The organism is Saccharothrix sp. NRRL B-16348 (assembly GCF_001280085.1).
Classification (GTDB): Bacteria; Actinomycetota; Actinomycetes; order Mycobacteriales; family Pseudonocardiaceae; genus Actinosynnema.
Genome location: NZ_LGED01000192.1, coordinates 1 through 57,671 on the forward strand (window position 1 = coordinate 1; position 57,671 = coordinate 57,671).

The window sequence follows — 57,671 nt, forward strand, 5'->3', positions numbered from 1 at the left end:
AACAACTTCCTCCGCCCCTGAGGCGACCGGTCCCCACGGATCTCGAACACAACAACCCCTGAACAAGTCAGGTGTTGCAACCACCACTAGAACCCAAGCCTGCCTGGAGTGCCCGTAAGGGCCCCATGTCAAATCGAGCCGGACCGGACCACCGAGAGGTCTAGAAGTCCAAAGCCCTAGTACTCCACGCCTTCCTCACCACCACCCGCCCTGTCGCGTTCCGCAACGCCCAGAGGCGGCGGGTGCTCGGGCGCTCGGCGCGGATGTTCCGTCCGAACATCCAGTCCGTGAAGGCGACCGTCGACGGCCGGCCGGTCAAGCTCAAGGTCTGCACGGCGTGTCTGAAGGCTGGGAAGGTCCGGCGCCGCGCGTCGTAGAAGATCCAGAACCTCGAAGATCAAGAACCCAAAGATCAAAAGAGTCCTCGCCGGACGGGCAGATCAACAGGATGACCCCAACTACGCGGTCAAGAGCCGGGTCCGTTGTTGGTCCGGGTTTCGTGTCATCCCACCGACCTCCCTACGGGCTACCACACGTGTCAAGGGGGCGCGCGACATCAGTGAAGCCCCGGGCAAAGGTGAACACGCGCCCCCTTGACACGCGCGGTAGGGCGGAGCCAGGTCGGCGGGATGACACGAAGCCCTCCTTTAGGGAGAAGGGCGTGCCAGTGGACGTGGTCGGGGCGAGGGTGTGGGGTTAGAGGAGGGTGATGTGGCCGTGTGAGACGGAACGGCCGTGGGTCAGGTCGCCCGGGTGGCTGGCGGTGTAGCCCTGGAGGAGGGTGGCCAGGCCCACGAGGAGGGGGATGTTGGCGTCGCACTGGGCTTTGCCGTAGGCGTTGGTGGTGGCGGTGCAGAGGGGGTGGCCTTTGGTGGTGCGGAAGGTGATTTGTTTGCCCGGGACCGGTTTGCCCGTGTGGGACTCGGTGAGGGTGGCGTCCAGGCTGCGGGCGGTGAAGCTGAGGAGGCGCAGTTGGAGTTGGGCGTGGCCGGCGGTGAGTTTGGTGGGGGCTGGGGGGACGGCGTGGATGGCGATGCCCACCGGGTTCACGCCTACGGGGACCGAGGTGACGACGGACAGGGTGGTGGTGTCGACGATGGACACCGTTCCGCTGTTGAAGTTGGTCACGTAGGCCTTGGTGCCGTCCGGGGTCAGGGAGACGCTGATCGGTCGGCTGCCCACCGGGATCTGGGCCACTGGGGTGAGGGTGTTGATGTCCACGACGGACAGGCTGTGGCCCTCGCTGTTGGTGACGTAGGCGCGTGAGCCGTCCGGGGAGATGGCGACGCCGTGCGGGATGAAGCTGACCGGGACGGTGCCGACGACGGCGTTGGTGGTGGTGTCGACGACGGCCAGGTTGTTGGACAGCTTGTTGACCACGACGAGCTTGGTGCCGTCGGGGGTCACGGCGACGGCGGTCGGGGTGTTGCCGGTCGGGATGTCGGCGATCTCGGTGTTCGTGGTGGTGTCGACGACGGAGACGGTGCCCGGGCCGGCGACGTCGTGGGCGACGTAGAGGCGCTTGCCGTTCGGGGTGATCGCGATGCCGTCGGCGTTGGCGCCCACCGGGATGGTCTCGGTGGTGGCCAACGTGGCCGCGTCGACCACGGACACCGTGCCGGCCAGGTAGTTCGACACGTAGACGTGCCCACCTGACGGCGATACGACGACGCCGGCGGGGCCGTCGCCGACCGGCACGGAGGCGTCCACGGTGTTGGTCGGTGTGTCGATGACGGTGAGGGTGTCATCGCGAACGTTCGTCACGTAGGCGCGTGTGCCGTCGAACGCGACGCCGACGCCGTAGGGCGAGTCGCCCGTGGAGTCGATGAGCGTGGTGGTGACGGCGTTGGTGGCGGTGTCCAGGACGGACACACCGCCGCCGTTGTTGGCGACGTAGCCGAGCACGCGCACGGGTTCCGCGACGGCGGTCCCGGACGGTGCGAGCAGCAGCGCCGCTCCCACCACGACCGCGCCGCACACCGCCGGCGTCTTGCGGATCTGTCTGAGCACGATCGGCCTCCGTGGGTTCGGGTCCCGCACTGCCCCCATCGCCGGCCGGGACCGTGCCGTTAGCCCGTCAGAACCGGTAGACGTGGACCTGGTACGGGGCGAAGTCGTCGACGATCTTGCCGTCGACGATCGGCACGGTCCGGTTCTCGTCCACCACGGTGGCCGTGCCCGACGACACCGGCACGGTGAGCGTGACGCGAGCGGCGAGGCTGCGGGGGTGGTCCTTGGTGCCGTCGGTCTGAGCGAGCACCCAACGCTCCGCGTGCGAGCCCGGATTCTTGTGGAGCACCGCGACGGGGATGCCGTTGTCGCTCGTCGCGGTCACGCCGGGGAGGTTCGGTGAGTTGAGGACCGGGGCGAGGGACCTGAGCCTTGCGTTGACGGCGGTGACGCGGGAGGTGATCTCGGGGCGGGTCAGCACGCTGGAGTACTCGCCGGTGCCGTCGGTGTAGAAGCTGTGCGCGAAGTAGTCGATGCCGGTGGCGCCGTGCAGGATCGTGTTCCAGACCGCCGATTCGAGCTGGTTGGGGTCGATGATCTCACCGCGGTCGTGGGGGTGGCCGGTCTCCACGAACCCGTACAGCGGCTTGTCCGGGCCGCACCACTTGCGCATGGTGTCGATGACCTGCCCGTAGCTGTACGCGCCGACGGTGTGGTTGCGGTCCGGGTGCGTCCAGCCGTAGTAGTCGGCGGACGCGATGTCGGCGGCCGAGCAGTAGGTGCGCATGTCCTCTTCGTACGACTTCTCGATGTGGCCGTAGCCGATCTCGCCGGTCGGCGTGCCCATCCACGGGCTGAAGTTGAGGTACGTGGGCCGGGACGGGTCCTTCGCGCGCACGGCGTCGGCGGCCTTCAGGATCGCCGACGGCTGCATGTCGGGGTTGAACACGTCGCCGTAGACCTTGTTCATGTCCGGCTCGTCGGCGATCAGGTAGCCAACGTAGTTGCGGGCGTGCGCGGTGTCCGCCAAGACCGTGTCGACGCGCGTGCCGTCCACGTACACGCGCCAGTCGGTCTCGTAGAGCCCCTCCTGGCGCAGGTACCACCACTCGTCCTCCCAGAGCCCGATGCCGAAGTCGACGCCGATCTTCGGGAACGCCCGGCCGAGCTTCTCGCCGTTCTCCACGCCGGACGGGTCCTGCATCCAGACGTTGATCGGGAACACGGTCGGGTCGCCGGTCGGGTTGGGTCCGTTGGCCCACTGCTTGTAGTAGTCGACGGAAGGGCTTGCGGGGACGACGGGGGTCGGGTCGGTCTGCCGCGCCTCCGCGGTGCAGGCGGTCAAGGCGAGGACGAGCACGGCCGGCAAGGCGCGCGACAGGCTCATCTCGGCGTGCGCCCGCGGGCGGCCAGCAGCTGCTTGGCCTTCTCGAAGCCGCCCGGGCCGAGCAGGCGCAGGGCGGCGGTCTTGGCGACGTGCCTGCCGCCGTCACGAGCCACCCGGAGGGGGTGTCCGACGAACCGGTCGCGGGCCAGCACGCCGCCGGCGGGACTCGGCACGTCGTCCAGCGCCGCCCCGAACAGCGGCCGGTACGGCGCGGGCGCGACGAGCCTGCCGCGGGTGCGGTTGCTCACGTTCCCGCCGTGCACGACCTGGAGCCAGCCGGGCGGCCCGCCCAGCGACACCACCTCGGCGTGCCGGTGCAGCCGGTTGTGCCAGTCGGCCCAGCACGTCACCGGGGCGTCCCAGCTCTCCCGCATGGACGCGAACGCGTTGTCGCGGTCGTGGTGCGCGAACAACCCGCTCGGGCTCTTGACCAACCCGTTCGCCAGGTAGAGCGCGGTGCGGCGGCCGGTGGACCGCTCGGCCTGGAGCCGCGCCACGAAGTCCGCCGCGAGGCCGTCGTCGTTGTCAAGGTTGGTGGTGATCAGCTCGTCGCCCTTGGACGGGAAGAGCTTGGAGACGTCCTCGACCAGCTCGTCCCGGCTGACTTGGGTGCGGAACACCGGCGTGTACGCGTCGCCGTGCGCCTCGATGCGGTCCTTGAGCCACTGAGGGCTCTCCGGGTCGAAGTAGATGAGCCACCGGAAGTTCGAGGACGTCTGCGCCGCCACCGACGGCAGGCAGTACCGCTCGAACAGCCCGACGCGTTCGGTCAACCACCCCTCCCGCGCCCGCACGACGCTCTCGGCGCCCACGGACGGCAGGTTGAAACGCGTCAGCACGACGTGGTCCATGGAACCCCTTCCCTCTACCCGTACATCGGGATCGGGGCCGAGCCGTTAACGATCCGCGTTCGAACACGATGAGTAGAGCGTGACTGAGCCACCGGCACGACCGACGGTCGACGTCGTCATCCCCTGTTACAACTACGCGCGGTTCCTGCGCGCGTGCGTCCGGAGCGTGCTCGACCAGCCCGGCGTCGACGTGCGGGTGCTGATCATCGACGACACGTCGAGCGACGAGACGCCCGAGGTCGTGGCCGAGCTGACGCGGGACCCGCGGGTCGAGGGCCGCAGGCACGAGGTCAACCAGGGCCACATCGCGACCTACAACGAGGGCCTGCTGGAGTGGGCGAAGGCCGACTACACCGTGCTGCTGTCCGCCGACGACCTGCTGGCGCCGGGTGCTCTCGCCCGTGCGGCCGAGGTCTTCGAGGCTCACCCGAACGTCGGCATGGTGTACGGACGTGTCGTTTATTACACCGACCACGCCGACCTGCCGTCCGTGGTGACGCCCCCGGCGGGTCGCACGGTCTGGTCCGGTGTGGACTGGGTCGAGGCGCGCTGCCGCACCGGGCAGAACGTGATCTCCTCGCCGGAGGCCGTGGTGCGCACGTCGGTGCAGCAGGAGGTCGGCGGCTACCGGCCGGACCTGCCGCACGCGGGCGACCTGGAGATGTGGCTGCGCATCGCCGCGGTGTCCGACATCGGCTACGTGCGCGGCAAGCCCGCCGCGTACTACCGGGTGCACGGGCAGAGCATGATGCGCACGCGGTTCTCGTCGCTGTCCGCCGACCTGGAGCAGCGGCAGGCGGTGTTCGAGCGGTTCTTCGCCGAGCACCCCGACCTGCCGCCGCGGCTGCGGTCGCTGGCCGGCCGGTCGATCGCCAAGGACGCGTTGTGGCGTGCGGTGCGCGCCTACGACCGCGACCAGCTGGCCGAGATCCCGGTGGACGAGCTGGTGGCGTTCGCGCGGCGGGTGTTCCCGGACGCGGAGCGGCTGCCCGAGCACCGGGCGTTGCGGCGACGGCGGGCGTTGGGGCCGAAGGTGTGCCGCCGCACGCAGCTGTTCGTCGGCAGCCACCTGGTCAAGCGCGGCGCGGGCGTCGTGGGCAAGCAGGTCTGGAAGTGGCGCGGCCAGTGACCGCCGAGGTGGAGCCGACGGGGACCGAACGGCCGGAGCTGCGCCGCAAGGTCGGCTCGGCGATCCGGTGGAGCGCGATCAACAGCCTGGTGCAGCGGTTCAGCCAGGTCGGTGTCGGCGTCCTGCTGGCCAGGCTCATCGCGCCCGAGCAGTTCGGCGTGTTCGCGGTCGCGCTGGTGGTGCTCAACATCGTGATGAGCATCAGCGAGATGGGCGTGAGCGTCGCCCTGGTGCGCACCGAACGGCCGGTCGAGGAGCTCGCGCCGACGGTGACGACGCTGTCGATCGCGTCCGGCGCGCTGTTGGCGCTGCTGTGCGTGCTCGGCGCGCCCTGGTTCGCCGGGGCGATGGACACGCCGCAGGCGACCGGTGTGATCCAGCTGATGTCGCTGTCGCTGGTGATCGCGGGCGCGTCGGCGGTGCCGGGCGCGTTGCTGCAACGCGAGTTCCGGCAGGACCACAAGTTCGTCGCGGACACGTCGGCGTTCGTGGTCGGCACGGCGGTGGTGGTCGTGCTGGCGCTGCTCGGCTTCGGCGCGTGGAGCCTGGCGTGGTCGCGGATCGCCACGAACCTGGTCGCCGCCGTGGTGATGTTCGCCTACACGCCGAAGCGCTACCGACCGGGGTTCGACGCGGTCCAGGCACGGGGGCTGCTGGCGTTCGGGCTGCCGCTGGCGGGCGCGAGCCTGCTGGTGTTCGGCGTGCTCAACGTCGACTACATCATCGTCGGCAGCGTGCTGGGCACGGTGCCGCTGGGGTTCTACCTGCTCGCGTTCAACCTGGCGAACTGGCCGGTCGGCGCGTTCTCACAGCCGGTGCGCAGCGTGTCGCTCGCGGCGTTCTCGCAGGTCAGGGATGATCCGGAGCTGTTCGCGCGCACGTTCGCGCGCGCGTTGCGGCTGCTCGCGCTGGTGACGGTGCCCGCGTGCGTGCTGCTGGCGGCGTTGGCCGACCCGCTCGTGCGCACGGTGTACGGCGAGCGGTGGGCGCCGGCCGCGCAGGCGTTGGCGCTGCTGGTGCTGCTGGGCGCGCTGCGGGTGGCGTTGGAGCTGGGGTACGACTACCTGGCCAGCGCCGGGCGGTCGCGCGCGATCCTGGTGATCCACCTGGTGTGGCTGGTGGCGCTCGTGCCGCTCTTGGCGTTGGGCGCGCACCTGGACGGCATCCGGGGCGTGGCGCTGGCGCAGAGCGTGGTGGTGCTCGTGGTGATCGTGCCCGCGTACCTCATCGCGTTCCGGCCTTACGGGCTGCGGGCACGGGCGTTGGGCGCGGCGGTCGCACGGCCGGTGGTCGTGCCGCCCGTCCCGGCGGACGGGCGGCTGACCGTGAACTGGGTCAGCACGCCGCCGTCGCCCGGCTCCGGCGGGCACACCACGATGTTCCGGCTGATCGAGCACCTGGAGTCGGCGGGGCACACGTGCCGGCTGTACCTGTACGACGTGTACGGCAGCCGTGCGGCGGACCACGAGCCGGTGATCAGGTCGGCGTTCCCGGGTTTCCGGGGCTCGGTGCACGACGTGGCGGACGGGATGGCCGACGCGCACGCCGTGTTCGCCACCGCGTGGATGACGGCCTACCCGGCGTTCAACGACCCGTGCGCGGGCAAGAGGTTCTACCTGGTGCAGGACTACGAGCCGTGGTTCTTCCCGGTGGGCGGGCTGTCGGCGTTGGCGGAGAACACCTACCGGATGGGGTTCCACGGCTTCACCGCCGGCCGGTTCCTGGCCGAGAAGGTGCGGGCCGAGATGGGGATGGCGGCCGACTTCTTCGACTTCGGCTGCGACGCGGACCGCTACCACCTGGACGAGGGCGCGCGGCGGGACGGCGTGGTGTTCTACGCGCGTCGGCTGGCGCCCCGGCGGGCGATCGAGATCGGGTTGCTGGCGTTGGAGATCTTCGCCGAGGAGCACCCGGACATCACGATCCACACGTACGGGGAGAAGATCGGGTCGCTGGGGCCGCGGCACGTCGACCACGGCCTGGTCACGCCCGATCGGCTCAACGAGATCTACAACCGGTGCTACGCGGGCCTTACGCTGTCGATGACGAACGTCTCCCTGGTGCCGCACGAGATGCTGGCCGCCGGGTGCCTGCCGGTCGTCAACGACGCCGTGCACAACCGGGTCGTGCTGGACAACGACCACGTCCGGTACGCGCCCGCGACGCCGCACGACCTGGCCCGCGCGTTGTCCGACGTGGTCGCCACGCCGGATTTCGCCGCGGTGGCGAGGGCCGCGTCCGCCGGCGTGTCCGGCCGGTCGTGGGACGCGGCCGGGCACGAGCTGGAGAAGGTGCTCAGGCGGGAGTTGTCGGTCTGAAACACGATTCTCCTTTGACCACAAGGGATCGCGGGGTTCGGAAGGTGTCAGCCGACCGGGGACGGCGAGGTGGCTTCGTGGATCATGAGCACGGCGGCGGCCGAGCCGTCGGCGGGCACGACGTGGATCGACGCGAGCTTGGCGTCCTTCGGCACCGCGGCGAACGCGATCCGCTCGTCGTCCAGCCAGGTGGCCTGGTCGTCCACCCCCGCAGTGCCCGGCAGCCTGCGCTCCTCGCCGGTCTTGAGGTCGAGCACGGCCAGCTCCCACGGCCCCAGCCGGCCGATGCGCTTCTTGTAGGCGACCTTCGTGCCGTCCGGCGACAGGGACGGGCACTCGGCGTCACGCCGCAGCGACTCCAGGCGACGCTCCACCAGGTCGCCCTTCACCAACCACGTGTACCCGCCCGAGGCCAGCGTCGCGTAGAACGTCCGGTCGTCGGCGGCCACCGTCAGACCCCAGTAGTTCACGTCCTGCGCGGTGTGCGGCCGGCCCTCGACCACGGCCGCGAAACCCTCCAGCGACTCCACCGCCTCGCCGGCGCGCAGGTCCAGGTAGCCGGTCCGGGTGGAGAACCCACCGGGCACCGCGTACGAGTCGCCGGTCACGAACGACGTCCACGTGACCACCTGCCCCGACGCCGACACCTTCGCCCGGCTCGGCACCCCGGGCAGCGGCACGGTCCGCGCCACGACGCCGTCACGCGACACCTCGGCCGCGTACGTCGGGCCAGGCCCGGCCAGCTTCAGGCACACCGTCGTGCCCGCGGCCCGGTACACGCGTTGGCACGTCATCGGAGTCGCGCTGCGGGCCGCGGGATCGGCCAGGCGCACCTGCTCGACCCGGCCGCGACCGTCGGCCAGGGCCACGAACATCAGGTCGCCGTCGACCGCGGCCACCGGCACGGGCGAGGTCTCGCGCACGACCGATGTCACGTACGCCACCGAGGCCCCGACGACCAGTACGATGGCCGCGACGGCGAACACCACGCGCCGGTGGGTCATGTCCATCACCACCTGTAACGACTGGGCGCGAGTCGGCCGATTTCAGAGTAACAACACGCCGCGCGCACTCACGCGGGGTAGACGTGGATCGGGGAGCGGATGGACTTCTGGGGCGCGGTGCGAACGCTGCGCAGGCGGTGGTACATCGCCCTGCCGGCGGCGGTCACAGCGGTCGCCGTGGCCGCCGGCGTGTTCCTGTCCATCCCGACGCGCTACCAGTCCTCCGGGGTCATGGTGTTCACGTCGCCGTCGGCCGGTGGCTCGTTCTCGGAGAACATCTCGCCCGAGGACGCGGTGCGGGTCAACCCGCTGCTGTCGTTCGACGGCAGCCTGACGACCACCGCGCAGATCATCTCGCAGATCCTGGCCGACCCGAAGACCCGCAAGGAGTCGCTCGGCCTCGACAAGGAGTCGACGGAGAACTTCACCGCGGCCGGTGGCGGCATGGGTGGCCCGTTCCTGTTCGTGACCGCGGACGGCAGCACCCCGGAGGCGGCCGAGCGGCTGGTCACCACGGTGATGGAGTTCGCGACCAAGGAGCTGGACGAGCAGCAGACCGCGCTGAAGGCGCCGGCGTCGACGTTCATCACCTCGCAGGTGATCGTGAACCCGACCGAGGCGGAGGCGCAGATCGGCGGCAAGGTCCGGTACGCGGGCGCGGCGTTCGTGCTGCTGATGCTGTTGACGACGGCCGCCACGTTCGGCGGCGACAGCGTGCTGAACCACCTGCGGCGCCGCCGTGAGGCGCGTGAGGGTGCCTCCGAGGACGCCGCCCCTCCCGCCGACGCTCCCCCGGCCACGCCGTCGTCCCCCAATGGCGCGCCGCGCCGTCCGCCCGGCCCACCGGTCCGCCGACCGCAGCCGACGGCCAGCGAGCAGACGGTGAAGATCGCCGCGCCGGGACCGCGCACCACCGGCACACCGGGCGCCCCCGCGTGGCCGACCAGCGAAGACAAACCCTGACCGTGGCCGAGCGGTTCCTCGCGGACCAGCCCGTGCGGCGGCGGGCGGACGGTGCCACGCTGGTGAGCCTGTTCCTGCTGGCGCTGCTGATCATCCCGGCCCGGCTGGTGCTGTCGTTCGTGCCGATGACCCTGCCGCCCGCGCTGGTGGTGGCGTTGCTGCTGGGCGTGCTGTGGGTGTCCGGGCAGATGGTGGACACCGTCGGCATGGGCAAGGGGCGCAACGTCGTGCGCACGGCCGTGGCGCTGTACCTGGCGTCGCAGCTGGCGACGTACGGCGTGGCGACGCGGCGTTGGCTGCCGACCGACGAGCTGACCGTGGCCGACAGCAGCATCATCCGGATCACGTCGATGATCGCGGTCGCCGTGTTCGTGTGCGACGCCGTGCGCACCAAGGAGCGGCTCGACAAGGTGCTGAAGCTGCTGCTCGGCAGCGCGGCGGTGATCGCGTTCGTCGGGCTGGTGCAGTTCGGGCTCGGGGTCGACCTGGCGTCGTACGTGTCGCTGCCGGGGCTGCGCGTGCAGGACAACGGGTACTCGGCGATGGAGTCCCGGTCGATCTTCCGGCGGCCGACCGGCACCACGAACCACCCGATCGAGTTCGGCCTGGTGTGCGCGATGGCCGTGCCGCTGGGCGTGCACTACGTGTTCAAGGCCCGGGACGACGGCACGCCGCACCTGCGCTGGTTCGCGTGCCTGGCGCTGGTGGGGCTGGGCGCGCTGATGTCGTTGTCGCGGACGGCGCTGCTGTGCATGGCGATCGGCGCGGTGATCATGATCATCACGTTGCCGCGGCGGCGCAAGGTCGCCACGGCGGTGGTGGGCGGTGGGTCGTTCCTCGGCGCGACCCTGGTGGTGCCGGGGCTGTTCGGGACGTTGCGCGGGATGTTCTCCAACATCGAGGACGACCCGAGCGTGAAGGCGCGCACGGCGGACTACGAGGCGGCGTGGGAGCAGGTCGACCTGAACCCGTTGCTGGGGCGCGGGTTCGGCACGTACCTGCCGACGAAGTACACGATCCTGGACAACCAGTTCCTGCTGACGTTGATCGAGAACGGCTACCTGGGGCTGTTCGCGTTGGTCGGGATGTTCCTGGCGGCGGCGTTCGCGGCGATCCGGGTGCGGGTGATCAGCGAGGACGAGCAGTTGCGGAGCCTGGCGAGCGCGCTGCTGGCGGCCGTGGTGGCGGGCGGGATCGCGTCGGTGACGTTCGACCTGCTGGGCTTCGGCGTGGCGACCGGCCTGGTGTTCACCATGATCGGCGCGTCGGGGGCGTTGCTGCGGGTGGCGAAGGACGAGCGGCGGCGTGCGGCGGCGCTCCCGGTCCGTGAGGCGTAGGACCGCGGGTCAGCAGTCGATCGGGTCGAGTTCGAACGGCGTCTTGGCCGCGGTGATCCCCGGTCCGGCGACCCGGGAGGCGTGAACGCGCAGGTCGCGTGTTCTGAGCGTTGAACTCACGCGTTCTGAACGTAGGACACGCGCGACGCGAACGTAGGACACGCGCGGTCTGAAGGTACGACACGCGTGGGGTGAGGGGGCCGCCGCCACCCCGACGGCGGTGGGGTGGCGGCGGCGGGTGGGGTCAGCTGGTGGTGAAGGTGACGTCGACCCAATAGTTGCTGCCCGCGTAGGACGACTCCGGGAAGCCGGGACCCGACCGGTAGACGCCGTTGCGGGCGCCCTCGGCGGTGGCGGGCGCGCTCAGCGGTGGGCTGGTCACGGCGTTGCCCATGAAGTACCCGGAGTCCACCGAGTACCGGCCGTTCGGCGCGGTGTAGGACGCGACGTAGCTCGTGCCGGCGATGACGGTCACCGGCGAGGCGAACGTGAGGGTCTGCCAGCCGGTGGCCGTCTCGTTCGTGAACGTGCCGGTGGCCAGCGGGTTGCCCGCCGCGTCCCACACGGTGCCGGTGTGCGTGCCCGTGTTCCCCGCGCCCTTGTAGAACCTGACCCCGGTGACGGAGCCGGTCACCGAAGGCACGAACCGGACGCCGAGCTCGTACGAGCCGGTGTCGTCGGCCGACGCCACGGTGGGCACGGTCGCCGCGCTGAACAGCGAGCACGGGCAGTTCCCGGCGGTGGTCGTGGTGAACGACCAGGTCGTCGGCGCGGTCATCACGTTGCCGTAGACGTCGGCGATCCGCAGGCTCGCGGTGTACGTCATGCCTCCGCCCAACGCCGCCGCGGGCGTCCACGTCACCTGCTGCTGGTTGGCCGACAGCGACACCGTGCCCGCGATCTTCGCGCCGCCGGAGTCGGCGAGCGTGAACTGGGCCGTGGTGAGGTCGACCGGCTCGTCGAACGTCGCCGTCAGCAGCGAGGTGCGGGACACCTCACCGGCGCCGTCGAGCGGCGTGCGCCCGTTGACGACCGGCGGCGTGTTGTCGTCGTTGGGCAGGAAGACGACGTCGACCCAGTAGTTGCCGCCCGCGTAGGAGTTCGTCGGGTGGCCCGCGCCGGCGCGGTAGACGCCGTTGCCGCCGTCCACGCCCGACGGCGCGCTCAGCGGACCGCTGGCCACCGAGTAGCCGCTGAAGTAGCCGGCGTCGACGGAGTAGTGGCCGGTGGTCGTGGTGTACGACGCGGTGTAGGTCTGGCCCGCCGACACGAACACCGGCGCGGCGAACGTCAACGTCTGCCAGCCGCCCGCGGTCTCCCCCGTGAACGTGCCCGTGGCCAGCTGCTGGCCGCTCGGCGACCACAGCGTGCCGGTGTGCGTGCCGGTGTTGCCCACGCCCTTGTAGAACTTCACGGCGGTGATCCGGCCGCCCGCGGTCGGGGTGAACCGGACGCCCAGCTCGTAGGCGCCGCCGTCGTCGCTGGAGGTGATCGTGGGCACGGTCGCCGCGCTGAACAGCGTGCACGGGCAGATGACGGCCGGGTCGGTGGTGAACGACCACGTCACCGGGTCCGGCATCGGGTTGCCGTTGGCGTCGGCGATCAGCACGCTGGCCGTGTACCGGGTGCCGGGCATGAGCTTGCCGGTCGGCGTCCAGGTGGCCGTCCGCTGGTCGCCGGACAGCGACACCGAGCCGGTGAGCTGCGTGCCGCGCGGGTCGGTCAGCCACAGCTGCGCGCTGGCCGGGTCGACGGGCTCGCTGAACGTCGCGGTGAGCGGGGTGGTGGCGACGACGTTCGTCGCGTCGACCGCCGGGGCGCGGTTGGTCATCGTCGGCGGCGTGGTGTCACCGTTGAGGCCGTTGCGGTAGACGACGTCGACCCAGTAGTTCGTCGCGTTGTACGACGAGGTGGGCGCGAAGCCGCCGGTGCCGTAGCGGTAGACGCCGTTGTACCCGTCGACGCCGTCGGCGAGCGCCCGCAGGCCCGCGTAGCTCGCGCCCTGGCCCGCGAAGTAGCCGCCGGTGACCGCGTAACGGCCGTTCGGCGCGTGGTAGGACACGATGTAGGTCGTGTTCGCCTGCACGACCACCGGTGACGCGAACGTCAGCTTCTGCCAGCCGCTCGCGCTCTCGTTGGTGAACGTCCCCGTGGCCAGCAGCAGGCCGGTGGACGACCACAGCGAGCCGGTGTGCGTGCCGGTGTTGCCGGTGCCCTTGAAGAACCGGACGCCGAGCACCTCGCCCTTGCCGTTGAAGCGGACCTTGGTGCCGACCTCGATCGGCGTGGTGTCGGTCGACGCGTAGACGGCGGGCCGGGCGAAGTCGTCCCAGACCGTGCACGGGCACGTCGCGGGCCGGGTCGCGCCGGTGGTGAACGACCACGTCGACTGCGGCGTCTGGTTACCCGCCGCGTCGGACACGCGCAGCGCCGCCGTGTAGCCGGTGTTCGGGGTGAGCGCCTGGCCGGGCGTGAACGTCACGGTCTTGTTCTCGTTGGACAGGGCCAGCGAGCCGGACACCGAGCCGCTCGGTCCGGTCAGGGTGAACTGGGCGGAGCCGGGCGTGACGGCCTCGTCGTAGGTGGCGGAGACGACGGGGGTGAGCGCGACGGTGCCCTCGCCGCCGACCGGCGAGGTCGACACGAGCAGCGGCGCGCGCTGGTCGGGGCCGGGGTCCGGCGCCCACACCACGTCCACCCAGTAGTTGCTGCCCCAGTGGGACTGGGTCGGGAAGCCGGCGCCGCCGAACCGGAACAGGCCGTTCGGGCCGTCCTCGCCGTTCTTCAGGCCGGTGACCGGTTCGAGGTAGCGCTGCTGCTGGAAGAAGTACTCCAGGTCGTACGAGTAGTGCCCGTTGGGCGCGAAGTACGACACGACGTACGTCGTGCCCGCGGCCACCTGCACGGGCATCGCGAAGGTCAGCGTCTGCCAGCCGCTCGCGGTCTCGTTGGTGAACGTGCCGGTGGCCAGCGGGTTGCCCGCCTTGTCCCACAACGTGCCGGTGTGCGTGCCGTTGTTGCCGGGGCCCTTGTAGAACCGCACGCCGCGCACGTAGCCGTCGCTGTTCGCACGCCACTTCACGCCCAGCTCCAGCGGCGACGCGTCACCGCTGTCGGGCACGTCGGGCGTGTCGGTGCTGGTCCACAGGCCGCACGGGCAGGTGCGCGGGTTCACGCCGGGCGTCGCCACCACGGGGGTGGACAGGTTCGCCGAGTCGTCCACGGCCCGCACGCGCAGGCTCGCCGGGCCGGACTTGGCCGGGGTGTAGGTGTAGCTCCACGCCGTCTGACCGGCCTGCCACACCGCCGGGTGCCAGCGGGTGCCGCCGTCGGTGGACACCTCGACGCCACCGACCTGGCCGCCCACGTCGGCCACCGTGCCGGCGAACGTGTACGCCGCGCCCACGTTCGAGATCGCGGGCACGCTGGTGAACGCGACCGTCGGCGCCTGGGTGTCCGTGCTCTTGGCCGCCTGCACCAGACCGGCCTGCAACGTGGTCGCCGGCACGCCCATGTCTGCCAGGAAGTTGACCGTGGCCTGCTTCAGCCGCACGTCGGAGGTCGGCGTGTTGGTGAGGAACGCGTGCTCGTCGTCCACGCCCCACGCCCACTGGACCGTGCCCGCGCCGAACACCAGCGACCCGCTCGGGTGCTTGTAGTAGGTGATGGCGTGGGTCTTGGTGTCCGGCGTGTAGAGGTCGCCGTGGTTCTGCAGCACGTACGGGCCCTCGGGCATGTTCACGGTGGTGCGGGACAGCTGCGCCACGCCCGGCGGCTGGAAGCCGTTGTCCTCCACCGAGTTCCACTCGTAGCCGAGCGTGCCGGGCTGGAACGTGTACGTGCTGCCGGCGGCCATGCTCTGCAACGACGTGTGCCGCCACAGCCGCATCTTCCCGTACGCGGCGGGTACTTGGAGCGAGTCCTCGCGGCGGCCGTTGACCGTGAAGATGTTGCCGAGCAGCGCGTTCTCCGGGCGACCGCCGTCCTGGTCGGGGTAGCGCGGGTCGCGCCACGTGCCGGTCCAGTCGCTCAGGTGGTCGTTCTGGGTGCCCTTGGTCTCCTTGTAGCAGGCGATGGTGCGCCAGTCGGTCCGGGAGGAGTCGATGCTCTTCTCCCACCGGTGCTTCCAGAAGATCTCGTTGCCGGTCAGGAACGCCATGTGCACGCCCGCGTCCCGGGCCGCCTCCACGTTGGCGCGCTGCTCGTTGGACCAGTACTCGTCGTGGCCGACGGCCATGAACACCTGGTGGTTCTTGATCAGGTGGCCGCGCCGGGCCGAGTCGGCGTCCGTGGTGTAGCTGACGTCGTACCCGTTGGCTTCGAGGAAGCGCAGCATCGGGTACTCGGCGTTGAAGATGAAGTTGTCGTCGCCGTCGCCGCCGGTGTACGGGCGGTTGTAGCTGACCTTGAACGCCTGCCCGCCCTGGCCGGGGCCGTCGCCGAAGTACAGGCTGTTGCCGCCGTAGCGGTTGTAGGCGACCCAGGTCGAGTCGGAGGTCTGGAACAGGATCTTCGAGGTGCTGGTGTCGTCGCGGACGACGAACACGATCTCGTTCTCCGCGCCGTTGTCGTTGCGGTGCGTGCGCGCGTAGTAGAGGCCGGAGACCGCGGTGGGCGGCACGTTCCAGCTCAGCGACACGGCCCAGTTGCCGCAGTCGATCAACGCGCTGCCGTCGTCGCCGCGCAGGCACGGGTCCTGGTTCTGCGGGCTGTTGCGGCTGATCCGCTCCTGGAAGCGGGCGCCGACGCCGCCGTAGTAGCCGAGCCGGTAGATGTCGATGTAGTAGGACGACGCGCTGGTCAGCATCTTGAAGTCGACCCGGCCGCCGGGGGTGGCGCTGATGTCGGTGGTGTAGCCGAGGATGCCGTCGTCGCGGTAGGAGACCTGCCAGTCGGGCGTGCCCGGCTTGGTGTTCTCGCAGGCGACCTTGTTGACCACCGGCACGTCGCACGGCGCGGCGGCGGCCTCGGGGGCGCGCAGCAGACCGACGACCGCGATCGTGGACGCCACCAGGGCGACCACCACCGCCAGGCGCAGCAGCAGTACCGATAGCGCGGAGCTCGCCCGCGTCTGGTCGGCGGTCATGGATTTGTCACCTCTCGGGCAAAGCGGCCGTGACTGCGAGTGATCCGATGCGCACTACGTCGATCAGCGGAGTCCTGTTGCTCCGATGGTCGTGAAGACCGCACTTCGCGTTACAGCACAACGTGATCGGCGCTCGGTTGAGCACGATGGGTGACGCCCGGCTCGATCACGTCGTGCGGTGGAGCGGTCCTGCCGAGGTGTCATCGCGTGTTGAGCGGCAGGTGGAGCGCCGCCGTCAACTCGTCGACCACGGTGTGCTGCTCCGCGTCCGTCATGTCGTGGTAGAGCGGGAGGATCAGCGACCTCCTGGTGAACGCCTCCGTCACCGGCAGGTCGACGTGCGGGTGGCCGGCGTAGGCCGGCTCCAGGTGGGCGGCCATGATCCCCCGGCGTGCCGACACACCCCGTGCGGCGAGCCGGGCCAGGACGTCGTCGCGCTCCACCGCGACGTCGTCGGACAGCATGACCCAGAACGACTGGTAGTTCGTCGTGCCGTGCTCGGGGTCGCGCACCGCGCGCAACGCGGGCACGGCGGCCAGCAACTCGTGGTAGCGGGCCGCCAGCTCGCGCCGACGGCGGACGATCGCGTCCAGTTTGGACAGTTGCACCAGCCCGACGGCGGCCTGGATGTCGGTCATCCGGTAGTTGAACGCGGTCTCCAGGTAGCTCTCCACGACCGCGCCGCCACCGCGGTGCCGCTCGGCCGCGCTCACGCTCATGCCGTGCTCGCGCAACCGCTTGGCCCGGCCCGCCCACTCGACGTGGTTCGTGGTGAGCATCCCGCCCTCGCCGGTGGTGATCAGCTTGCGCGGGTGGAACGACCACGCCGCCATCTCGGCGTCCGCGCCGACCGGCACGCCCCGGTAGATCGACCCGGCGGCGCAGGCGGCGTCCTCCACCACCGTGACGCCACGCGGGCCGCACAGGGCGCGGACCGGGTCGACGTCGGCGGGCACGCCGGCCTGGTGCACCAGGATCACCGCGCGGGTGCGGTCGGTGAGCACCGCTGCCACCCCCGCCTCGGCCAGGTTGCCGGTCTCCGGCTCCACGTCGGCGAACACGGGCGTGGCGCCGCAGTGCCGGACCGCGTTGGCGGTGGCGATGAACGACAGCGACGGCACCACGACCTCGTCACCCGGTCGCACGTCGAGCAGGTGCAGCGCGACGTGCAACGCGCTCGTGCACGACGACATGGCGACGGCGTGCACGGCGGCGACGCGGCGGGCGAAGGCGTCCTCGAACGCGGCGACCTTCGGCCCCTGCGCGACCCAGCCGGACAGCACGGCGGCGGACGCGGCCTCGGCCTCCTCCGCGCCGAGCCACGGCTTCATCACCGGGATCACGGCGACACCGCGTGCGACATGGCGCTCGTTCCTTCTCTCTGCCGGCTCACGGGGTGGCGATGCCGGTCTGCTGGTCCGTCCCGGTACCCACCTCAGTACGCGCCCTGGCCGCCGAACACGGCCCGGAACGTCTTCCACAAGATCAACGCGTCGAGGGCGAGCGACCACTCCTCCACGTACCGGAGGTCGAGCCGCACGGACTCCTCCCACGACAGGTCGCTGCGCCCGGACACCTGCCACAACCCGGTCAGGCCCGGCTTCACCAGCAGCCGGCGGCGCATGTCGGGGCCGTACTTCGCGCTCTCCTCCGGCAGCGGCGGCCGTGGGCCGACCAGCGACATGGGGCCGGTGACGACGTTGAACAGCTGCGGCAGTTCGTCGAGCGAGTAGCGCCGCAGGAACCGGCCGACGGCGGTGACGCGGGGATCGCGGCGCATCTTGAACAGCACGCCCGCGCCCTCGTTGACCGCTTGGAGCTTGGCGCGCAGCGCGTCGGCGTTGGTGACCATGGTGCGGAACTTCAGGATGGTGAAGTGCGCGCCGTCCTTGCCGACGCGGCGCTGCCGGTAGAGCACCGGTCCCCTGGTGTCGACCATGATCGCCACCGCGACGGCCAGCAGCACCGGGCTCAGCAGCGCGATCAGCAGCAACGCGCCGACCTTGTCCACGGCCGTCTTGACCAGGCGGCGGAAGCCGGTGAACGACGGCTCGCTCACCCGCAGCAGCGGCATCCCGAGCACGCCGGTGACGTGCAGCCGCGGTCCGGCGAAGTCCATCAGGGCGGGCGCGACGACCATCTCGGTGCCGGTGCCCTCCAGGTCCCAGGCGAGTCGCTGCAGGCGGCGCGGCGTCCAGTAGGCGTCGGCGGTGACCGCGACGATCCGGTAGCCGCCGCGGCGGACCTGCTCGCCGAGGTCGCCGAACTGGCCGACGACCGGCACGCCCTCCAGCTCGACGCCGATCTCGGCGCGGCCGTCGACGGTGCACACGGCGTCCACGCGCCAGCCGAGGTGGGGCGCGCGGCGGGTGCGGCCGATCAGGTCGGTGACGGTGTCGATGTTGCCCGCGGCCAGTACCGGCAGCAGGCAGCGGCCCTCGCCGCGGGCGCGGTGCAGCGGGCGGCGCAGCAGGTAGCGGACCGGGAAGGCGACCAGCGCGATGGCCGGTCCGACCACGAACACCCACAGGCGGGCGCCGGGCAGCCCGGCCGCGAGCGCGCCCAGCCCGAGCGCGACCACGGAGCCGACCAGGCCGCGACCGAGGCGGCGGAACTCCTCCGCGCCCTGGCCGAGCACCATGGGGTTCCAGACCCGGCTGAGGAACAGCGATCCGACGACCACCGCGATGGTGACCGCTTCGAGCCCTAACAGGGACAACGGGCCGAACGAGGCGTGGCGGGACGACAGGACGAAGCCCGCGACCACGACGACCAGGACGGTGCAGAGGATGTCCGCGGCGATGACGCCGTAGCGGTAGGCGGGCTCCCAACTGCCGACGGTGGGGCTGGTGGTGCGCTGGGTCGTCGGCGGGGCTGTGGGCCGGGCTGTGCTCGGAGTGGTGCGCTGGTTGGTGCGCTGGGTGGTGCCGAGCCCCGCGACCGGTCTGTGTCGCGTCGGCTGGACCTGCTCGCTCATCGTGGTTCTCCCCGGGTTGGGCCGGTTCGGACGTGCACGTTCGCAGGGCATCCCCGACGGACCCGCGTGGTGTACGGCAAATGTGCGGCCGGCGATTTATCGCCTCGCCAATCGGTCATTCGTCGCGCCGACGGCGCGCGTTACACACACAGTGAACCTTCACCGGACCGCCATTCCTCGGTGTGACAGCCGGCGCACACCCAGATGGGTCACGAGGTGACCTCGGGTCACTACACCGTGAGATGGAAAAGGCTTGCCCGACCACCGCGATGCCGGGGTCCACAGTGGCCGGTGCCCCCTCGCGCAGGCACGGGGACACGTCCATCGAATCTGGGACGGCTTCCGTTACACAGGGTTTTCGACGCCGGTCGAACCTCGGCCTGAATACGTCCGAATAAGGACTTAAGACCCTGCCGCGCGACCGCACCGTGGCGGGCTGCGATCACCCATTCACAGTGTGGCAGCAGCTATTCGGCGCAACGGGACGGGCACTTCGGGTGAGGAGCTGTTCGACATTTCCCCGGCTCGGCCGATCAAGAGTGATCACGACCACTTTTCCGGCCGCAATGGCCCGCCATCGGTCTCGCTGTGGTGCACACCACGTGGAGCTTGCCGGACACGGCGGACGGCGGGACCCCCGCGGGCGCTGGTGGACCGCGCGATCAGAACCAGTGCAGGCAGTGCGGCGGGCGCTCGGTGCGGAAGAGGGTGTCGGCGAGGGTCGCCGCACCGGGGTGGTGTGCCTGGACGTGCCCGGCGCGCACGAGCTTGCTCGGGGCGGTGCCGCCGAGGTAGACCGAGCCGAGGTCGCTCACGTCCAGGGACAGGTCCGGCGCCCGGTCCGTGGGGACGCACTCGGCCCTGCCGTCCCGGACCGTCAGCAGGTAGCGGCCCTGCTCGCCGAGGAACGGGTCGTCGACGTCCAGGACCAGCTCGCCGTCCGCGGACCAACCGCGCGCGGTCAACGCGCGGGGGACGTCCAGCAGCCGCACCCAGAGCCAGTCGGTGTCGCCGCCCACCTCGCCGGCGCGGAAGTCCGCCAGCTGCCAGCGCAGCGGGTGCTCGGGCGGGCAGTGCTTGAACACGACCCGGCCGACCAGGTCGTGCCCGAGCACGAACCGGGCCAGGGCCGTGGCGACGGCGTCGTCGGTGGCGATGGTCTCGTCGACCGTCAAGGTGTCGGACTCGGCGAACGAGTAGGAGGCGTACCCGTCCGGGACACCGTCGGCGTCACGGTGCACGGCGACGTAGCGCGGCGCGGGCGAGACCGGTGGCTGCCCCGCCCGCAGCGCCCACCAGCGGTGCGGCCGGGACAGCGCGCCCGGCCGCGCGCGGCGGTACCGGTCGTAGACCTCGGCCAGGACCTCGCCGCACTCGGCGCGGCGCAGCACCTCGACCGAGCCGGTCGCCGGCGCGTCGGCCGTTCCCCGTGCCCTGGGCGGCGCGAAAGCGGCCTGGTGGCGCTGGACCGTCAGCCGCTGCGTGTAGGTCGCCGGGCCGTAGCCGAACCTGCGGTAGATCCGGGCTTCGCTCGCCAGCAGCACGGAGAGGAACTCGCCCCGCGCCCGCAGCTCGGCGAGCTGGTGCCGCATCATCGCGGTGAGCACGCCCTGGCGCCGGTGCGAGGGCAGCACGCCGACCGCGGACACCCCGGCGGCCGGGACGACGACCTCGCCGGGCAGGGTCAGCTCGAAGGAGTACGCGGCGGCGGTGCCCACCGGCCGCCCGTCCGCCGTCACGGCGAGCAGGCCGCGGTCCAGTTCGAGCGCCGACCACCAGAGCCCGCCGCCGTCGACCGGTGTCTCCGGGAAGCGCCCGAACGCGGCGTGGACCGTGTCGACGAAGACGTCGAGATCCTCTGCTGTCGTGGCACGGATCTCCATCGGCACCGCTACCTCCTGGGCTGCCCGCACCGCGGTCCGCGGTGCGCCGCCACAGTCCAGCGTCGAGCCGCGACCGGATCAACCGAATTCGGCGTTCGGCGGCCGGATCAACCGATGTCGGCAGTCGGCGGCAGGCTCAACCGATTTCGGCGGTCGGCGGCCGGTCCGGGGTGCCGGCGCCCGTGCGGGTCCCCGCAAGGCCCGGTGGCTAGCGACCGGTAACCAAGCGCGCCTTCTCGTCGCCCACGGCGATCACGTCGCCGTGGTGCAGCTGGGCGCCGCGGCGGGTCTCCAGGCGGCCGTTCACCGTGACCTCCTCGGCTTCGACCAGGTCACGGGCGTGCGCGCCGTTGTCCGCCAAGCCGGCCAGCTTCAGGAACTGACCCAACCTGATCATGTCGTCGGAGATCTCGACCTCGCGGATGCGCATCGTCCCATCATCCTCCAGCGTGCACGTGCGGCCGCACGTGCGGTGGTTAACGAGGATTGCACGGACTCGAAACACGCCCGACATCATCCGGACGAGGTTCGGTCTACGGTTCCCGGAATGTGAGCACAGGCAGCTCTGACCCGGAGCCGACCGGCGGCGAGCGCAGACGCCGCCGGTCCCTGCGCGGGAACGTCGGCACGACCGGCGCCCGGTTCGGTTCCCCCTCGCTGCGGCGCAGTCTCGAGGAGGAGCCTACGGAACAGCCCAAGCCGCCCCGACGGCGGAGGTCGCTTCGGGGCGAGGTCGGCGCCACGGGTGCCCGGTTCGGCTCGGCCGCGCTCCGGCGCAGCCTGGACGAGGAGGCGGACGACCCGCTCGAGGTGACCGCGCCGTTCGACGGCCCGGTCGACCACGAGTACGACCCCTACGACTACGTCGAGCCCTCGTCCGTGCCGGTCAGCCGGGCGCCGGAGCCCTGGCCCGACCACGAGCCGGAGCCCGCCGTCGAGGAGTTCTCCGGTCCCCTGGTCCGCCCCTACGCGTGGACGGGTGGCCGCACGGCGTCCCACTACGACCTGAGGCTGGAAACGCTGGTCTCGCTGGAGGAGCACGGCATCGGGATCGCCATGCGCGACACCTCCGCCGAGCAGCGCTCGATCGTGGAGCTGTGCGCCAACCCCCGGTCGGTCGCCGAGGTCTCCGCGCTGCTGGCCGTGCCGCTCGGCGTGGTGCGCGTCCTGCTCAGCGACCTCATCTCGATGGGCGTGGTGGCCGTGCACGACAACGCGGTCGCGGCCACCGGCGCGGACTTCACGCTGCTGGAACGGGTGCTAGTCGGCCTGCGCAACCTCTGACCGCAACCGGCCGAAGACCTCGGCCAGGGCGGGCAGCTGGTAGTGCGCGTTGAGCCCGCTGGGGTTCGGCAGCACCCACAGCCGCGACGACGCGATCGACTCGTCCTGCGGGCCGATCGCCGCCGCCTTGCGCCCGAACGCCGCCCGGTACGCGGTCACGCCGACGACCGCCACCACCTTCGGCCGGTGACGCCGGGCCAGCGAGGTCAGCCGCGCCCCGCCGGCCAGCAGCTCCTCGGCCGCCAGCTCGTCGGCCCGCGCCGTCGGACGCGCGACCAGGTTCGTGAGGCCCAGCCCGTACCGGAGCAGCTCGTGCTGCTCGGCGGGCGTCAGCAGCCGCGGCGTGAACCCGGACAGGTGCAGCGCGGGCCAGAACCGGTTGCCCGGCCGGGCGAAGTGCTGCCCCTTGGCCGCCGACAGCAGGCCGGGGTTGATGCCGCAGAACAGCACGTCCAACCCCGGCCCGACGATGTCCGGCAACGTCACCCGACCACCACCGGCGTGCCGTCGACGACCAGCCGCCAGTCGGCCCGGTGGAACGCGGCCGGGTCGATCTCGCCGCGCTCGCGCACCCAGTCGATGATCAGCTGCCGGATCTCCAGCTGCTGGTTGTGCAGCACCGGCGCGGTCGCGATGTGCGGGAAGTTGCCGCCGCCGGACTGCCGGTAGTTGTTCACCGCCACCGCGAACGCCTGCTCCGCCGTCACCGGCACGCCGGCGTAGGCGAGCCCGGTGATCCGCTGCCCGACCGGCCGCGCCAGGTCGATGTCGTAGGTCAGCGGCGCGTCCAGCCCGGCGGCCACGTCGTACAGGTAGTCCGGGGTGCCGCCCGCGTTGGTCAGCGCGTCCGGCTGGTGCGGCCCCGGCGTGCTCACCGCCTTGAAGTAGCCCGCCGACCGCTCCAGGTAGTCCTTGAGCTGCGCGCCGGTGAGCCGCACGCCGAACAGCGTGTTGTCGAAGACGTAGAGCCCGGCCACGTCGCGCACCGACACGTCGCCCGCCGGGATCGCCGCCGCCTTGTTGAACGGGGAGGCCAGCGACAGCACCGGCAACGCCTCGGTCAGCGACGCCTTCAGCGCGGCGCCCTGCACGAGGTTGACGAAGTCGAGCGCGGCGGTGTCCTCGTACCGCGCGGTCGCGGCGGACATCGCGGACTTGGACGTGCCGATCTTGGAGTTGACGTAGGCGACCACCTTGTCGTGGTCGTCGCGCAGCCGCCGCACGATCGCCGGGTCCTCGGGCACGGTGTTGGTGTTGAGCACCTGCGAGCGGGACGCCTCGGCCCGCCAGCCCCGCCCCGGCGTCCACGCCAGGTCGAACTCCATCAGGCTCAGCCGCTTGCCCCAGAACAGCGGCTCGGTCAGCAGCACCTGCTTCCCGGTCGCCTTGTTGGTGACGAACCGCTGCGCGATCTCGGTGTGCGCGTGGCCGACCAGGATCGCGTCGATGCCCGGCACCTCCTCGGCGACGAGCGCGGAGCAGTTCTCCGGGAACGGCAGCAGGTCGCCCAGCGACGACGACAGGTCCGCGCCGGAGTGGGCGGCGACCACCACGAGGTCCGCGCCCGCCGCGCGCACCTTCGGCACCCACTCGCGGGCCTGCTCCAGCACGCCGGGGAACGTCATCTTCCCGTCCACGTGCGCCTTGTCCCAGATCGCGATGCCCGGGTTGGTCAGGCCGAGGATGCCGACCCGCAGCGGCGCCGCGCCCGTCCGCCACACGGTCTTGACCACGTACGGGCGGAACGCGGGCTCGCCGGTGGCCGAGTCGATCGCGTTCGCGGCCAGCAGCGGGAAGTCGAGCTGCTTCTCGAACGCGCGCAGCAGGGGGATGCCGTAGTTGAACTCGTGGTTGCCGAGCGCGGCGGCGTCGTAGCCGAGCTCGTTCATCGCGGCGGCCATCGGGTGCACGCGGCGGCGGCCGATGGGCTCGACCTTGGCGTAGTAGTAGGCCAGCGGGGTGCCCTGGATGGTGTCGCCCGCGTCGATGAGCAGGGTGCGGTGCGCTCCGCGTTCGGCCCGGACCGCCTTCACCAGCGTGGAGAGCTTCGCCAGGCCCACGTCGTTGTGGCCGGAGTCGTCGAACTCGCGGTCGGCGAAGTAGTCCCAGTTGAAGACGTTGCCGTGCAGGTCCGTGGTGCCCAGGACGGTGAGGGTGAACCGCCGCCCGCCGGGCCGGTCGTCCGGTGCGGCGTGTGCCGCCGTGCGGAACCCGGCCGCGGCGAGCACGGCCGCGGCGCCGCCCGTGAGCAGGGCGCGGCGGTGCAGAGGAGATCCGGTCATGCGGCGACCGTAGCCATTGACCGTTGACTACTCGGCCGGCTTTTCGGCGTCCTCGCCGCCTCGGCCGCGCCTGCTCAGGCCGACGATGACCACGATGGCGATCACGGACACCGCCGCGACGATCAGGATCCACACCCACAGCGGCGGGCCGCCGTCGCCCTCGCCGCGGGGCTCGGAGGCGGCCGTGCCCGTGGACGCGGTGGTGATCGTGGCCACCGACCCGGTGGTGGTGGCGGGCGAGGAGGCGGTGGTGGGCGCCGCGTCCGTCGACGTCACGGCGGGCGGTGCGGCGGGGGTCGTGGCCGCCGGCGGCTGCTGCGCCGGCGGCGCGGTCACCGTGAAGGCGAACGTGCCGTCGACGAAGTCGCCGTCCAGCGACTCGACCGACCACGTCACCGTGTACTGCCCGGCCGGCGACCCGGACTCCAGCATGGGCACGGTCAGCGACGCGCCGTTGGCGGACGTCTCGCCCAACGGCCAGGCGCTGCCGTCGACGGCCATGACGGTGACCGTGGCGCTCTCGGCGGGCACCGGCTCGGTGAACGTCAGCGTGAGCAGCGTGGGCCGCTGCGGCAACGACGCGCCGCTCGCCGGGTCGCTCGACACCAGCTCGGTGTGCGCGGACGCCTGGGGCGACGCCCCGAGCAGGACCAGGGTTGTCAGCAGTGCCGAGAGCGCCAGTCGGGTCATACCGGATAGTTCTACCGGGTCGGCGGGGTGCCCTGCTGGTCGGTCGGACCGCCCTGCTGGTCCTGCTTGGCGGGCGGCTGGCCGTTGCCCTGCTTCTGCGGCGGCCCGCCGCGCATCATGTTGCCCTTCATGATGCTGTCCGCGGTGGCCTGGCCGTCGGCGGTCCTGTCGGCGATGACGGTCACGACGTCGCCCTTGACGATGTCGTCCAGGTCGCCCTGACCGCCGTTGACCTGCGTGTCGCCGTCGAGCTGGTAGGTCTCGCTGAACCCGTCGGTGCTCTTCACCGTGATGGACGAGTCGCTGACCTCGGTGACCTCGCCGTTCTGGAACTCGCCGTGCTGGGTGCCGCCGAACGGCCCGCCCATCATCACCAGGCCGCCGTTGCCCCGGCCGTAGCCGCCGGGCCCGCCCATGCCCTGGGCCGCGTCGGAGTTGCTCGCAGCGTAGATGACACCACCGCCGACGGCGGCGATGCCGAGGGCGATCGCGACGGCGGCGAGGCTCTTGCGGCCGTTCCAGCCGGTTCCCGCAGCGGCGGCCTGCGGCGGCGGCTCTTCACCCCAGGTCGGGTGCTGCTCGGTTTCGGTAGTCATGGCGACCACGGTCGCGGGCGAGCCTGTGAGCCGGCTGTGCGGTCCTTGGGCGACGCCTGTGCGTGCCCGCCGCGCCTCCGGTCGTGCCGCTTCAGCCGGGCGGCGGGCGCACCCGGTCATGCGGCTTCACTCTGGCGGCACCGACGCGTCCGGTCGTTCCGCTCCACCCCGGCGGCGCGGGCGGGTCCGGTCGTTCCGGTTCACAGGTGGTACACAGGGTCGGCACAGGTTCGGCTCAAGAGCCGGGTTCAGGATCGGAGCATGCGCCCAGTGTCCGCTTCGGGGTCGTCCCCTGAACTCCGCCGCCCGGACGGCAGTCCGGTGCGGGTCCTCGTGGTGGACGACGAGTCCACGTTGGCCGAGCTGATGTCCATGGCGTTGCGGATGGAGCGCTGGGAGGTCCGCACCGCGCTGGACGGCACGTCCGCCGTGCGGACCGCGCGCGAGTTCCGGCCCGACGTGGTGGTGCTGGACGTGATGCTGCCCGACTTCGACGGGCTGGAGGTGCTGCGCCGGCTGCGCGCGGACCTGCCCGGCCTGCCCGTGCTGTTCCTCACCGCCAAGGACGCGGTGGAGGACCGGATCGCCGGGCTCACCGCGGGCGGCGACGACTACGTGACCAAGCCGTTCAGCCTGGAGGAGGTCGTGCTCCGGTTGCGCGGCCTGCTGCGCCGCACCGGCGTCACCGAGGCGGGCGCGGGCACCGAGCTGGTGGTCGGCGACCTGGTGCTGGACGAGGAGACGCGCGAAGTGCGCCGCGGCGGCACCGCGATCGACCTCACCGCGACCGAGTTCGAGCTGCTGCGGTTCCTGATGCGCAACCCCAAGCGGGTGCTGTCGAAGGCGCAGATCCTGGACCGGGTGTGGAGCTACGACTTCGGCGGGCAGGCCAACATCGTCGAGCTGTACATCTCCTACCTGCGCAAGAAGATCGACGCGGGCAGAACGCCCATGATCCACACGATGCGGGGCGCGGGCTATGTCCTCAAGCCCTCTGCCTGAACACGGGTCGCGGACCTGGAGTTGGCCGCTGCGGACCAAGCTGGTGGCCGCCCAGGTGGTCCTGCTGGCGGTCGTGTGCGCGATCATCGGCGTGGCGACCGGGCTCGCGCTGCGGGACACCATGGTCGCCCGGTTGGACGACCAGCTGGTCGACGCCTCGATCAAGGTGCGGCGGGACGTCCCGCCGCCGCCGATGCCGGGCCGGTTCGCCAACCCGCTGGACGGCCCCGGGTTCGGGCCGGGCACGCTGGTGCTGATCAAGCAGCCCGACGGCGGCACCAACGCCGAGCGGATCGCCCGGGACAGCGGTGACCGGACCAGGCTGTCGACCGACGTGGCGGCGCGGGCCGAGGCCGTGCCCGCGGACGGCAAGCCGCGCACCGTGTGGCTGGGCGAGGAGCTGGGCGACCACCGGATGATCGCGACGACCACGCCGCTCGGCGCGGTGGTGATCACCGGGCTGCCGATGGCCGACGTCGACAGCACGGTGTCGCGGATGGGCTGGACCGTCGGCGGCGTGGCGCTGGCCGGGTTGATCGCGGTGAGCCTGGCGGGCGCGCTGATCGTGCGCCGCACGCTGCGCCCGCTGGAACGGGTGGCCGCGACCGCGAGCCGGGTCGCCGAGCTGCCGCTGCACGAGGGCGAGGTCGCGCTGGCCGAACGGGTGCCCGACGAGTACGCCGACCCCGACACCGAGGTCGGCCAGGTCGGTCTCGCGCTGAACCGGATGATCGGCCACGTCGGCAGCGCGTTGGAGGCACGGCACGCCAGCGAGACCAGGGTGCGGCAGTTCGTCGCCGACGCGAGCCACGAGCTGCGCACACCACTCACCGCGATCCGCGGCTACGCCGAGCTGACCCGCCGCTCGTCCGAGGAGGTGCCGCCCCAGATCGCGCACGCGATGCGGCGGGTGGAGTCCGAGGCGGTGCGGATGACGTCGCTGGTCGAGGACCTGCTGTTGCTGGCGCGGCTCGACGCGGGGCGTCCGCTGGCCCGTGAGCCGGTCGAGCTGTCGCGGCTGGTGGTCGACACGGTCAGCGACGCCCGGATCGCCGGGCCCGACCACGAGTGGCGGCTGGAGCTGCCGCCCGACGCCGTCCAGGTGGCCGGTGACGCGCACAAGCTCCACCAGGTGCTGGCGAACCTGCTGTCCAACGCGCGCACGCACACGCCGCCCGGCACGACGGTCACCACGTCGCTGTCCACTGTGGAGGGCGGGGTGCGGTTGGCGGTGAGCGACGACGGTCCCGGCATCCCCGCCGGGTTGCAGGGCGAGGTGTTCGAGCGGTTCAGCCGGGGCGACACGTCGCGGTCGCGCGCCGCGGGCAGCACCGGGCTGGGCCTGTCGATCGTGGCCGCCGTCGTGGCCTCGCACCACGGGTCCGTGCGGCTGGCCAGCAGGCCGGGCCGGACCACGTTCACCGTGCACCTGCCGCGCTGATCTCCCACAGCCGGCTCACAGGCCGCGCACAAGGACCGCCCAGGGTCCGCCGACAGGCTCGACCCCATGCGAGCGAGACTCCCCCTGTTGCTGCTGTTGACCGGAACGGCGGTGCTGTACCTGTGGCGGTTGGGCGACTCCGGTTGGGCCAACGCCTACTACTCCGCCGCCGCCCAGGCAGGCGCCGAGAGCTGGCACGCGTGGTTCTTCGGCGCGACCGACCCGGCCGGCGCGATCACCGTCGACAAGACACCCGCGGCGACCTGGGTGATGGGGTTGTCGGCCCGGCTGTTCGGCGTCAACGCCTGGAGCATCCTGGTGCCGCAGGCGTTGATGGGCGTGGCGAGCGTGTGGCTGCTGCACGCGGCGGTGCGCCGCGCGGCCGGTGAGGCCGCCGGGCTGATCGCGGGCGCGGTGCTGGCGTTGACGCCGGTGGCGGTGCTGATGTTCCGGTTCAACAACCCGGACGCGCTGATGGTGCTGCTGCTCGTCGCGGGCGCGTACGGCACGGTCCGGGCGACGGAGAAGGCGTCCGTGCGGTGGCTCGTGTTGGCCGGTGCCGCGGTGGGCTTCGCGTTCCTGGCCAAGATGCTCCAGGCGTTCCTGGTGCTGCCCGCGTTCGGGTTGGTGTACCTGGCGTTCGCTCCGGCCGCGCTGTCGCGCAAGGCGTGGCACCTGGCGGCGGCGCTGGGCGCGGTGGTCGTCGCCGGCGGCTGGTGGGTGCTGGCGGTCGAGCTGGTGCCCGCCGGGTCGCGGCCCTACATCGGCGGGTCGCAGGGGAACAGCGTGCTGGAGCTGGCGCTGGGCTACAACGGTCTCGGCCGGTTGACCGGTGAGGAGATCGGCAGCGTCGGCGGCGGCGGGTGGGGTTCGAGCGGGTGGGCCAGGCTGCTCGGCGACGAGATGGGTGGTCAGATCGCCTGGCTGCTGCCGACCGCGCTCGTGCTGCTCGCCGCCGGGTGGTGGGCCGGGCGCGAGAGCGAGCGGATCGGGCTCGCGCTATGGGGCGGTTGGCTGCTGGTCACCGCCGTGGTGTTCAGCTTCATGAACGGCATCATCCACGCCTACTACACGGTGGCGCTGGCGCCCGCGATCGGCGCGTTGACCGGGATCGGCGCGGTCGCGTTGTGGCGCAGGCGGCAGGAACCCGCCGCGGCTGCGGCGCTGTCCGGCGCGCTGGCCGTGACCGCGTTGCAGTGCTACCTGCTGCTGCTGGACTGGTCCACGCCGCTGGCCGCGGTCGTGCTGGTCGTCGGCCTGATCGGCGCGGTGGGGCTGTTCCTCGCCGCGTCCGCGCCCGCCGCCGTGGTCGTGCCGGTCGCCGTCGTCGCCACGCTGCTCGGTCCGGGCGCCTACTCCGTGGCCACCGCCGCGACACCGCACTCCGGCGCGATCCCGAGCGCCGGTCCCGCGTTGACGAACCGGCCCGGCGGGCTGGTGCTCCTCGGGCCGGGCGGCGCCACGAACACCGTGCGCGGCGGTGGCGGGATGGGCGGGCTGCTCCACGCGCCGACGCCCGGTGACGCGCTGGTGGCGTTGTTGCGGGACAACGAGGGCTTCACCTGGGCGGCGGCGGCCGCGGGCTCCAACAACGCGGCGGGCTACCAGCTCGGCAGCGGTGAGCCGGTGATGGCCGTCGGCGGGTTCAACGGCACCGATCCCGCGCCCACGCTGGAGCAGTTCCAGGAGCTGGTCCGAAGTGGACGGATCCACTACTTCCTCGGCGGCGCCATGATGCCCGCGGAGACGGGCAGCGACGCGTCGCAACGGATCGCCGAGTGGGTGGCGGACACGTTCACCGCGACGACCGTCGACGACGTCGACGTCTACGACCTCACAGCCGGCGCACAGCGATGACACACGAGCCGCCCAGCCAAGCGCCCGAGGGTGATCTCATGACCACGCTCACGACGACCACCGTGCTCGACGTGGTGGTGCCCGTGCACAACGAAGAACGCGACCTCGCGCCCTGCGTGCGCAAGCTGCACGCCGACCTCAAGCAGACGTTCCCCTACACGTTCCGGATCACCATCGCGAACAACGCGAGCACGGACGGCACGCGTGCCGTCGCCGACGAGCTGGCCCGCGAGCTGCCCGACGTGACCGCGGTGCACTTGGCGGAGAAGGGACGCGGCCGGGCGCTGAAGGCGGTGTGGACCGCGTCGGACGCCGCCGTGCTGGCGTACATGGACGTGGACCTGTCCACCGACCTGGCCGCCCTCGCGCCGCTGGTGGCGTCGTTGATCTCGGGGCACTCGGACCTGGCGATCGGCAGCAGGCTGGCGCGCGGGGCGCGGGTGGTGCGCGGGCCGAAGCGCGAGTTCATCTCCCGCTGCTACAACCTGATCCTGCGCGGCGCACTCGCGACCCGGTTCACCGACGCGCAGTGCGGGTTCAAGGCGATCCGGGCCGACGTCGCCCGGCGGCTGCTGCCGCACGTCGAGGACACCGGGTGGTTCTTCGACACCGAGCTGCTGGTGCTCGCCGAACGGGCCGGCGCGCGGATCCACGAGGTGCCGGTGGACTGGGTGGACGACCCGGACAGCCGGGTGGACATCGTGTCGACCGCCGTGGCCGACCTGAAGGGCGTCGCCCGGGTGGCCCGCGGACTGGTGAGCGGGCGCATCCCGATCGGCGAACTCCGCGCGCAGCTGGGGAGGGAGCCGTTGGAACCGCAGACGCCGGGCGTGCCCGCCGGGTTGTTCAGGCAGCTGGTCCGGTTCGCCGCGGTCGGCGTGGTCAGCACGCTGGCCTACCTGCTGCTGTTCGTGTCGCTGCGCGGCGGGCTCGGCGCGCAGGGCGCGAACCTGGTGGCGCTGCTGGTCACCGCCATCGCCAACACCGCGGCCAACCGCCGGTTCACGTTCGGCGTGCGCGGTCGGCGCGGCGCGGGCCGCCACCAGTTCGAGGGCCTGCTCGTGTTCGGCCTCGGCCTCGCGCTGACCAGCGGGTCGCTGGCCCTGCTGCACCTGTTCGCCGCACCCGGCGGCCCGGCCGAGCTGGTCGCGGTCGTCGGGGCCAACCTCCTCGCCACCGTGCTGCGCTTCCTGTTGCTGCGCAACTGGGTCTTCCGACCGCGCCGCGCCGCGGAGACCGCTTCATGACCACACCGTCGACCCTAGGGAACCCTTCCATGACCACCGCAACCCTGACGGCGCCGGCACCCACCGCGGAGGCGCCGCCGCCGGGCCGGAACTGGACCACGCCCGCGCTGGTCGTGCTGCTGGCCGGCACGGCGGTGCTGTACCTGTGGAACATCACCGCGTCCGGTTGGGGCAACGGCTACTACGCCGCCGCCACCCAGGCCGGCGCCCAGAGCTGGACGGCGTGGCTGTTCGGCGGTCTGGACGCCGGCGGCGTGATCACGGTCGACAAACCGCCCGCGGCGCTGTGGGTGAGCGGGTTGTTCGCCCGCGTCTTCGGGTTCTCCAGCTGGACCGTGCTGGCGCCGCAGGCCATCGAGGGCGTGCTGGCCGTGTGGTTGTTGTACGCCACGGTGAAGCGCACGTCCGGCGCGGTGGCCGGGCTGGTCGCGGGCGCAGCGCTCGCGGTGACGCCGGTGGCCGTGCTGATGTTCCGGTTCAACCTGCCGGACGCGTTGCTGGTGCTGCTGATGGTCGCCGGCGCCTACTGCACGGTGCGCGCGGTGGAGAAGGGGTCCGGCTGGTGGCTCGCGCTGGCGGGCGTCGCGATCGGGTTCGCGTTCCTGGCCAAGATGGGGCAGGCGTTGCTGGTGCTGCCCGCGTTCACCGCCGCCTACCTGCTCGCCGCGCCGACCACGCTGCTCAAGCGGTTCCTGCACCTGCTCGGCGCGGGTCTCGCCGTGGTCGTGTCCGCCGGGTGGTTCATCGCGCTGGTCGAGCTGTGGCCGAGCGCGTCGCGCCCGTACATCGGCGGGTCGGACAACGACTCGCTGTGGGAGTTGGCCATGGGCTACAACGGCCTCGGCCGGATCTTCGGTGGCCGCGGCGGCGGTGGCGGCGGTGTCATCGCGGGCGGCGGCAACGCCAACCTCGGCTTCGGCGGCGAGACCGGCATCGGCCGGTTGTTCGGCGCGAGCATGGGCGCCGAGATCTCCTGGCTGCTCCCGGCCGCCCTCATCGGGATGGTGGCGGGACTGTGGTTCACGCGCCGGCTGCGGCGCACCGACCGGACGCGCGCGGCCCTGGTCATGTGGGGCCTGTGGGTGCTGGGCAACGGGATCGTGTTCAGCTTCATGAGCGGCATCACGCACCCCTACTACACCGTCGCCGTCGCGCCGGGCGTCGCCGCGCTCGTCGCCATCGCCGGCCGGGAGCTGTGGCGTGGCCGCAAGCACCTGCCGGTGCGCGTCGCGCTGGCGACGATGGTCGCCGCCGCCGGGTTCTGGGGCTTCGCGCTGCTCCAGCGGTTCGGCGAGTGGCTGCCCGCGCTGCGCTGGGTCGTGGCGGTGCTGACCGTGCTGGTGGCGACGGCGGTCGTGATGGGCGTGCGCCGGATGGCCGCGCTCGCGCTGACCACTTCGGTGCTGTCCACCGCGGCGTTCGGCGTGGCCACCGCCGCCACACCGCACGCCGGTTCCATCCCGATGTCCGGTCCGCCTTCCTACGCGGGCGACGACAGCATGGGCGGACCGATGGGCGAGACGTCCCCCGAGCTGACCGACCTGCTGAAGGCCACCACCGGCACGTGGGCGGCGGCGACGGTGAGCGCGCAGGGCGCGGCGAACCTGTCGCTGGACTCGGGCAAGGCCGTGATCGGCATCGGCGGCTGGAGCGGCGGCGACCCCGCGCCCACGCTGGACGAGTTCCGGCAGTACGTGGCGGACGGCCGGATCGGCTACTTCGTCTCCGGCGGCGGCATGGGCGGCGGAGGACCGCGCGGCGACAACGAGATCAGCGAGTGGGTCGCGGCGAACTACGAGGCCGTGACGATCGGCGGGTCGACGGTCTACAAGCTCGGCTGACGCCACCCGGGCGGGGCGGTGGTCGTCGCGGCCACCGCCTCCGTCCCGGCCGGGTCGACGACGTGGCGCGGCGGCTCCGGCAGGCCGGCCCACGAGCGGTACATGATGGTGGCCGCGTACGGGACCAGGTCGCGGCCGCGGCGCCAGAGCCACGGGACCCCCTTCACCACCAACCACCCCACGTGGTGCAGCGGCGTCACCTTGAGCCCGCCCGTGCAGGTCAGGGACACCCGGCCCGGCACCTCGCACCCGGCCAACGCCAACCGCGCCGCGAACGCCGCCGCCAGCCGCCGGTGCCCCGACTCCGACGGGTGCAGCCGGTCGACCGCCCACGTCTCCAGCGAGTACGCGCCCTCCATCAGGTCCAGGTCGACGCACTGCACCCCGTGCCGCCGCACGACCGCGTCGATGATCCCGTTCAGCTCGGCGATCCGCGCCCGCAACGCCCGCCGCAACGCGCCCGGCAACCGGAACACCCGGCTGTGGTCGTGGAATCGCACCGTGACGACGGCGGAACCGGCCGAGACCAGCGCGCCCACGATCGCGTCCAGGTCGACGTGCAGCCGCCGTGCGTCGAAGTCGGACCGCAACGTGTCGTTCATGCCCACCAGCAGCACGGCGGCGTCCGGCCGCGCGGGCAGGGCCTTCGGCAGCTGCTCGTGCCGCACCGACACCACCCGCGCACCCGTGAACGAGACGTTCAGGTACCGCGCGTGCGGCAGCGCCGCCGCGAGCAGCGGGCCGACGCCACGCCACCCACCGGGCACGGGATCGCCCACGCCCACCGTCGTCGAGTCACCGAGGACCACCAGGCTGCGCACCGTCTTGGCCACACCGGAACGATCGCGCAGCCACGTGACGGGCCGAGAACGAACAGCGGAACGCTACCGGAATGCCGGGTACAGCGGCAGTTCCGCGGCCCGCGGGCCGTACCGCGCGACCAGCGCCGAGATGACCTCGTCGGCGTGCGCGGCGATGTGCTTCGCGCCCGCCGCCAGCGCGTCCTGCCGCAGCCGCACCCACCGCGACGTCAGCACGACCACGCGCGGCGGCGAGTCCAGCGGCCGGTGCCCCGACGGCAGCAACGAGTCCAGCCCCGGCAGCCCGCGCCACGTGCCGAGCCACACCCACAGCAGCTGCGCTTCCAGCAGCCGCGGCAGGAACACCGCGTCGTCGTCCAGGTCCGGCCACACCGACGACACCTCGGCCCGCCACGCCGCGACCATCGCCTCCGACATGCCGGCAGGCAGCCCGTAGGCGCACCAGCACGACGGGAACGGCACCCGCAGGCACGCCGCGTCGAACACGATGTCGCGCACGCATCCGCCCTCGAAGTCGAGGAACCTGACGCCCTTGCTGGTCACGAGGTTGTTGTCCGGGCACGACGTGGACGGGCTGAACGCCCGACGGCGGGACGTGACGAACCCGCGCACGGCCTGCTCGGCGAACGCGCGCACGGAGTCGGGCGTGTCGACCTCGAGGGCGTGGACGAGCAGCTCGGGCAGCCCCGCGAGCGCCGTGTGCACGTCGACCACGATCGGATCGGCGCAGCACTGCGAGCCCTGGCGGCGCATCAGCGCGTCGAAGTCCGCGTCACGCCCGGCGGTCGTCGCGTGCAGCCGCCCCATGGCGTGCGCCCACGACAGCAGCCCGCGTTCGGCGGCCCGCGCGTCGGAGCCCAGCAGCTTCTCCGCCAGCCGCGGCGCCTTGCCCAGGTCTTCGAGCACGACCAGCCGCTTCGCGTTGTCCTGCGCGACCAGTTCGGGGGTGAGGCGTTCCTCGGACGGCAGCGCGGTGAGCAGCTTGTGGCTCACCACCTCGTGCGCGAACGGGTCGCGGTCGGCCACCGGCGACGGGTAGCGCTTGACCACCAGCGTCCGGGGCAGCGAGAACGGGGTTTGGGCGACCCGGACGCGCGCGACCACGGACCGGCCGGCACCCCCGAGGTCTTCGGGGTCGGCCAGCCGAACCGGTGCGCCGAACCTCTTGCTCAACACCGACTCGGCCGCTGCCACCGCGTCGTCCAGCTCGGAGGGTGCAGCGTCGTCGATGTCCTGCGGGCCGGCGGTGATCTCCACGCTCATCCCCTCCGACCCTACTCCCGGTGGCGACCGAACTGACAGAACCCGTCCGGGCACCGTGACGGTAGTGCTCACGGTCCCGAGCACTCCACCTTTTGTGGAAATCTGCGCCAGGTCAACCGTTGGCGAGCGGTCGTCCCAGGTCGCGGGCCTGTCCGCGGCGGTTGCGCAACGCCAGGACCAGCGCCGCCGCCGCCACGATGCCGACGAGGTTCACCGCGAGTTGTGCAATCGACTGGAGACATATGTCCCACTCAGCGAGAACGGCGGCCACCGCGGCGTAGCCCGCGGCGGGCACCGTGGTGACCGAAATGAACACCCCGACGAGCGCGGCGGACTTCGCCGACGTCATCGACAGCATCCCGGCGGCGCCCGCGAGCAGCGCCACGATCAAGGAGAACGGCCCCACCTGGAACACGAAGTCGACCTGGTGCGCGGTCAGCACCATGTTCCGGTCGAACAGGTCGGTGAACGAGCCCGCGAACGCCGCCACCGCCGTGATCACCATGGCCACCGGGAACCCGGCCGCCAGCGCGAGCGCGGCCCGGCGCACCAGGTCCCAGCGCCGCAGCACCAGCCCGACCGCGATCGCCGCGAGCGGCCCGAACTCCGGCCCGACGACCATCGCGCCGACGATGGTGATCGGCGAGTTCGTCACCACCCCGACCGCGGCGAGCAGGCACGCGATGGTCAGGAACGACAGGAACGTGGCGTTGAGCCGGGACTCCTCGCCGGTGCGGGACAGCAACTCCTCCCACACCACGGCGTCGGCCGCCTCACCCGGCGCGGCCTCCTCCGCGCGGTCGGCCGCGTCGGACAGCGCGGTGTCGATCTGCTCCAGCGTGACGCCGCCGTCGCGGTCGACGCCGAGGTCGCACAGGGAGGCCACCACCGCGTCGGTGGCCTCCCTGGCGACGGCGGCTTCCACCACGTCACCCACCGGGTCGACGGCCGCGCCGCGCAGGACCACGACGTGCGTGACGCCGGGGTCGCTCTTGAGCGCGGCCAGCACCGCCTCGGTGCGTTCGGCCGGGCAGATGGCCCGCAGGTGCAGCACCGCTACTTGGCCGACTGCTCCGCGGGCGCGGGCTTGAAGTCGACGCCCGCCTCCTTGCGCTGCTGCGCGGTGATCGGCGCGGGCGCGGCGGTCAGCGGGTCGTAGCCGCCGCCGCTCTTCGGGAACGCGATGACCTCGCGGATCGAGTCGTACCCGCCGAGCAGCATGGCGATCCGGTCCCAGCCGAACGCGATGCCGCCGTGCGGCGGCGCGCCGTAGGCGAACGCGTCGAGCAGGAAGCCGAACTTCTCCCGCGCCTCCTCGGCCGAGATGCCCATGACCTGGAACGCCCGCTGCTGCACGTCGGCGCGGTGGATACGGATCGACCCGCCGCCGATCTCGTTGCCGTTGCAGACGATGTCGTAGGCGTAGGCCAGGGCGTTGCCCGGGTCCTCCTCGAACCGGTCGATCCACTCCGGCGTCGGCGAGGTGAACGCGTGGTGCAGCGCGGTCCACTTGCCGCTGCCCACCGCCACGTCGTCGCCGATCTTGTCGACCGCCTCGAACATCGGGAAGTCCACGACCCACACGAACGACCAGGCGTTCTCGTCGATCAGGCCGACCCGGTGCGCGATCTCCACGCGGGCCGCGCCGAGCAGGGCGCGCGCGCCGTCCGGCTCGCCCGCGCCGAAGAAGACGCAGTCGCCCGGGTTCGCGCCGACGGCCTTGGCCAGGCCGTCGCGCTCGGCGTCGGACAGGTTCTTGGCGACCGGGCCGCCGAGCGTGCCGTCCTCGTTGACCAGCACGTACGCCAGCCCGCGCGCGCCGCGCTGCTTGGCCCACTCCTGCCACGCGTCGAGCGTGCGGCGGGGCTGCGACGCGCCGCCGGGCATGACGACCGCGCCGACGTACGCCGCCTGGAACACCCGGAACGGGGTGTCCTTGAAGTACTCGGTCAGCTCGGTCAGCTCGAGGTCGAAGCGCAGGTCCGGCTTGTCCGTGCCGTACTTGGCCATGGCCTCGGCGTAGGAGATGCGGCGGAACGGCCGGGCGATCTCGTGGCCGGCCAGGTCCTTCCACAGCGCGGAGACGACCTTCTCGCCGAGCGCGATCACGTCGTCCTGCTCGACGAAGCTCATCTCGATGTCGAGCTGGGTGAACTCGGGCTGCCGGTCCGCGCGGAAGTCCTCGTCGCGGTAGCAGCGGGCGATCTGGTAGTACCGCTCCAGGCCGCCGACCATCAGCAGCTGCTTGAACAGCTGCGGGGACTGCGGCAGCGCGTACCAGGAGCCGGGGCGCAGCCGGGCGGGCACCAGGAAGTCGCGCGCGCCCTCCGGGGTGGAGCGGGTCAGGGTCGGCGTCTCGACCTCGACGAAGTCCTCGGCGTGCAGCACCTCGCGGGCGATCCGGTTGGCCTCGCTGCGCAGCCGCATGGCCTTGGCCGGGCCGCTGCGGCGCAGGTCGAGGTAGCGGTGCCGGAGACGGGCCTCCTCGCCGACCTCCAGGTGCTCGTCGAGCTGGAACGGCAGCGGCGCGGACTCGTTGAGCACCTCGAGCTCGCTGACGTAGACCTCGATGTCGCCGGTGGGCAGCTCGGGGTTCTCGCTGCCCTCGGGGCGGCGGGTCACCTCGCCGACGACCTTGACCACGTACTCCGAGCGCAGCTTGTGCGCCCGTTCGGCCATCTCGCCCTCGCGGAAGACGACCTGCGCCACCCCGGAGGCGTCCCGGAGGTCGATGAAGATCACGCCGCCGTGATCGCGCCTGCGGGCCACCCACCCGGTCAGGGTGACGGACTGCCCGGCGTGCTCGGCGCGGAGCTTCCCGGCCTCGTGCGTGCGCATCACGGGAACTGCTCTCCTCGGGTTTGCTGCTTCTTGGTCTGCTGCCTCTGCGGCCAGCTCGACTGACGACTGGTCGTCAAGGCTAGCCAACGACCCGCTGGTCGACGCCACCAGGTTTCCCGACGCGGAAGACCACCGCGCGCAGCACCGCGAAGTTGACGGCCGTCGCCACGCCCTGCGCCACGAGCCACGCGACCGCGTACTCCACTCGAAAGGGTGGCAGCAGGTGCAATGCGAGCGCGTTGACCAATACGTTGGCGGCGAATGTGGTGAGGTACAGCAGCGCGAAAGCCGCGACCTGCCGGACACCTCCCGTGGAGCCACCGAACGTGAACCGCCGATTGAGGGAGAAGGCCGCCGTCGTGCCGAGCGCGAAACTGACCGCCTTGGCGGCGTGCGGCCCCGCGCCACAGGCGAGCAGAGCGCTGTAAACACCGAAGTCGATCAGCGCGCACAACCCGCCCACCAGCACGAACGTGACCGCCTGCCGGGTCGCGCCGCCGTTTCGCACCACGTTGTCACCCTTCCCGGATGGAAAACAATGTTCGTTGGACCGCGCCGATGCTAGTCAGGCTCTCCGGTTGGGGCCGCACCGCGCCGACGGTCGCGCGGCTCGTTTCCCCACGTGATTACCAGGCCGCCGCGAATATCGTGAAAGAATCCCGTGAACGGGGTGTGATCGCCCGCGGCCTGGGCCGCAGTTACGGCGATCCGGCGCAGAACGCGGGCGGCGTCGTGCTGGACATGACCCGATTCGACCGCATTCGCCGGATCGCGGTGGACGACCGCCTCGTCGACGTGGAGGCGGGCGTTTCGCTGGACGCCCTGATGCGGGCGCTGCTGCCGCACGGGCTGTGGCCGCCGGTGCTGCCCGGGACGCGCCAGGTCACCGTGGGCGGCGCGATCGCCGCCGACGTGCACGGCAAGGGCCACCACGTCGTGGGCAGCTTCGGCGACCACGTGCGGTCGCTCGACCTGCTCACCGCGGACGGCTCGGTCCGCACGCTCACCCCCGACGGCGCGGGCTCGGCGTTGTTCTGGGCGACCGTCGGCGGCATGGGCCTGACCGGCGTGGTGCTGCGCGCGACGCTGCGCGTCGTCCCGGTGGAGACCTCCTACTTCGTGGTGGACACCGAGCGGGTCGACAACCTGGACGACCTGCTGGCCCGCCAGTCCGCCGACGACGACCGGTACGCCGAGTCGGTGTCGTGGTTCGACGTCACGGCCACCGGGCCGCGACTGGGCCGGGGCGTGCTGACCAGGGCGAACCACGCCACGCTCCGCGACCTGCCCCGGAAGCTGCGGCGCGACCCGCTGGCGTTCGACGCGCCCCGGCTGCTCACCGTGCCGGACGTGCTGCCGTCCGGGCTGCTCAACCGGGCGACCGGCCGGGCGTTCAGCGAGCTCTGGTACCGCAAGTCGCCCACGCGGTACGGGCAGGTGCAGAACATCACCCGGTTCCTGCACCCGCTCGACGTGATCGGCGAGTGGAACCGGGGCTACGGCCCGCGCGGGTTCCTGCAGTACCAGTTCGTGGTGCCGTTCGCCGCGGTCGACGTGGTCCGGCGGGTGGTGGAGCGGATCGCCTCGTCCGGCCACGTGTCGGCGTTGAACGTGCTCAAGCGGTTCGGGCCGGGCAACCGCGCGCCGCTGTCGTTCCCGATGCCGGGCTGGACGTTGTGCGTGGACCTGCCGGTCCGGCCGGGCCTCGGCGAGCTGTGCGACGAGCTGGACGAGCTGGTGCTCGGCGCGGGCGGGCGGCACTACCTGGCCAAGGAGTCGCGGACCACGGCCGACGCCGTCCGCCGCGGCTACCCCCGATTCGAGGAGTGGCGCGCGGTCCGCGCGTCCGTCGACCCGGACGGCGTTTTCGCGTCCGACATGTCCAGGAGGTTGAAGCTGTGATAGACGCCGTGGGCAATCCGCAGAGCCTGCTCGTGCTGGGCGGCACGTCCGAGATCGCGCTGGCGGTGGTCCGGCGCTACACCGCCGCCCGCAAGCCGCGCGTGGTCCTCGCCGCCCGGCCTTCCCCCCGCCGTGACGCGGCGGTGGCGGAGCTGACGGCGGCGGGCGTGCCGGTGACGGCGGTGGACTTCGACGCGCGTGACGTCGGCAGCCACCCCACCGTGCTGGACAAGGCCTTCGCCGACGGCGGGATCGACGTGGCGCTGGTGGCGTTCGGGGTGCTGGGCGACGCCGAGCGCGCCTGGCAGGACCACGAGGCGGCGGTCGAGCTGGCCGAGGTCAACTACACCGGCGCGGTGTCGGTCGGGGTCGGGCTCGCCGCACGGCTGCGCGAGCAGGGGCACGGCGTGATCGTCGCGCTGTCCTCGGTGGCGGGTGAGCGGGTGCGGCGGTCGAACTTCGTCTACGGGTCGACCAAGGCCGGGATGGACGCGTTCTACCTGGGGCTGGGCGAGGCGCTGCGCCCCGAGGGCGTCACCGTCACGGTGGTGCGGCCGGGGTTCGTGCACACCCGGATGACCGACGGCCTGCGGGCCGCGCCGTTGTCGAGCACCGCGGACCAGGTGGCCGCGGTCGTCGTGAACGCGGTCCGCGACCGGCGCGAGCTGGTGTGGGCGCCCGCGCCGCTGCGCCTGGTCATGTCGGCGCTGCGGCACCTGCCGCGCGCGGTGTTCCGGCGGTTGCCGGCGTGACCGCGACGACCGCGCCCGAGCGCGTCCGCGACCCGGCGCCGCCGTCTCGACCTCCGCGCCGGTCGTGGCCCCTGACGGTCGCCGCGGTGGCGGGCGGCACGGCGCTCATCGCCGCGCACGGCGCGCTGTACGGCAACTGGCTGGTGGACGACGCCGCGATCACGTTCGCGTACGCGCGCAACATCGCGGACGGCGCGGGTTCGGTCCTCCAGCCCGGCCTCGGGCCGACCGAGGGGTACTCGAACCCGGCGTGGCTGGCGGTGCTGGCGCTCGGCAAGCTCGTCGGCCTGTTCGACCGGGGCGTGCTGTTCGGCGTGCCGGACTACGTGCTGTTCCCCAAGGCGGTCGCGGTGCTGTGCTGCGCGGGCGTGCTGCTGGCCTGCCACACGGCCGCGCGTCGGGTGTTCCGCCGGCCCGGTCTGGTGACGGTGGCGTTCGGCGCGGTGCTGGCGGCGATCCCGTCGTTCGTGGTCTGGGTGTTCTCCGGGTTGGAGAACCCGCTGTACGCGCTGGTGACGTGCTGGCTGGCGGTGGTGCTGTTCGGTGCGGTGCTGGACGACCGGCTGCTGTCCGGGCGCGTGGCGGTCACCGCCGGGCTGCTCGTCGCGCTGGCCGCGTTGACCCGGCCGGACGGGCTGGTCTACGCCGGGGCGTACCCGCTGCTGGTGCTGCTGGCGTTGCGCCGGGCCGGGCTCGCGGCGGCGGTGCGGTCGGTGGCGTTGTCCACGGCGGTGTTCCTGGTGCCGTTCGGCGCGTACGTGGCGTGGCGGCGGGTGGAGTTCGGCCGGTGGCTGGCGCTGCCCGCGGTGGCGAAGAGCCAGGAGCCGCCGGAGCCCGCGCAGTTCACGCGGGTCGGCGAGGTGGTGGGCTACGCGGGCGCGTTGGCCGTGCTGGTCGTGGCGGTGTGCGTGGGGCTGGTGCTGGCCCGGCGCACCCGGTTGGCCGCGGGTCTGGTCGCGCTGCTCGTGCCGCTGGGGTTGGCGCTGCTCGGGTTCGCGGTGCTGGCGCCGGACTGGATGGAGCAGCTGCGGTTCGCCACGCCGGTGTGGGTGCTCGGCGCGCTGACCGCCGTCTTCGCCGTCGCACGGGCGCTGGGTCGGGGCCGGACGCGGCGGCGCATCGCGCTGTCGGTGGCACTGGTCCTCGCGATCCTGCCCACCGCCGCCCAGTTCGCGACGGTGGCGCGGCAGTTCCGCGCCTACCCCACCGTGCCGCTGTGCCTGATCGCCGACACGTTCGGGCGCGGGTTCAACGGTCAGGCGGACGTCCTCGGCGTCGAGCACGCCACTCTGCTCCTGCCGGACGTCGGCGGCACCGCGTTGACGTCGAGGCTCACCGTGGTCGACCTGGTCGGGCTGACCGAGCCCCGGCTCGCCGACCTCTGGGGCGCCCGCGACATGGCCGGGGTCCGCGACCACGTGTTCGAGCGGGTGAAGCCCACGTTCATCCACTCGCACGGCGCGTGGTCGCAGGCGACCGGCATCGCCGAGGACCCGCGGCTGGCGGCGGACTACCACGTGCTCTCGGCCGGACCGGTCGCCGAGGACTGGGTGCGCCGGGACGCCGTGCCGGACGGGGCGACGTTGACCGCGATGCGCGACTACCAGCGCGAGCAGGTGGCGCGCGCCCACCACGAGCAGACCAAGGCCCTGCGCGGCCGGTGCGGCCCGACCCTGCGCCCCGGCCAGGTGCCGTGATGGCCACCCGACACCCCCGCACCGTCGACCGCAGGAGGACCGCCGTGGCTGCCGAGATCACCGTCCTGAGCCGCGTTCAGCGCGCGCTCGGCCACCGGCTGGTGGTGGCGTCGGCACGCGGGCTGTCGTGGTTCGGCGAGCACAGCGCCGGGTGGTTGGCGGTGGGGCTGGCGGGCGCGGCCGTGGACCGGGCGCGGCGGCGGGACTGGCTGGTCGCGACCGCCGGGGTCGCCGGGTCGCACGCTGTCGCCATCGTGGTCAAGCGGGTGGTCCGGCGGCAGCGCCCGGACGACGAGTCGGTGGCCGTGCTGGCCGGGACGCCCAGCCGGCTGAGCTTCCCGTCCGCGCACGCCGTGTCGACCGCCGCCGCCGCGGTGCTGTTCTCGCGGCTCACCGGCCGCCGGCTGGAACCGGTGCTCGTGCCGCCCATGCTGTTGTCCCGGCTGGTGCTCGGCGTGCACTACCCCACCGACGTGGCGGCGGGCGCGGCGTTGGGCGCGGTGCTCGGCGGGCTCGTGAGGCGCCAGTTGGATGGCGGGTTCGTCGGCCGCGAGCTGGACGGCGGTGCGGCGGGATGACCACCACCGCCACCCGCCCCGCCGGCGCGATCGCCGGGCTGGTCCACGCGGCCCGGCCGCACCAGTGGGTGAAGAACCTCCTCGTGCTGGCCGCGCCGTTCGCCGCGAACCGGCTGGGCGAGCCGGCCGTGCTGCTGGACACCGGGCTGGCCCTGGTCGCGTTCTGCCTGGCCGCCTCCGCGGTGTACCTCGTCAACGACGCGATCGACGTGCACGCCGACCGCGCGCACCCGACGAAGCGACACCGCCCGATCGCGGCCGGCGTGGTCTCGGCGCGCACGGCCTACGTCACGGCGGCGGCGCTGTTCGTCGCGGCCGTCGGTGTCGCCCTGTGCTCCGGTCCGCCGCTGGTGGTGGTGATCGCCGTCTACTGCGCCGCGCAGCTGGGCTACTGCCTCGGGTGGAAGCACCAGCCGGTGATCGACCTGTGCATCGTCGCGTCGGGGTTCCTGCTGCGCGCCATCGCGGGCGGCATCGCGGCCGGCATCCCGCTGTCGCAGTGGTTCCTGCTGGTGACGGCGTTCGGCTCGCTGTTCATGGTGGCGGGCAAGCGGTACGCCGAGATCGTGCTGTTCGAGCGGACGGGCGCGGAGATCCGCGCGTCGCTGCGCCGCTACTCGGCCAGCTACCTGCGGTTCGTGTGGGCCACCGCCGCCGCGATCATGATCCTCGCCTACGCGCTGTGGGCGTTCGAGCTGCGGGAGCGCGGCGACTACAACTCCGGCTGGGCGATGCTGTCGATCGTGCCGTTCGTGGTGGCCGTGCTGCGGTACGCGGTCGACGTGGACGACGGCGGCGCGGGCGAGCCCGAGCGCATCGCGCTGCGCGACCACGTGCTCCAGGTGATCGGCGTCTGCTGGGTGGCGTCGCTCGCGCTGTCGATCTACGTGTGAACCCTCAGGGTGACGACGTGCGACCGGGGCCGCCCCGATGAGGGACGGCCCCGGTGCGCGGAGTGCTCGATCAGGCGCTGGGCGCCAGGTAGAGCAGGCGGTTCGGGGAACCGGTGCCCGGGCTGGTCACCTTGCTCGGCGTCGACTGGCCGACCAGGTAGCTCGACACCTGGGACGGGGTCGCCGTGCGGGCGCCCTGCAGGTAGCGGGCCGCCGCGCCGGCGACGTGCGGGGTCGCCATCGAGGTGCCGCTGATGGTGTTGGTGGCCGTGTCACTGGTGTGCCAGGCCGACGTGATCGACGAGCCCGGCGCGAAGATGTCCAGGATCGAGCCGTAGTTGGAGTAGCTGGCACGCGCGTCGGTGTTGGTGGTCGCGCCCACCGTGATGGCCTCGGCCACGCGGGCCGGGGAGTAGTTGGACGCGTTGGCGTTGCTGTTGCCCGCCGCGACGGCGTAGGTCACGCCCGCCGCGACCGAGCGGCGCACGGCCGCGTCGATCGTGCTGGACACGCCGCCGCCGAGGCTCATGTTCGCCACGGCCGGCTTGACGTGGTTCGAGGTCACCCAGTCGATGCCCTCGATCACGTCGGCGAGCGTGCCGCTGCCGGCGTTGTTCAGCACGCGCACGCCGTAGATCGTCGCGCCCTTGGCGACGCCGTACTGGCTGCCCGCGATGGTGCCCGCCACGTGCGTGCCGTGGCCGTTGCCGTCCTGCGCGACGTTGTCGTTGTCGACCGCGTCACGGCCGTTGCGCGCACGGCCGCCGAAGGTGCTGTGGGTGATCCGCACACCGGTGTCGATGACGTAGACGTTCACGCCCGAGCCGGTGGACGTGTAGCTGTAGGACGTGTCCAGCGGCAGGTTCCGCTGGTCGATCCGGTTGATGCCCCACGACGGCGGGTTGGTCTGGGTGGCCTGGATGGTGAAGACCTGGTCCTGCTCGACGTACTCGACGGCCGGGTTGGCCGCGAGCCGCTTGGCGGCCTGCTCCGGCAGCGACACGGCGAAGCCGTTCAACGCGCTGCGGTACACGGTGTCGACCTGGCCGCCGTACTGGTTCGCCAGGCTCTCGGCGGACGCGGCCGAGCCGTCCTTGAGCTTCACGATGAAGTGGTTCTGGACCTTGTTCGTCGCGTCGGCGGCGCGGATCTCGCCCTCGGCGGCCTGCGCCGGGGCGGCCAACAGGGAGGACGCGGTGACGGCGAGCGCCGTCGCCCCGACCCCGGCCAGGAACCGGACCTGTCGTGACTGTCGCATGCGGATTCCGTTCTTCGACGGTGACCCCAACCCACCCCGAGGAGCTGTGCAGGGCTCGGGGGTGACGTTGGGCCACCTTGCCCTCGCTGACAGTCATCACCGTAGGCAACTAGTGCGTTAACTCGGAAGTGTGAACATTTGCCAGTTGAACGCTCAGCGTCAATAAACCGTGTGACCAGCGTGTTCCCAAAATCCGGGCGCGGTCTGGTGACCGCGGCGCTACGGTCCGGACATGCGTTTGGAACCGGTCACCGAGGACAACTACCGGGCCGTCATCGGCCTGGAGGTCCACGAGGAGCAGCGGGCGTTCGTCGCGACGAACCTCAAGTCGATCGCGGACGCCTGGATCTACCGCCCGAAGTTGCAGCCCCTTGCGCTGTTCAGCGGAGAGGAGCTGGTGGGCTTCACCCTCCTCGAGCGCGACCGGCCGGAGGCGTTGCACATCGTCCGGTTCATGATCGACCGCCGCGTGCAGGGTCGCGGGCTCGGCCGCAAGGGCCTGGCCGCGATCGCCGACGTGGCGCGGGCCGAGGGCCGCACCGAGCTGGAGCTGAGCGTGGTGCCGGGCAACGCGGTGGCACGCGGCCTGTACGCGGCGTTCGGCTTCACCGACACCGGCGAGGTGGACGGCGGCGAGCTCGTGATGCGCCACGAACTCGCCCCGTCGGCTCACCTCGCCGAGCAGTAGGTCAGCTGGTCAGCCGGCCCACGTGGTCACCTGGTCCCGTGGTCAGCGGGACGGCGACCAGTACAGCAGTCGGCCCCACGACAGCGGCGTCGCCTCGGTGACGACCGCCGAGTGCACCTGCGCGGGTGTGGCGGTGGGGTTGAGCTGGAGGAAGCGCAGCGTCACGCCGGTGACGTACGCCGTGGACAGCGACGTGCCGCTGATCGTGTTCGTGGCGGTGTCGCCGGTGTGCCACGCCACGGTGATGTTCATGCCGTACGCGTAGACGTCGACCACCGCGCCGTAGTTGGAGAACGTCGCCCGGGTGTCGGTCCTGGTGGCCGCGCCGGACGTGAGCGCCTCCCGCACGCGGGCCGGCGAGTAGTTGGCCGCGTCGGAGGCGCTGCCGCCCGCCGTGACGGACGCCGTGACGCCCGCGGCGATCAGCCGGCGCACCGCGTCGTCCAGCGCGGTGGACGCGCCGCCGCCCAGGCTGAGGTTGGCCGTGGCGGGCTTGACGTGGTTGCGGGCCACCCAGTCGATGCCCGCGATCACGCCCGCGGTCGTGCCGCCGCCGGTGCCGTTGAGCACCCGGACGCCGCACACCAACGCCTGCTTCGCGACGCCGTTCACGCGGCCCGCGATGAGGGACGCGACGGCCGTGCCGTGACCGTTGTCGTCCTGCGGCACGGTGTCGTTGTCCACCGCGTCGTAGCCCGCGCAGGTGCGGCCCGCGAACTCGGTGTGCGTGGCCCGGATGCCCGTGTCGATCACGTACGCGCGGGTGCGCAGCCCGGTCGACGTGTAGCTGTACGTGCCGTTGACCGGCAGCGCGCGCTGGTCGATCCGGTCGAGGCCGAACGGCGCGTTGGTCTGGGTGGTGTGCGCCCGCACGACCTGGTCCTGCTCGACGTACTCCACCGCCGGGTCGGCGGCGAGCCGGCGGGCCTCCCGCGCGGTCAACGTCGGCGAGCCGGCGGGCCTCCCGCGCGGTCAACGTCGCGGCGAAGCCGTGCAGCGCCGGGAACGTGCGGGTGACCTGGCCGTCGAGCCGGGCGGTGAGCGCGTCCGCGGCCGTGACGTCCTTGAGCTTGACGATGTAGCTGCCGGGCACGGCGGTGGCCGAGCCGGCGTGCAGCACCGCGCCCTCGGCGTGTGCCGGCACGGTGAGGGTGACGGCGGCGAGGGCGGCGACGCCCAGGCCGGACAGCAGTGTGCGCATGGCGGGTTCCTTTGCAGGGTGAAGGGTGGGGTTGCTACCTCGCGGGCGACCAGTGCAGGAGCCGGCCGCCCCACGGCACAGGTCCCGAGCGCGTCAGCTCGGTCTGCACCAGGGAGGGGAGGGCGTCGGGGTTGAGGTGGAGGAACCGGGCGGCGACACCGGTGACGAACCCGGTCGCCATGGACGTGCCGCTGAGCGTGTTGGTGGCGGTGTCGGTGGTGTGCCACGCCGACGTGATGCCGATGCCCGGCGCGTACAGGTCCACGCCCGGGCCGTAGTTGGAGAACGGCGCCCTGGCGTCGGTCTGCGTGTGGGCGCCCGACGTGATGGCCTCGACGACCCTGGCGGGCGAGGTGTTGCCGACGCCGGCGTTGCTGCTGCCGGCGGTGACGGACGCGGTGACGCCCGAGGCGATCAGCCGGCGCACCGCGTCGTCCAGCGCGACGGACGCCGAGCCGCCGAGGCTGAAGTTCGCCACGGCGGGACGGCTCGCGTTCAGCCGCACCCAGTCGACGCCCGCGATGACACCGGCGATCGTGCCGCTGCCCTGGCCGTTGAGCACCCGCACGCCCGCGACCCGCGCGCGCTTGGCCACGCCGTACGTGCTGCCGGCGATGATGCCCGCGACGTGCGTGCCGTGACCGTTGTCGTCCTGGGCGACGGAGTCGTTGTCCACGGCGTCGTAGCCGTGCACGGCCCGGCCGCCGAACTCGGCGTGCGTGACCCGGATGCCGGTGTCGATCACGTACGCGGTGACGCCCGCGCCGGTGGAGGTGTAGCTGTAGGTGGTGCTGAGCGGCAGGGCGGTCTGGTCGATGCGGTCCAGACCCCAGGGAGCATTGGTCTGGGTGGTGTGCGCCCGCACGACCTGGTCCTGCTCGACGTACTCCACCGCCGGGTCGGCGGCGAGCCGGCGGGCCTCCCGCGCGGTCAACGTCGGTCAACGTCGCGGCGAAGCCGCCGAACGCGGCGTACTCCCGGGTCACCCGTCCGTCCAAGCGGCCGGCGACGGCGTCGGCGGGGTCCTTGAGCTTGACGATGTAGCTGCCGGGCACCGCGGTCGGCGAGCCGGCGTGCAGGACGGCGCCCTCGGCGTGGGCGGGCGCGGCCAGCAGGGTGGTGGTCAACGCGGCCACGGCGACGCCCGGTAAGAGCTTTCGCATACGGCTTTCCTTTGCGGGGTAAGGGATCCCCCGGCGCGGATCACGCGCGGGGCTGCCAGTGTGCCCAACTCCGCGCGGGCGGGGGGTGTCCGGCGCGGGAGTCGGTTCGGAGAACCACCGCCGAGGTCGGCGCGCGACGTCGACCCGGGCGGAACCGCACAACGGCGGAGAGGCGCGTGAGACGCACTCGGACAACGTGATTGAGAAGCGATTCAACGCTGTGGAGAAAATACGGCCGGCGGCGCTCCCGAAACGAGAGGCGAGCGTGTCCGCGGCCAACACGGAGAAGTTCTTCGGGGTGACTATGTAACCGTTGGACCGGCGGTCCGCGCCACGGACTGGGCGGATGGCACCCCTGGCGACCGGCACGAGGGTCGCCACCAGCGGGAACACCGTTGGCACGACTATTGTGCCGACGGTCAACGTGAGCTTCGGCATAGGGGTTCCGCTCTCCGTTGCGAACGGCCGGCGGGACGGGATTCCGACCGGCGTCGAAGCCCGCGACCGGGCGGGGTGTGCCGCGCGTCACCCCACCTACCCGAGGCTATGGGCCGGGCCGCGTACCGGGAAGGGACCGAATGCCCGAGCGCGGTGCGGCGATCGCGGTAACCGGGACCTTCACACCCGTGCTGTTAATGAGAATTCAAACATTCCACAGCCGACCGGATTTGCGGGTCCGATTCGGTCAAATTCAGGGCGGGAAACCCGATCGGCTGTACCGCCCCGGCGATTTCGCACGATAACGTCGCTCGCCTTGTCCTTGGGAGAACGGAGCGAAGATGCCTACGCCAGTCGTCGGACCGGAATCGCGGACGCGCGATCCCCGACGGATCGATGCGGGGGCCGACCCCTTCGCGGACGCATTGCGTGCGGCGATCCGCGCCAAAGGGCTCAGCCTGGAACGCATCCAGCACAAGCTGCGGGCGCGCGGCGTGGCGGTCAGCATCGCCGCGCTGAGCTACTGGCAGTCCGGTCGCAGGCGACCGGAACGACCGGACTCGCTCACCGCCGTCAGCCACCTGGAGGAGATCCTGGACGTCGGCGCGGGCGGGTTGAGCTCGTTGCTCGGACCACCGCGGCCACGCGGCAAGGCCCGACCCCGTTCCCGCGTGTCGGGTCCGGAGGGCTGGGTCGGCGAGAGCGACTACGCGACCATCGCGGAGCTGCTGGCCGACATCGACACCAGCACCGACCAAGACCTCACCCGGCTCAGCCTGCGCGACCAGGTGGAGCTCGCGATGGACGGCAGCACGCGCCGGGTGCGGTCGCGGCAGGTGCTGCGCGCCGAGCGCTCGGGCGTCGACCGGGTGCTGCTCGGCTACGACACCCGGCTGCCCGGCGACCCGCTGCCGGTCATCGGCACGCTGCGCTCGTGCAGACTGGGGCGGGTATCCGCCGACCCGCGCAACGGTCTGATGGTCGCCGAACTGCTGCTGGACCGCCCGCTGCGCCGGGGTGAGCGAACGGCCGTCGAGTACGAGCTGATCCACGTGGCACCACACCACCCGACGTTCGACAACACGCACTCGCGGCGCTTCCGCCACCCCGTTCGCGAGTACGTCCTGGAGGTCCGGTACGACTCACGGTGCCGACCCGCGCGTTGTGAACAATTCACGACCGGTTTGACCGGTGGCGAACCGACCGACGTGCGCGAGACCCCGGTGGACACGTGGGGCTACGCGTACGCGGTCGCGCTCGACTTCGGTCCCGGCGTGGTCGGCTTGCGCTGGGAATGGGCCTGACTCAATAGGAGCGCGGCAACTTCAGGGTGTGCTGCGCCACGAAGTTCAGGATCATTTCCCGGCTGACCGGGGCGATGCGGGACAACCGGGACGCGGCCAGCATGGCGCCGAGTCCGTACTCGGACGACAGCCCGTTGCCGCCGTGGACCTGGATGGCCTGGTCCACCGCCCCCGCCACCGCCTCCCCCGCCGCGTACTTGGCCATGTTGGCCGCCTCACCAGCAGCCCGGTCCTCCCCAGCGTCGTAGAGAGCCGCGGCCTTCTGGGTCATCAGCCTCGCCAGCTCGACCTGGATCGCGCACTGCGCCAACGGGTGCGCGATGCCCTGGTGCGCGCCGATCGGCGTGTCCCAGACCGTTCTGGTGCGGGCGTACTCGCTCGCCTGGTCGAGTGCGCGGCGGGCCATGCCGGTGGCGAAGGACGCCGCCATGATCCGCTCCGGGTTGAGCCCGGCGAACAGCTGGGCCAGCCCCGCGTCCTCGGCGCCGACCAGCGCGTCCAGCGGCAGGCGCACGTCGTCGAAGAAGCAGGTGAACTGCTTCTCGGGCGACTGCACGTCCATCGGGATGTGCTGGAAGGTGAAGCCGGGCGCGTTCGTCGGCACGATCATCAGGGAAGGGAGCAGCCGCTGGCCGGTGGCGTCGACGTGCCGGGCGACGACCATCACCGCCTCGACCTCGTCCACGCCGGAGATGAACGACTTGCCACCGCTCAGGACCCACTCGTCGCCGTCGCGGTGGACGGCGGTGGCGAGCTTGTGCGAGTTGGAGCCCGCGTCGGACTCCGTGATGGCGAAGGCCATCTTGGTGGTGCCGTCGGCGAACCCGGGCAGCCACCGCCGCTTCTGCTCGGCGGTGCCGAAGCGGGCGACGATCGTGGCGCAGATGGCGGGCGACACCACGGTCAGCAGCAGCGGGCAGCCCGCGCGGGCCAGCTCCTCGCACACGGCGGCGAGGTCGCCGATCCCGCCGCCACCGCCGCCATACTCCTCGGGCACGGCCACGCCGAGGTAGCCGAGCTTGCCCGCCTCGGCCCACAGCTCGTCGGTCTTCTCGCCCGCCTTGGCCTTGGCGGTGAAGTACTCGTGGCCGTACTTGCCGGCGAGGTCGGCGACGGCCTTGCGCAGCGCCTGCCGCTCTTCGCTCTCGGTGAAGTTGGTGGTCATGACCCGCCCGTCCCTCCAGTCGACTCCAGCCCTCCGGTCGACTCCAGGCGCGGCTCATCGGCCACGACCGCGAGCACGGCGCCCGCGTCGACCTGTTGACCCGCTCGCACCAGCACTTCCGCGACCGCGCCGCCGGTGGTGGCGAGCACGCGGTGCTCCATCTTCATGGCTTCCAGCACGAGCAGCTCCGCGCCGGCCTCGACCCGTTGCCCCGGCTCGACCGCGACCCGCACCACCGTGCCTGGCATCGGCGCGACGGTGGCGCCCTCGGCGATCTCGGCCCGCGGCTCGGGGAACCGGGGCCGGAGCTTCAGCGACACGGGGCCGACCTCGACCCGGTCGCCGTACACCGCGACCGGGTACGTCGTGCGCACCCCGGCCCGCTCGAACGTCACCGCCTCCGGTGAGGCGGCGACGACCGTCAGGTCGAGGCTCGTCTCCACGCCCGCGCGGGTGTGCCGGTAGTCGACCTCCACCGCGTCGTCGCCGTGCTCGAACACGGCTCTCTGCGGCTGGGACGCGAGGTTGCGCCAGCCCAGCGGCAGGGTGGTGCGCCGTCGTTCGGCGAGCGCGAGGGCGGCGGCCAGCGCGGCGGGTCGGACGTCCACCGGTTCGAGGGTGGTGAGGCCGTGCCGGTCCAGGAAGGAGGTGTGGGTGTTGCCCGCGGCGAACTCCGGGTGGCGGAGCGTGCGGACCAGCAGGTCGCGGTTGGTGACGAGGCCGTGCAGCTCGGCGCGTTCGAGGGCGGCGGCCAGCTTGCGGATCGCCGCGTGCCTGGTCGGCGCCCAGGCGATCACCTTGGCCAGCATCGGGTCGTAGTGCACGCCCACCTCGCTGCCGTCCTCCACGCCGCTGTCCACGCGCACGCCGGCCGGCACGGCGAACCGGTGCAGGGTGCCGCTCGCGGGCCGCCAGTCGTGCGCCGGGTCCTCGGCGTAGAGGCGGGCTTCGACGGCGTGGCCGTTCGGGGGCGGCGGTTCGGCGGGGAGCCGGGCGCCTTCGGCGATGGCGAGCTGCCAGGCCACCAGGTCGACGCCGAACACTTCCTCGGTGACGGGGTGCTCCACCTGGAGGCGGGTGTTGACCTCCAGGAAGTGGAAGGAGCCGTCGTCGGTGAAGAGGAACTCCACCGTGCCCGCGCCGACGTAGCCGATGGCCTCGGCGGCCTTGGTGGCGGCGTCGAACAGCCGTTGCCGTGCCTGGGCGGACACGGCGGGGCTGGGCGTCTCCTCGATGATCTTCTGGTGGCGGCGCTGGACGGAGCACTCCCGCTCGCCCAACGCCCACACCGTGCCGTGCGCGTCGGCGAGGACCTGCACCTCGACGTGCCGCGCGTGCTCCAGCAGCGGCTCGCAGAAGACGGTGCCGTCGCCGAACGCCGACTCGGCCTCACGGCGCGCGGCGGCCACCTGCCCGGCCAGCTCGGCGGCGGACCGCACGACCCGCATCCCGCGCCCACCGCCGCCCGCGGAAGCCTTGACCAGCAAGGGGAACTCGGTGGCGGACTCCGGGTCCAGCTCGGGCAGCACCGGCACGCCGGCCGCCGCCATCCTCTTCTTCGCCGCGACCTTCGACCCCATCGCGTCGATGACCTCGGGGGCCGGCCCGACCCACGTGAGCCCGGCGGCGAGGACGGCACGCGCGAAGGACGCGTTCTCGGACAGGAACCCGTAGCCCGGGTGCACGGCGTCCGCACCGGCCGCGAGCGCGGCGGCCACCACTGCGTCGCCGCGCAGGTAGGTCTCGGCGGGGGTCGCACCGGGCAGCCGGACCGCCGCGTCGGCCTCGCGCACGTGCGGCGATTCCGCGTCGGGGTCGGAGAACACGGCGACCGGCGACACCCCGACCTCGCGGCACGTCCTGATCACCCGGCGGGCGATCTCACCGCGGTTGGCGATCAACAGCTTGCGGATCATCACGACCCCATCCCGGACAGCCGACGCCGGCCCGCTCGCCCCGACCGGACGACCGCCGGAACGAACCCCACCGACAACACCCCACCCACGCCACACTCTCGACCGACGTCGCCCGGACTCCCGACCACCACGACCCGGCCGGACCGCCGCACCGACCCGCTCGACGCCCGATCCCGAGACCCGGCTGAACGGCCGAACAACCGCGGCGCGCACCCGGCTCTGGCCGCTGCACGGGTCGCCGGTGGGGCGAAGGTCAAGGCAGGCCCGCCTGGCCGGGCCGTGCCCGGGACGGGTGTCGAGGCTGGTTCGCGGATCATCGTGCCCTCACATCCGGAAGACGCCGTAGCGGTCGGCGCCCTTGATCGGTCCACTGTGGATCGCCGACAGGCACAGGCCGAGCACGGTGCGCGTGTCGCGCGGGTCGATCACGCCGTCGTCGTAGAGGCGGCCGGAGAGGAACGCGGCCAGGGACTGCTGCTCGATCTGCCCCTCCACCATCTGCCGCATGGCCGCGTCGTGCTCCTCGTTGTAGTCCTGGCCCTTCGCGGCGGCGGCCTGACGGGCCACGATCGACAGCACGCCGGCCAGTTGCTTGGGCCCCATCACGGCCGACTTGGCGTTGGGCCAGGTGAACAGGAACCTCGGGTCGTACGCCCGCCCGCACATGCCGTAGTTGCCCGCGCCGTACGACGCGCCCATCACCACGGTCAGGTGGGGCACCCGGCTGTTCGACACCGCGTTGATCATCATCGCGCCGTGCTTGATGATCCCGCCCTGCTCGTACTGGGCGCCGACCATGTACCCGGTCGTGTTCTGCAGGAACAGCAACGGGGTGTCGCTGGAGTTGGCCAGTTGGATGAACTGCGTGGCCTTCTGCGCCTCCTCGCTGAACAGCACCCCGCGCGCGTTGGCCAGCACCCCGATCGGGTACCCGTGCAGGTCGGCCCACCCCGTCACGAGGCTGCTCCCGTACTCGGGCTTGAACTCGTCGAACCTCGACCCGTCCACGATCCGGGCGATCACCTCGCGCGGGTCGAACGGCACGCGCAGGTCCGTCGGCACCAGCCCGAGCAGGTCCTCCTCGTCGTGCAGCGGCGGCTCCACTGCCTTGGGAGCGGGACCGAGCTTGCGCCAGTTCAGCCGGGCCACCACGCGCCGGGTGAGCCGGATCGCGTCCACCTCGTCCTCGGCCACGAAATCGGCCAGCCCCGACGTGGTGCCGTGCATCCGCGCGCCGCCGAGCGACTCGTCGTCCGACTCCTCGCCCGTGGCCATCTTCACCAGCGGCGGCCCGCCCAGGAACACCTTCGAGCGCTCCTTGATCATCACCACGTAGTCCGACATGCCCGGCACGTACGCGCCGCCCGCGGTCGCGTTGCCGAACACCGTGCTGATCGTCGGGATGCCCGCCGCCGACAGCCTGGTCAGGTCGCGGAACGCCCGACCGCCCGGGATGAAGATCTCGCTCTGGCTCGGCAGGTCGGCCCCGCCGGACTCGACCAGCCCGATCAGCGGCAGCCGGTTCTGCAACGCGATGTCGTTGGCCCGGAACGTCTTCCGCAACGTCCACGGGTTGCTCGCACCGCCCCGCACGGTCGGGTCGTTGGCCACGATGACGCACTCGACGCCCTCGACCACCCCGATCCCGGTGACCACGCTCGCGCCCACCGGGTAGTCGGTGCCCCACGCGGCCAGCGGCGACAGCTCCAGGAACGGGCTGTCCTGGTCCACCAGCAGCTCGATCCGCTCTCTCGCCAGCAGCTTGCCGCGCTTGTGGTGCCGCTCGGTGTACTTCGGACCGCCACCCGCGAGCGCCTTGGCCTGCTCGACGTCCAGCTCGGCGAGTCGGGCCAGCAACGCCTCCCGGTTCTCGGCGTACCCCGGTGACCGACTGTCCACCGCCGTGCGCAACGCAGTCATGCCGTGTACCCCAATCGCCGTGCCGCCAGCTCCGCCATCACCTCGGTCGCGCCGCCCCCGATGCCGAGGATCCGCGCGTCCCGGTAGTGTCGCTCGACCTCCATAACGCGGAGGTAACCAGCGCCGCCGTGCAGTTGCACCGCCGCGTCCACCACGAACGAGCAAGCCTCCACGGCCGCGTTCTTCGCGAAGCACACCTGCGCCACGACTTCCTCGCCGGCCAGCACCTTCACCGCCACCTCCCGCACGTACGTGCGGACGAGGTCGATGCGCTGCGCCATCTCCACCAGCCGGTGGCGGACGACCTGGCGCGCGATGAGCGGCTTGCCGAACGTCTCACGTTGGCGCACGTACGCCAACGTCAGGTCGAGGCAGCGCTGGGCCGTCGCGTAAGCCTGCACGGCCAACGAGATCCGCTCCACCTGGAACTGCCGCATGATCAGCGCGAACCCGGCGTTCTCGGCGCCGACCAGGTTCGCCGCCGGCACCCTGGCGTCCACGAAGGACAGCTCGGCGGTGTCCGAGCAGTGCCAGCCCATCTTCTCCAGCCGGCGGTCGACCGCGAACCCCGGTGTGCCCTTCTCGATCACCAGCAGGCTCACGCCCTGGTAGCCGGGGCCACCCGTCCGCACCGCCGTCGTCACGAAATCCGCGCGGTCACCCGAAGTGATGAACGTCTTCGTCCCGTTCACCACGTAGGAGTCACCGTCACGACGTGCCGTGGTGCGCAGGGCCGCCACATCCGAACCACCACCCGGTTCGGTGATGGCGAGCGATCCGATCAGCTCACCCGCCAACGTCGGCCGCACGAACCGGTCGATCAACGACGCGTCGCCCGAGTCCACGATGTGCGGCAACGCGATGCCGTGCGTGAGCAACCCCGCGACCAGCCCGGACGACCCGCCGGCCTGGATCAGCTCCTCGGTGGCCACGACGGTGTCCAGCAGGTCGCCCGCGCCACCGACCGACTCCGGGAACCCGAGGCCCAGCAACCCGATCTCCGCCGCCGTGCGGTGCAGCGACCGGGGCAGCTCGCCGGCGCGCTCCCAGTCCGACAGGTGCGGCACGACCTCCTGCTCGGTGAACTTCCGCACCACCGCGCGCAGGTCACGCCGCTCGGGCGTGGCGAAAAGATCCGACGTGGTTGTCACAGCAGCGCCTCCGGGATGTCGACGTGCCGGGAGCGCAGCCACTCGCCCAACGCCTTGGCCTGCGGGTCGAAGCGGGTGGACGAGGCGACGCCGGCGCCGAGCAGGCCGTGCAGCACGAAGTTCAGCGCGCGCAGGTTCGGCAGCTCGTGCCGGTCGACCTCGCCCGCCTCCGGCAGCAGCTCCTTCACCCGTTCGACGGTCAGCTCCGCGCGCAGCCACTCGTACTGCGCGTCCGTGCGCACCCACACGCCGAGGTTCGCGTCACCGCCCTTGTCGCCGGAGCGCGCTCCGGCGATCGTGCCCAGCGGAACCCTCATACCTCGACCACCTTCCCGTCCGGCAGCACGGCCCGGTGCGGCACCGACGAGCGCGGCACGTACGCGGCCTCGAAGACGCCGAACGGCGTGCCGTCACCGGGTGGCGCGGTGACGTGGAAGCCCGGGTACGACGCCAGCGCCAGCTCGACCCCCGCCCGCGAGAACGCCTTGGCCCGCTTCGGGTCCGAGGTCTTGACGGTCACGTGAAGCAGCGCGCTCGCCGCCTCCTCGGTGTCCGCGTCGACGTGATCGGTCCGGGCCAACGTCCAGGTCAGGTCCGCGGGCCCGATCGCCGACTCCAACTGGTGCCGGACCAGGTTCGCCTTGGCCTCCACGTCCAACCCCGTCAGCACGAACGTGGTGGAGTTGCGGAAGCCGCCCAGCGTGTTGAGGCACACCTTGAGGGTGTCCGGCGGCGCGGAGCCCTTCACCCCGGAGATCCGCACGCCCCGCTCGTGCGGGTCGAGCCGGATCGTGTCGAAGTGGCTGACCACGTCGGGCCCGAGGTAGGCGGGCGGGCCGATCTCGTAGAGCAGCTGGGCCGTGACGGTGTCGACGGTGACCGCGCCGCCCGTGCCGTCGTGCTTGGTGATGACCGACGAGCCGTCCGCCTCGACCTCCGCGATGGGGAAACCGGGCCTGGTCGCGTCGATCGACGTGAAGAACGAGTAGTTGCCGCCGGTGGCCTGCGTGCCGCACTCCAGCACGTGGCCGGCGACCGTCGCGCCCGCCAGCGCGTCGAAGTCCTCGCGGCCCCAGCCGAAGTGCGCGGCGGCCGGTCCGACGACCAGCGACGCGTCGGTGACCCGGCCGGTGACCACGACGTCCGCGCCCGCGTTCAGGCACTCGGCGATGCCCCACGCGCCCAGGTAGGCGTTGGCGGTCAACGCCTCCGGGAACCGTTCGCGCACGTCGTCACCGGTCACGTGGGCGACCTTCGCGCCCAGCCCGAGCCGGTCGATCGCCTCGGCCAGCCCCTCCGGGTTCAGCCCGCCCGCGTTGGAGACGATCTTGACGCCCCGGGCCAGCGCGTCCGCCAGGTTCTCCTCCAGCTGGCGCAGGAACGTGCGGGCGTAGCCGAGGCCGGCGTCCTTCGCCCGGTCGCGGCCCAGGATGAGCATGGTCAGCTCGGCCAGGTAGTCGCCGGTCAGCACGTCCAGGTCGCCGCCGGTGAGCATCTCGCGGACGGCGGAGAACCGGTCGCCGTAGAAACCCGACGCGTTGCCGATGCGGATCACGGCCGCTCCTGGCGACCGCGGCCCGGGCCGGCGGGACCGG

General features: G+C 72.1%; 44 protein-coding genes and 1 pseudogene (1 of these 45 running past the window's edge). 18 read left to right on the top strand and 27 right to left on the bottom strand.

Annotation, left to right across the window (positions count from 1 at the left end):
- Positions 1-263 precede the first annotated feature (263 nt).
- Positions 264-377, top strand: coding sequence for a large ribosomal subunit protein bL28 (locus ADK67_RS49065; RefSeq protein ID WP_197289495.1), 114 nt, complete (start codon positions 264-266; stop codon positions 375-377).
- Between the two features lie 319 nt (positions 378-696).
- Here ADK67_RS49065 and ADK67_RS17135 read toward each other — a convergent pair whose 3' ends face one another.
- The 3 genes from ADK67_RS17135 to ADK67_RS17145 form a co-directional block, all read right to left on the bottom strand.
- Complete coding sequence (locus ADK67_RS17135; protein ID WP_231648222.1) at positions 697-2,010, bottom strand: cytochrome D1 domain-containing protein; 1,314 nt, start codon at positions 2,008-2,010, stop codon at positions 697-699.
- 67 nt (positions 2,011-2,077) lie between these two features.
- The gene (locus ADK67_RS17140; RefSeq protein ID WP_053717431.1) at positions 2,078-3,337 is read right to left on the bottom strand and encodes a hypothetical protein; all 1,260 of its coding nucleotides are present in this window, start codon (positions 3,335-3,337) and stop codon (positions 2,078-2,080) included.
- Entirely contained in the window at positions 3,334-4,188 is an 855-nt protein-coding gene (locus ADK67_RS17145; protein WP_053717432.1) for a glycosyltransferase, read from the bottom strand. Before ADK67_RS17145 ends, ADK67_RS17140 begins: the two co-directional genes overlap by 4 nt.
- 79 nt (positions 4,189-4,267) lie before the next feature.
- Here ADK67_RS17145 and ADK67_RS17150 point away from each other — a divergent pair, with 79 nt between their 5' ends.
- Both ADK67_RS17150 and ADK67_RS53680 read left to right on the top strand, forming a co-directional pair.
- Positions 4,268-5,317 carry a glycosyltransferase gene (locus ADK67_RS17150; protein WP_053717433.1) on the top strand — a complete coding sequence of 350 codons (1,050 nt, stop codon included), beginning with the start codon at positions 4,268-4,270 and terminating at the stop codon, positions 5,315-5,317.
- The gene (locus ADK67_RS53680) at positions 5,302-7,635 is read left to right on the top strand and encodes a rhamnosyltransferase WsaF family glycosyltransferase (RefSeq protein ID WP_231648223.1); all 2,334 of its coding nucleotides are present in this window, start codon (positions 5,302-5,304) and stop codon (positions 7,633-7,635) included. Before ADK67_RS17150 ends, ADK67_RS53680 begins: the two co-directional genes overlap by 16 nt.
- Positions 7,636-7,682: 47 nt before the next feature.
- Here ADK67_RS53680 and ADK67_RS17165 read toward each other — a convergent pair whose 3' ends face one another.
- On the bottom strand, positions 7,683-8,639 hold the full coding sequence (locus ADK67_RS17165) for a TolB family protein (RefSeq protein ID WP_231648224.1): 957 nt from the start codon (positions 8,637-8,639) through the stop codon (positions 7,683-7,685).
- 99 nt (positions 8,640-8,738) lie between these two features.
- On the opposite strand from ADK67_RS17165, the gene ADK67_RS17170 reads away from it, so the two are divergent.
- Positions 8,739-9,602 carry a hypothetical protein gene (locus ADK67_RS17170; protein ID WP_053717434.1) on the top strand — a complete coding sequence of 288 codons (864 nt, stop codon included), beginning with the start codon at positions 8,739-8,741 and terminating at the stop codon, positions 9,600-9,602.
- A gap of 2 nt (positions 9,603-9,604) precedes the next feature.
- Entirely contained in the window at positions 9,605-10,939 is a 1,335-nt protein-coding gene (locus ADK67_RS17175; protein ID WP_053717435.1) for an O-antigen ligase family protein, read from the top strand.
- A gap of 244 nt (positions 10,940-11,183) precedes the next feature.
- On the opposite strand, the gene ADK67_RS17180 is transcribed toward ADK67_RS17175, so the two are convergent.
- From ADK67_RS17180 to ADK67_RS17200, 5 genes are all read right to left on the bottom strand, one after another.
- Positions 11,184-16,025 carry a DUF4082 domain-containing protein gene (locus ADK67_RS17180; protein WP_063797627.1) on the bottom strand — a complete coding sequence of 1,614 codons (4,842 nt, stop codon included), beginning with the start codon at positions 16,023-16,025 and terminating at the stop codon, positions 11,184-11,186.
- Positions 16,026-16,225: 200 nt separating this feature from the next.
- Positions 16,226-17,368 (bottom strand): DegT/DnrJ/EryC1/StrS family aminotransferase, encoded by a 1,143-nt coding sequence (locus ADK67_RS17185; RefSeq protein ID WP_231648225.1) that lies wholly within the window; start codon positions 17,366-17,368, stop codon positions 16,226-16,228.
- Positions 17,369-17,460: 92 nt separating this feature from the next.
- Positions 17,461-19,002, bottom strand: a complete 1,542-nt coding sequence (locus ADK67_RS17190) for a sugar transferase (RefSeq protein ID WP_082403538.1) — start codon at positions 19,000-19,002, stop codon at positions 17,461-17,463.
- A gap of 662 nt (positions 19,003-19,664) precedes the next feature.
- Positions 19,665-20,885, bottom strand: a complete 1,221-nt coding sequence (locus tag ADK67_RS17195) for a GNAT family N-acetyltransferase (RefSeq protein WP_053717542.1) — start codon at positions 20,883-20,885, stop codon at positions 19,665-19,667.
- Positions 20,886-21,093: 208 nt separating this feature from the next.
- Entirely contained in the window at positions 21,094-21,315 is a 222-nt protein-coding gene (locus ADK67_RS17200) for an RNA-binding S4 domain-containing protein (RefSeq protein ID WP_053717436.1), read from the bottom strand.
- Between the two features lie 119 nt (positions 21,316-21,434).
- Between ADK67_RS17200 and ADK67_RS17205 the strand changes: the two genes are divergently transcribed.
- Positions 21,435-22,169: a DUF742 domain-containing protein gene (locus ADK67_RS17205; protein WP_053717437.1), complete on the top strand. Its 735-nt coding sequence runs from the start codon at positions 21,435-21,437 to the stop codon at positions 22,167-22,169.
- Here the strand turns inward: ADK67_RS17205 and mug are convergent.
- The 4 genes from mug to ADK67_RS17225 are packed head-to-tail and all read right to left on the bottom strand — an operon-like array spanning position 22,146 to position 25,737.
- Entirely contained in the window at positions 22,146-22,655 is a 510-nt protein-coding gene (mug, locus tag ADK67_RS17210; protein ID WP_231648226.1) for a G/U mismatch-specific DNA glycosylase, read from the bottom strand. The two genes, ADK67_RS17205 and mug, sit on opposite strands and share 24 nt — an antisense overlap.
- Positions 22,652-24,451, bottom strand: a complete 1,800-nt coding sequence (locus tag ADK67_RS17215; RefSeq protein WP_053717438.1) for a bifunctional metallophosphatase/5'-nucleotidase — start codon at positions 24,449-24,451, stop codon at positions 22,652-22,654. The genes mug and ADK67_RS17215 overlap by 4 nt, the downstream gene beginning before the upstream one ends.
- Before the next feature lie 27 nt (positions 24,452-24,478).
- The gene (locus ADK67_RS17220) at positions 24,479-25,141 is read right to left on the bottom strand and encodes a copper resistance CopC family protein (protein ID WP_053717439.1); all 663 of its coding nucleotides are present in this window, start codon (positions 25,139-25,141) and stop codon (positions 24,479-24,481) included.
- A gap of 11 nt (positions 25,142-25,152) precedes the next feature.
- Positions 25,153-25,737 carry a DUF5666 domain-containing protein gene (locus tag ADK67_RS17225; RefSeq protein WP_063797631.1) on the bottom strand — a complete coding sequence of 195 codons (585 nt, stop codon included), beginning with the start codon at positions 25,735-25,737 and terminating at the stop codon, positions 25,153-25,155.
- Between the two features lie 261 nt (positions 25,738-25,998).
- On the opposite strand from ADK67_RS17225, the gene ADK67_RS17230 reads away from it, so the two are divergent.
- From ADK67_RS17230 to ADK67_RS17250, 5 genes are all read left to right on the top strand, one after another.
- The gene (locus ADK67_RS17230) at positions 25,999-26,739 is read left to right on the top strand and encodes a response regulator transcription factor (protein WP_053717441.1); all 741 of its coding nucleotides are present in this window, start codon (positions 25,999-26,001) and stop codon (positions 26,737-26,739) included.
- Between the two features lie 43 nt (positions 26,740-26,782).
- Entirely contained in the window at positions 26,783-28,180 is a 1,398-nt protein-coding gene (locus ADK67_RS17235) for a sensor histidine kinase (protein ID WP_331459305.1), read from the top strand.
- 66 nt (positions 28,181-28,246) lie between these two features.
- The gene (locus ADK67_RS17240; RefSeq protein ID WP_053717443.1) at positions 28,247-30,037 is read left to right on the top strand and encodes an ArnT family glycosyltransferase; all 1,791 of its coding nucleotides are present in this window, start codon (positions 28,247-28,249) and stop codon (positions 30,035-30,037) included.
- 38 nt (positions 30,038-30,075) lie between these two features.
- Positions 30,076-31,284 (top strand): bifunctional glycosyltransferase family 2/GtrA family protein, encoded by a 1,209-nt coding sequence (locus ADK67_RS17245; RefSeq protein ID WP_231648227.1) that lies wholly within the window; start codon positions 30,076-30,078, stop codon positions 31,282-31,284.
- 29 nt (positions 31,285-31,313) lie between these two features.
- Complete coding sequence (locus tag ADK67_RS17250; RefSeq protein ID WP_053717445.1) at positions 31,314-33,125, top strand: ArnT family glycosyltransferase; 1,812 nt, start codon at positions 31,314-31,316, stop codon at positions 33,123-33,125.
- On the opposite strand, the gene ADK67_RS17255 is transcribed toward ADK67_RS17250, so the two are convergent.
- The 5 genes from ADK67_RS17255 to ADK67_RS17275 all read right to left on the bottom strand — a co-directional run bounded on the left by ADK67_RS17255 (position 33,110) and on the right by ADK67_RS17275 (position 38,561).
- Positions 33,110-33,958 carry an SGNH/GDSL hydrolase family protein gene (locus tag ADK67_RS17255; RefSeq protein ID WP_231648228.1) on the bottom strand — a complete coding sequence of 283 codons (849 nt, stop codon included), beginning with the start codon at positions 33,956-33,958 and terminating at the stop codon, positions 33,110-33,112. The two genes, ADK67_RS17250 and ADK67_RS17255, sit on opposite strands and share 16 nt — an antisense overlap.
- 51 nt (positions 33,959-34,009) lie before the next feature.
- Positions 34,010-35,209, bottom strand: a complete 1,200-nt coding sequence (locus tag ADK67_RS17260) for a hypothetical protein (protein ID WP_053717446.1) — start codon at positions 35,207-35,209, stop codon at positions 34,010-34,012.
- A gap of 112 nt (positions 35,210-35,321) precedes the next feature.
- Positions 35,322-36,263, bottom strand: coding sequence for a DUF389 domain-containing protein (locus ADK67_RS17265; protein WP_053717447.1), 942 nt, complete (start codon positions 36,261-36,263; stop codon positions 35,322-35,324).
- A 2-nt stretch (positions 36,264-36,265) separates the two neighbouring features.
- Positions 36,266-38,050, bottom strand: coding sequence for an aspartate--tRNA ligase (gene aspS, locus ADK67_RS17270; protein ID WP_053717448.1), 1,785 nt, complete (start codon positions 38,048-38,050; stop codon positions 36,266-36,268).
- A 79-nt stretch (positions 38,051-38,129) separates the two neighbouring features.
- Entirely contained in the window at positions 38,130-38,561 is a 432-nt protein-coding gene (locus tag ADK67_RS17275) for a GtrA family protein (protein WP_053717449.1), read from the bottom strand.
- A 47-nt stretch (positions 38,562-38,608) separates the two neighbouring features.
- Between ADK67_RS17275 and ADK67_RS17280 the strand changes: the two genes are divergently transcribed.
- The 5 genes from ADK67_RS17280 to ADK67_RS17300 are packed head-to-tail and all read left to right on the top strand — an operon-like array spanning position 38,609 to position 43,872.
- On the top strand, positions 38,609-39,952 hold the full coding sequence (locus ADK67_RS17280) for an FAD-binding oxidoreductase (RefSeq protein WP_053717450.1): 1,344 nt from the start codon (positions 38,609-38,611) through the stop codon (positions 39,950-39,952).
- Positions 39,949-40,704, top strand: coding sequence for a decaprenylphospho-beta-D-erythro-pentofuranosid-2-ulose 2-reductase (locus ADK67_RS17285; protein ID WP_053717451.1), 756 nt, complete (start codon positions 39,949-39,951; stop codon positions 40,702-40,704). Before ADK67_RS17280 ends, ADK67_RS17285 begins: the two co-directional genes overlap by 4 nt.
- Positions 40,701-42,401, top strand: a complete 1,701-nt coding sequence (locus ADK67_RS17290; RefSeq protein ID WP_157620499.1) for a hypothetical protein — start codon at positions 40,701-40,703, stop codon at positions 42,399-42,401. Before ADK67_RS17285 ends, ADK67_RS17290 begins: the two co-directional genes overlap by 4 nt.
- Positions 42,401-42,979, top strand: a complete 579-nt coding sequence (locus tag ADK67_RS17295; protein WP_053717452.1) for a phosphatase PAP2 family protein — start codon at positions 42,401-42,403, stop codon at positions 42,977-42,979. Before ADK67_RS17290 ends, ADK67_RS17295 begins: the two co-directional genes overlap by 1 nt.
- Positions 42,976-43,872 (top strand): decaprenyl-phosphate phosphoribosyltransferase, encoded by an 897-nt coding sequence (locus ADK67_RS17300; RefSeq protein ID WP_053717453.1) that lies wholly within the window; start codon positions 42,976-42,978, stop codon positions 43,870-43,872. Before ADK67_RS17295 ends, ADK67_RS17300 begins: the two co-directional genes overlap by 4 nt.
- Positions 43,873-43,942: 70 nt before the next feature.
- On the opposite strand, the gene ADK67_RS17305 is transcribed toward ADK67_RS17300, so the two are convergent.
- Entirely contained in the window at positions 43,943-45,130 is a 1,188-nt protein-coding gene (locus ADK67_RS17305; protein WP_053717454.1) for a S8 family peptidase, read from the bottom strand.
- 232 nt (positions 45,131-45,362) lie between these two features.
- Here ADK67_RS17305 and ADK67_RS17310 point away from each other — a divergent pair, with 232 nt between their 5' ends.
- On the top strand, positions 45,363-45,818 hold the full coding sequence (locus ADK67_RS17310) for a GNAT family N-acetyltransferase (RefSeq protein ID WP_053717455.1): 456 nt from the start codon (positions 45,363-45,365) through the stop codon (positions 45,816-45,818).
- Between the two features lie 42 nt (positions 45,819-45,860).
- Here the strand turns inward: ADK67_RS17310 and ADK67_RS17315 are convergent, their stop codons facing one another.
- On the bottom strand, positions 45,861-46,760 hold the full coding sequence (locus ADK67_RS17315; protein WP_331459306.1) for a S8 family peptidase: 900 nt from the start codon (positions 46,758-46,760) through the stop codon (positions 45,861-45,863).
- Between the two features lie 293 nt (positions 46,761-47,053).
- A complete protein-coding gene (locus ADK67_RS17320) occupies positions 47,054-47,953 on the bottom strand; it encodes a S8 family serine peptidase (RefSeq protein ID WP_442974159.1) in 900 nt (299 codons plus the stop codon).
- 1,008 nt (positions 47,954-48,961) lie between these two features.
- On the opposite strand from ADK67_RS17320, the gene ADK67_RS17325 reads away from it, so the two are divergent.
- Positions 48,962-49,924 (top strand): hypothetical protein, encoded by a 963-nt coding sequence (locus tag ADK67_RS17325; RefSeq protein WP_053717456.1) that lies wholly within the window; start codon positions 48,962-48,964, stop codon positions 49,922-49,924.
- A gap of 1 nt (position 49,925) precedes the next feature.
- On the opposite strand, the gene ADK67_RS17330 is transcribed toward ADK67_RS17325, so the two are convergent.
- The 6 genes and pseudogenes from ADK67_RS17330 to ADK67_RS17355 all read right to left on the bottom strand — a co-directional run.
- Positions 49,926-51,089, bottom strand: a complete 1,164-nt coding sequence (locus tag ADK67_RS17330) for an acyl-CoA dehydrogenase family protein (RefSeq protein WP_053717457.1) — start codon at positions 51,087-51,089, stop codon at positions 49,926-49,928.
- Positions 51,086-53,005 carry an acetyl/propionyl/methylcrotonyl-CoA carboxylase subunit alpha gene (locus ADK67_RS17335; protein ID WP_053717458.1) on the bottom strand — a complete coding sequence of 640 codons (1,920 nt, stop codon included), beginning with the start codon at positions 53,003-53,005 and terminating at the stop codon, positions 51,086-51,088. The genes ADK67_RS17330 and ADK67_RS17335 overlap by 4 nt, the downstream gene beginning before the upstream one ends.
- A 324-nt stretch (positions 53,006-53,329) precedes the next feature.
- A complete protein-coding gene (locus tag ADK67_RS17340; protein ID WP_053717459.1) occupies positions 53,330-54,925 on the bottom strand; it encodes an acyl-CoA carboxylase subunit beta in 1,596 nt (531 codons plus the stop codon).
- On the bottom strand, positions 54,922-56,076 hold the full coding sequence (locus tag ADK67_RS17345; RefSeq protein WP_053717460.1) for an acyl-CoA dehydrogenase family protein: 1,155 nt from the start codon (positions 56,074-56,076) through the stop codon (positions 54,922-54,924). The genes ADK67_RS17340 and ADK67_RS17345 overlap by 4 nt, the downstream gene beginning before the upstream one ends.
- A pseudogene (locus ADK67_RS17350) lies at positions 56,073-57,571 on the bottom strand (acyclic terpene utilization AtuA family protein). The gene ADK67_RS17345 and the pseudogene ADK67_RS17350 overlap by 4 nt, the downstream one beginning before the upstream one ends.
- A 56-nt stretch (positions 57,572-57,627) precedes the next feature.
- Positions 57,628-57,671, bottom strand: the end of a protein-coding gene (locus ADK67_RS17355) for a TIGR03084 family metal-binding protein (protein ID WP_053717461.1). 709 nt of this gene lie beyond the right edge of the window; the window shows 44 of its 753 coding nt (coding positions 710-753); the start codon falls outside the window, past its right edge; it ends in the stop codon at positions 57,628-57,630.

What these genes read in the sequence shown, in the direction of transcription:
- ADK67_RS49065 (WP_197289495.1), top strand. Translation starts at nt 264, where the DNA reads ATGTTCCGTCCGAACATCCAGTCCGTGAAGGCGACCGTCGACGGCCGG.
- ADK67_RS17140 (WP_053717431.1), bottom strand. Translation starts at nt 3,337, where the DNA reads ATGAGCCTGTCGCGCGCCTTGCCGGCCGTGCTCGTCCTCGCCTTGACC.
- ADK67_RS17145 (WP_053717432.1), bottom strand. Translation starts at nt 4,188, where the DNA reads ATGGACCACGTCGTGCTGACGCGTTTCAACCTGCCGTCCGTGGGCGCC.
- ADK67_RS17165 (WP_231648224.1), bottom strand. Translation starts at nt 8,639, where the DNA reads ATGACCCACCGGCGCGTGGTGTTCGCCGTCGCGGCCATCGTACTGGTC.
- ADK67_RS17170 (WP_053717434.1), top strand. Translation starts at nt 8,739, where the DNA reads ATGGACTTCTGGGGCGCGGTGCGAACGCTGCGCAGGCGGTGGTACATC.
- ADK67_RS17180 (WP_063797627.1), bottom strand. Translation starts at nt 16,025, where the DNA reads ATGACCGCCGACCAGACGCGGGCGAGCTCCGCGCTATCGGTACTGCTG.
- ADK67_RS17190 (WP_082403538.1), bottom strand. Translation starts at nt 19,002, where the DNA reads ATGAGCGAGCAGGTCCAGCCGACGCGACACAGACCGGTCGCGGGGCTC.
- ADK67_RS17195 (WP_053717542.1), bottom strand. Translation starts at nt 20,885, where the DNA reads ATGGAGATCCGTGCCACGACAGCAGAGGATCTCGACGTCTTCGTCGAC.
- ADK67_RS17200 (WP_053717436.1), bottom strand. Translation starts at nt 21,315, where the DNA reads ATGCGCATCCGCGAGGTCGAGATCTCCGACGACATGATCAGGTTGGGT.
- ADK67_RS17215 (WP_053717438.1), bottom strand. Translation starts at nt 24,451, where the DNA reads ATGACCGGATCTCCTCTGCACCGCCGCGCCCTGCTCACGGGCGGCGCC.
- ADK67_RS17220 (WP_053717439.1), bottom strand. Translation starts at nt 25,141, where the DNA reads ATGACCCGACTGGCGCTCTCGGCACTGCTGACAACCCTGGTCCTGCTC.
- ADK67_RS17225 (WP_063797631.1), bottom strand. Translation starts at nt 25,737, where the DNA reads ATGACTACCGAAACCGAGCAGCACCCGACCTGGGGTGAAGAGCCGCCG.
- ADK67_RS17230 (WP_053717441.1), top strand. Translation starts at nt 25,999, where the DNA reads ATGCGCCCAGTGTCCGCTTCGGGGTCGTCCCCTGAACTCCGCCGCCCG.
- ADK67_RS17240 (WP_053717443.1), top strand. Translation starts at nt 28,247, where the DNA reads ATGCGAGCGAGACTCCCCCTGTTGCTGCTGTTGACCGGAACGGCGGTG.
- ADK67_RS17245 (WP_231648227.1), top strand. Translation starts at nt 30,076, where the DNA reads ATGACCACGCTCACGACGACCACCGTGCTCGACGTGGTGGTGCCCGTG.
- ADK67_RS17250 (WP_053717445.1), top strand. Translation starts at nt 31,314, where the DNA reads ATGACCACCGCAACCCTGACGGCGCCGGCACCCACCGCGGAGGCGCCG.
- ADK67_RS17260 (WP_053717446.1), bottom strand. Translation starts at nt 35,209, where the DNA reads ATGAGCGTGGAGATCACCGCCGGCCCGCAGGACATCGACGACGCTGCA.
- ADK67_RS17280 (WP_053717450.1), top strand. Translation starts at nt 38,609, where the DNA reads ATGCTAGTCAGGCTCTCCGGTTGGGGCCGCACCGCGCCGACGGTCGCG.
- ADK67_RS17295 (WP_053717452.1), top strand. Translation starts at nt 42,401, where the DNA reads ATGGCCACCCGACACCCCCGCACCGTCGACCGCAGGAGGACCGCCGTG.
- ADK67_RS17300 (WP_053717453.1), top strand. Translation starts at nt 42,976, where the DNA reads ATGACCACCACCGCCACCCGCCCCGCCGGCGCGATCGCCGGGCTGGTC.
- ADK67_RS17305 (WP_053717454.1), bottom strand. Translation starts at nt 45,130, where the DNA reads ATGCGACAGTCACGACAGGTCCGGTTCCTGGCCGGGGTCGGGGCGACG.
- ADK67_RS17310 (WP_053717455.1), top strand. Translation starts at nt 45,363, where the DNA reads ATGCGTTTGGAACCGGTCACCGAGGACAACTACCGGGCCGTCATCGGC.
- ADK67_RS17325 (WP_053717456.1), top strand. Translation starts at nt 48,962, where the DNA reads ATGCCTACGCCAGTCGTCGGACCGGAATCGCGGACGCGCGATCCCCGA.
- ADK67_RS17330 (WP_053717457.1), bottom strand. Translation starts at nt 51,089, where the DNA reads ATGACCACCAACTTCACCGAGAGCGAAGAGCGGCAGGCGCTGCGCAAG.
- ADK67_RS17335 (WP_053717458.1), bottom strand. Translation starts at nt 53,005, where the DNA reads ATGATCCGCAAGCTGTTGATCGCCAACCGCGGTGAGATCGCCCGCCGG.
- ADK67_RS17340 (WP_053717459.1), bottom strand. Translation starts at nt 54,925, where the DNA reads ATGACTGCGTTGCGCACGGCGGTGGACAGTCGGTCACCGGGGTACGCC.